This is a genomic window from Serratia sp. FGI94 (assembly GCF_000330865.1).
Lineage (GTDB): Bacteria > Pseudomonadota > Gammaproteobacteria > Enterobacterales > Enterobacteriaceae > Serratia_B > Serratia_B rubidaea.
This window is the reverse complement of record NC_020064.1, coordinates 4811403-4858216: the sequence shown is the minus strand read 5'-3', so window position 1 is coordinate 4858216 and position 46814 is coordinate 4811403. Positions and strand designations below refer to the sequence as shown.

Sequence of the window (46814 nt, the reverse complement as noted above, 5' to 3'; positions counted from 1 at the left end):
CGCCAGACGGGATTCTGCGTTGACCACGGGCCAAGCCGGATTTTATGCCGTATTGGCAAGCAACCAGGTAGGCTAACGCAATGTGAATTGACTCAGGACTGTACAATTATTACAATCCCGCCTCTTTATGTATTGCGATTGAGGCGTCGGTCGTCTTCACGCCGAGTAGCCAAACGCGTTTACTGATCAGTAATCAATTTAAGTTTAGGTAGAAATCGCCATGAAACGCACTTTCCAACCGTCCGTATTGAAGCGCAACCGTAGCCACGGTTTCCGTGCTCGTATGGCCACTAAAAATGGTCGTCAAGTTCTGGCCCGCCGTCGTGCGAAAGGCCGTGCTCGTCTGTCTGTTTCTAAGTAATAAAGCTAACCCTCTGAGTGGTTAAGCTCGCTTTTCCCAGGGAGTTACGTTTGTTAACTCCCACTCATTTCACTTTCGTCTTCCAGCAGCCACAACGGGCCGGCACGCCGCAAATCACCATTCTCGGCCGCCTGAACCAGCTGGGGCATCCCCGCATCGGTCTTACCGTCGCCAAAAAACACGTCAAACGCGCCCATGAACGTAACCGAATCAAACGCCTAACCCGCGAAAGCTTCCGTTTACGTCAGCATGAGCTGCCGCCGATGGATTTTGTCGTGGTGGCGAAAAAAGGGATCGCGGATCTGGATAACCGCGCGTTGACGGAAGCTTTGGAAAAATTATGGCGTCGCCACTGTCGGCAGGCTCGCGCATCCTGATCGGGCTGGTGCGCGGCTACCAGCTCGCCATCAGTCCGCTGCTTGGGCCCCGTTGTCGCTTCCAGCCGACATGTTCTCATTACGCAATTGAGGCATTAAGCAGGTTCGGCATGATAAAAGGCAGTTGGTTGGCAGTGAAACGCGTATTAAAATGCCACCCTTTGAACCCAGGTGGCGATGATCCCGTGCCGCCGAAAACCGACGATAACAGAGAACACTAACGATGGATTCGCAACGCAATCTTCTTCTCATCGCTTTGCTGTTCGTGTCTTTCATGATCTGGCAGGCCTGGCAGACGGACCACGCTCCGCAACCAGCCGCGCAGACCACGACGCAGACCACGAATTCCGCAACCGGTGATGCCACAAGCTCAGGCGTACCAGCCAGCGGCCAGGGTAAACTGATTACCGTTAATACCGACGTGCTGTCGCTGACTATCAACACCCGCGGTGGCGATATCGAGCAGGCTAAACTGTTGGCTTACCCGGATACCCTGGGTTCATCGACTCCATTCCAGCTGCTGGAAACCACCCCGTCGTTTGTTTATCAGGCGCAGAGCGGCCTGACCGGCAAAAACGGCCCGGATAACCCGGCCAACGGCGAGCGTCCTCTGTATCAGAGCGCACAGGACAGCTATACCCTGGCCGACGGTCAGGATGAGTTGCGCATTCCGCTGACCTTTACCGGCAAAGACGGCGCTATCTACACCAAGACCTTTGTGCTTAAGCGCAACCACTACGCGGTTGCGGTCGATTACAATATCGACAACAAGGGCGCCACCCCGCTGGAGCTGACCCTGTTCGGCCAGCTGAAGCAGACCACCGAACTGCCTAAGCACCGCGATACCGGCAGCAGCAACTTTGCGCTGCACACCTTCCGCGGCGCGGCGTACTCCACCAGCGACACCAAGTACGAAAAATATGCGTTCGATAAAGACGAGAACCTGAGCGTCTCCACGCAGGGCGGCTGGGTTGCCATGCTGCAGCAGTACTTCGCCACCGCCTGGGTGCCGGCAACGCAGGGCAACAACACCTTCTATACCGCCAAACTGGGCAATGACCAATCGGCCATCGGCTTCAAGTCTACCCCGGTCGTGGTGCAGCCTGGCGCGCAACAGCAGCTGAACTCAACGCTGTGGGTTGGCCCGGAACTGCAGGACCAGATGGCTGAACTGGCGCCGCATCTTGACCTGACGGTCGATTACGGCTGGCTGTGGTTCATCTCCCAACCGCTGTTCAAGCTGCTGAAGTTCCTGCACAGCTTTATCGGCAACTGGGGCTTCTCGATCATCGTCATCACCTTTATCGTGCGCGGCATCATGTACCCGCTGACCAAAGCGCAGTACACCTCGATGGCCAAAATGCGCATGCTGCAGCCAAAACTGCAGGCGATGCGTGAGCGTATCGGTGACGATAAACAGCGCATGAGTCAGGAAATGATGGCGCTGTACAAGGCGGAGAAAGTGAACCCGCTGGGCGGCTGTCTGCCTCTGTTGATTCAGATGCCTATTTTCCTGGCGTTGTACTACATGCTGATGGGCTCGGTAGAACTGCGTCACGCGCCGTTCGCCCTGTGGATCCATGACCTGTCGGCGCAGGACCCGTACTACATCCTGCCAATCCTGATGGGCGTGACGATGTTCTTCATCCAGAAGATGTCGCCGACCACCGTGACCGACCCGATGCAGCAGAAGATCATGACCTTCATGCCGGTGATCTTCACCGTGTTCTTCCTGTGGTTCCCGTCCGGTCTGGTGCTGTACTACATCGTCAGTAACCTGGTGACCATCATCCAGCAGCAGCTGATTTATCGCGGCCTGGAAAAACGCGGTCTGCACAGCCGCGACAAGAAAAAAACATAAGCGTATTGTAGGCGTTCGGTTGCCGGACGTTTGCAGTTATCCCAAAAGGCGGTCGCGAGACCGCCTTTTTGTATCTGATATGATCAACAACAGGTTTTAGCAGCGCAGCTGCCCGTTGAAGGATAAAGGTATGAATACCACTGATACCATTGTCGCCCAAGCCACCCCGCCGGGACGCGGCGGCGTCGGCATTCTGCGCATCTCCGGCAAGAAAGCCGCCGAGGTTGCCCAGGTGCTGCTCGGCAAATTGCCCAAGCCGCGCTACGCTGACTACCTGCCGTTCCGCGACGCCGACGGCGCTACCCTCGATCAGGGCATTGCGCTGTGGTTCCCGGGGCCGAATTCATTTACCGGCGAAGACGTGCTGGAGCTGCAGGGCCACGGCGGCCCGGTGATCCTCGATTTGCTGCTTAAGCGCGTGCTGGCGCTGCCCGGCGTGCGTATTGCGCAGCCCGGCGAATTCTCCGAGCGCGCCTTCCTGAACGATAAGCTCGATCTGGCGCAGGCGGAGGCGATTGCCGACCTGATCGACGCCAGCTCCGAGCAGGCGGCACGCTCGGCGATGAACTCGCTGCAGGGCGCTTTTTCCAGCCGTATCCATCAGCTTGTGGAAGCACTTACTAACCTGCGAATCTATGTGGAAGCGGCAATCGACTTTCCGGATGAGGAAATCGACTTCCTGTCGGACGGTAAAATCGAAGCCCAGCTGAACGCGGTGATCGGCGACCTTGACCAGGTGCGTGCCGAGGCGCGCCAGGGCAGCCTGCTGCGTGAAGGTATGAAGGTGGTGATCGCCGGCCGGCCGAACGCCGGAAAATCCAGCCTGCTCAATGCGTTAGCCGGCCGTGAGGCGGCCATCGTCACCGATATCGCCGGCACCACCCGCGACGTGCTGCGCGAACATATTCATATCGACGGCATGCCGTTGCATATTATCGATACCGCCGGCCTGCGTGAGGCCAGCGATGAGGTGGAACGTATCGGCATCGAACGCGCCTGGAGCGAGATTGAGCAGGCGGATCGGGTGCTGTTTATGGTGGACGGCACCACCACCGGCGCCACCGAACCCGCCGAGATCTGGCCGGAGTTTATGGCGCGCCTGCCTGATACGCTGCCGATTACCGTGGTGCGTAACAAGGCGGACATCACCGGCGAAGCGCAGGGCATAACAGAAGTGAATGGTCACTCACTTATTCGCCTGTCGGCGCGTACCGGCGACGGTATCGAGGTGCTGCGCGACCATCTGAAGCAGAGTATGGGCTTCACCAGCAATATGGAAGGCGGCTTCCTGGCGCGCCGTCGCCACCTGCAGGCGCTGGAACTGGCGGCGCAGCACCTGCTGCAGGGCCATGAACAGTTAGTGAGCGCTTACGCGGGCGAGCTGCTGGCGGAAGAACTGCGCCAGGCGCAGCTGGCGCTGAGCGAAATCACCGGCGAATTTACCTCCGATGACCTGCTGGGGCGCATTTTCTCCAGCTTCTGCATCGGCAAATAATCCAGCGCGACGCTAACGCCGCGCCAACCAGCGGGAAACGGCAGCCATGAGTGATGAAAAAAACAGTTGGGTTACCGCCAGCGACGTTGCACGCCTGGCGGGGGTTTCGCGCTCCGCCGTTTCACGCACCTTCACCCCCGGCGCGTCGGTCTCTGAAAAGACGCGCCGGCGGGTAGAAGCCGCCGCCGCAGAGCTGGGCTACCAGGTGAATATCATTGCCCGCTCAATGATCACCGGCAGCAGTAATTTCATCGGCCTGGTCACCGCCGGCTTTGATAACCCCTTCCGCAGTAAACTGCTGGCGCCGCTGACGCACCACCTGACCTTACAGGGCTTTATGCCGCTGCTGATTAATGCCGACGATCCCCAGCAATTGGAGCCGCAGCTGCGCGAGCTGTTAAGTTACCACGTCGCGGGCGTGATCCTGACCTCCGGCGCCCCGCCGCTGTCACTGGCGGAGGCGTATCTGGCGCGTAAAATCCCGGTAACGCTGATCAACCGCCAGGCAGAGCTGGATGGCGCCGATCAGGTCTGCAGCGATAACGACGACGGCGCGCTGCAGGCCGCGCAGCGTTTCATGCAGCACGGGATAAAAAATCCGGGCTTTATCGGCGAAGACGCCTCCTTCAGCAGCCTTCAGCGCCAGCAGGCGTTCACTCGCCGGCTCAGCGAACAGCGGCTGACGGTCACCAGCGTAATCTGCCCGCAGGGGGGCTATCAGGCCGGCTGGGACGCGGCCGCCACGCTGCTGACGCAGCGGCCGCAGCTTGATGCCCTGTTCTGCGCCACCGATATGCTGGCCATCGGCGCCATGGATTTTATACGCCGCCATCACCCGACGCGCACGCTGCCGATTATCGGCTTCGACGATATCCCGCAGGCAGATTTTGCCGCCTATCAGCTGACCACCCTGCGTCAGGATACCGAGACGCTGGCGCGCACCGCGGTTGAACTGCTGGTCAACCGCATTCGCCACTTCAATCAGCCGGCGGTACGTAAAAGCGTGCCCGTCGAGCTTATCGTGCGAGGATCGGCATAAAACGAAAATTATGTTTTATGCGTGGGCGATCACGGAATAAACTTTTCATCTTCGCCATTATCCTGTAGCAATCTTTTAACAACACCCTGTTATCACCCACTTTGCACACGAGTGCAAAAACAGCGGAGGGACAATGACATCAACATCTGAACAGGATATCGCAGCGCGCTACCAGGTTGCCTGCGACGTCGCGCAGCAGGCCGCCGGGTTGGCGTACGATTTTTATCAGCGGCGTCAGCGGCTGGCCGTTGAGCACAAAGGCGGCGATCTGCAGGACGTGGTCAGCCTGGCCGACCGCGAAGTGGAAGCACTGACGCGCCGCCTGATCGCCCAGCACTTTCCTCAGGATGACTTTCTCGGGGAAGAGAGCGGCGGCGGCCACGGCGTCGCCCCCTATACCTGGGTGGTGGATCCGATCGACGGAACCGCCTGCTTTCTCAACGGGTTACATACCTGGTGCGTCTCGATCGGCGTGATCTTCAACGGCGATCCGACGATCGGCGTGGTTTACGATCCCAACCATCAGGAAATGTTCCACGCCCGGCGCGGCGGCGGCGCCTTTCTCAACCATACCCCCATCAGCGTGCATCCGGGCCGTTCGCTGCGCGACGGCGTAATGGGCGTCGGCACCTCGCACCGCGTAACGCCGGAAGCGTTCGTGCCCTTTATCAGCCGTCTGCTGCACGCCGGCGGCATGTTTATCCGCAGCGGCTCCGGCGCGCTGATGACCGCTCAGGTCGCCGCCGGCCGGCTAATCGGCTATTACGAACCGCATATGAACGCCTGGGACAGCCTGCCCGGCATGCTGCTGGTGCAGGAAGCCGGCGGCATCACCAATGATTTTCTGGCCGACCAGGGATTACAGCAGGGCAACGTGGCATTAATGGCCAACGCAGAGATTTATTCCCAGCTACGCGAATTAATTCAGCAAGAGGTTAAATAACCGCTTACCCGATAAAACAGATGGAAAAGCAATTTATTCAGATTATGTGCCCTACAAATTAAAAGAGTTAAGGACAGATTTCTCTGCCAACGGAATAACCGCAGAGCGCTTAATCGGCGTGTATTTTGCTAATCCGCCTTATGGAGTGAAATTATGTCTGGTATCTTCGCTTATTTTAAAGCGGCGCCGGCCACGCCTTCCCATGGCCCGCTGAATGAGAAGAAATTCCGCCGCCTGCGCGGTCGGACTTTTTTGGCGATGACGGCGGCTTACGTGATGTTTTACGTGTGCCGTCTCTCCTTCACCGTGGCGAAAAGCGCCCTGGTCGACATCGGCATCACCCCCAGCGAGCTGGGAATGATTGGCTCCGCCCTGTTCTTCTGCTACGCCATCGGCAAGCTGGTGAACGGTTTTCTGGCCGACCATGCCAACGTCGTGCGCTTTATGAGTCTGGGGCTGCTGCTGAGTGCCGGGATGAACGTCATGATGGGGATGACCACCAACGCGCTGCTGCTGACGCTGTTCTGGGGCATCAACGGCTGGGCGCAGTCGATGGGCGTCGGCCCGTGCGCCGTCTCACTGGCGCGCTGGTACGGCAGCAAGGAGCGCGGCACCTTCTACGGCATCTGGTCCACGGCGCATAACATCGGCGAAGCGATAACCTATATGGTCATCGCCGTGGTGATCGCCGCCTTTGGCTGGCATTTCGGTTATTTCACCACGGCGATACTCGGCGTGGTGGGCGTAGTGTTGATCCTACTGTTTATGTGCGATTCGCCGCAAAGCGCCGGCTATCCGCCGATCGGCGTGATCCGCAACGAGCCGGAACCGCTGTCGGAAGATAAAGGCTCGGTGCTGAAAAATCAGCTGTGGTCGCTGCGTAACCCGGCGCTGTGGACGCTGGCGCTGGCCTCGGCCTTTATGTATATCGACCGTTACGCGGTAAATTCCTGGGGCATCTTCTTTTTACAGCAGGCCAAGCACTACACCACGCTGGAGGCGTCCGGCATTATCGGCGTTAACGCCATTGCCGGCATCGCCGGCACCATTATCGCCGGCATCCTGTCCGACCGTATCTTCCCACGGAACCGCAGCATCATGGCGGGGGTCATCGGTCTGTTAAATACCGCCGGCTTCGCCCTGATGGTGTGGCTGCCGCGCAACTACTACACCGACGTGCTGTCGATGGTGATCTTCGGCGCGACGATTGGCGCCCTGACCTGTTTCCTCGGCGGTTTAATCGCGGTGGATATCTCCTCGAAGAAAGCGGCCGGTGCCGCGCTCGGCACCATCGGCATTGCCAGCTATGCCGGCGCCGGGTTGGGAGAGTACATCACCGGCGTGATTATCGATCGTACCTCGGTCATTGAGGCGGGAAAAACGCTGTATAATTTCGACACGCTATCGCTATTTTGGATCGCCGCCGGTTTATTTTCCGCCACGCTGACATTGATTACCGCCGGAATTGTCTATTACCGTCAAACGATAAAAAGATAAACGCAAATATCCCATTCGTAAATAAAAATACGGTTGTCTTAATTAAAGCTCGCGAGGAATAAATTATGTTGCTTTCGCAAATGGGATCGTCACGCCTGTTATTTGCCGTGGCGGCCGTCGCCGGTTGGCGTACTGTGTCCATGGTCCGCATCGTTACAGCAGCTGCGCACGGCGATTGACCCGCCGTCGGGGCATGACACGCCGTAATGGCCCGGTGACGCGGCGCATGACGCGCCGTGTCTTATTCTCGGCCGCACCGTCCGGAAGAAATAAGATAATCCGCATGCGTCTTTTTAGTGAAAGTTCTTAAGGTTATGCCTAATCTAACGCTCCAGCGTTAATATTGACCCCTGTCACGGAGCGAATCATGGCGTGTCATTTTGTCCGATGGAACTCAACCCCCGACGCTCTGGATACCTCCAGACTTTCCGCCGCGCTGATCGCCGATGCCGACGCTTACGCGGAAAAGCGCCGCCAGCGTTTTCTGCAGGGCCGCGTTCTGCTGGCCGAAACCCTGCATCATCTGTACGGCCTGCCCACCCTGCCGCCTATCGCCACCACGCCGACCGGTCGCCCCTGTTTTAACGACTCGCATCTGCCGGACTTCAGCCTGGCCTATGCCGGTAATACCGTCGGGGTGCTGCTCAGCAATGAGGGCAAAGTCGGGCTGGATATTGAGATGTTGCGTGCACGCAGCGCCAGCCAGCGGCAGCTGCAGCGCCAGTTCCGCAATGCGCCGGAAAGCGCCTGGATCGACGCACAGGACGATCTGCTGGAAGCAGAAACCCAGCTGTGGAGCATCCGCCAAAGCGTGCTTAAGATCTCCGGATTAGGCAACAGCGGCCATGGAACGCTGACGCTACACCCGTTTTCCGGCCAGCTGCGCTCCAGCGTCACGCCGCAGGTGCAGGTCATGAGCGATAGCGACGATTATCAAAGCTGGTCGTGCGCCCGCGAGCCGGCGCTGGAGCGGTTGCAGTGCTGGCAGTTTGACCCGCAGTACGGGCTGGAGAAATGCGAAGAAATTTCAGCGCAATCGCCGGCAAATTCCCTACGTTTCATCAAGTTGACCAGCCTGAGCAATTATCACAAAAATAGCAGACTGAAAGAAAAAACAGGCTGAAGCGATCAAAAACACATATTCTACTCGCTATTTTTTCTTGTTTTACCGCAAGAAAAGTACAGATACGACAAATTCTCACTGTTATCCCTCGGTTATTTGCCATACTATTTAACGGTTGTTCTAAGCTGAATCTGTTCATTCGTCAGGGAGGTAGCATCATGTCAGACCAAGCATTAAACATCGTGACCCTGCTAGGCAGCCTGCGTAAAGGCTCCTATAACGCCATCGTAGCCAATGCGCTGCCCAAACTGGCGCCGCCGGGCATGACTATCGAAGCCTTACCCTCCATTCGTGATATCCCGCTTTATGACGCCGACCTGCAGCAGGAAGAGGGTTTTCCCACGACGGTTGAAGCGATGGCCGAAAAGATTCGCCAGGCCGACGGCGTCATTATCGTCACGCCGGAATATAACTACTCCGTGCCCGGCGGCCTGAAAAACGCCATTGACTGGATTTCACGCCTGCCGAACCAGCCGCTGGCCGGTAAACCGCTGGCGATCCAGACCAGCTCGATGGGGCCGATCGGCGGCGCGCGCTGCCAGTATCACCTGCGGCAGATCATGGTGTTCCTGGATGCGATGGTGATGAACCGGCCAGAATTTATGGGCGGCGTGATTCAAAACAAGGTGGATGAGCAAGCGGGAGAGCTGACCGATCAGGCGACGTTGGAATTTATACGCAGCCAGTTAGCCGCATTCCGCGATTATATCGCCCAGGTGCGATAAGGCTTCCTTATTGGCGTCTTCAAAATCAAACAACAGAAGACGCCAACAATGGAATGGATACGCCAAAATATTTTTATCTTTCAAATAAATAATTATGTATTTTTTAATTTTAGCCTTATTAGCGGCTTTTAACACCAGTCCTGTCAGCGCCACAGAAATGCATTACCCCGCGGGAGAAGAACCGGTCGAACTGCCGGCAGACAGCCCGCTTCATACCAAGCTCCCCCGCTCGGCACACAGTAAAGAAGACAAGAAAACGGAGGCGATGTCGCTCTATCTAACGCTGATGCGCGAAGACGAGCATAGCATCTGGGCGCCTTACCAGCTGGCCATCTCCTCCGCAGAAAAAGGGCAGACCGAGCTGGCAGAGCGTTATCTGCAGCTCAGTGCCAAACGCGGCCTATGGTATTACTACAACCTGCTGGAAGAGGACGCGTTCAACACCATTCAGCACGGCAAAACCTACCAGTCGATCCTCGCGCAAACCAAAGCCCGCTATCAGCAGCACGCACAACGGCACGAAGGTAAGGCCAGCTATACGCTGCCGCAGGGCCAGGCGCCGGCCGGCGGCTGGCCGACGGTGGTGTATCTGCACTCCTACGGCAAACAGGCCAACATCAGCGCCGAAGAGAAGCTGATGTTCGGCGCCATGGGCGTGGCCTATATTGAGTTGAACGGTACGCAGATGCTGTCGGAAAACAGTTTCCGCTGGTCAAACTACAGTGATGAAAGCACCCACAATATGGTGCAGCGCACCCTGCACGACCTGACGCCGCTGCTCAGGCTGAACCCGCAGGCGGTGTATCTTTTCGGCCGCGGTCAGGGCGCCCTGCATGCCGCCAATCTGCTGGCGAAATATCCGCAAAGTTACGCCGGCGGCCTGCTGGTGGCGCCGGTGGGCGCGATCAAACCGGCAACGCAGAGCCTGGCCAGCAATAAGCGTATCGTGATCGCTTACTACAAGCGGCAAAAATTTAGTGAACAGGCGGTAGCGCTGGATTTTTCTGAGCTTTTCGGTGCCAAAAATCAGGTGCAGGTGCAACATTTTGCTCAGCCGGAAAGTGCCACACAGGGCTGGTTGACGCGCTATGCGCAGCCTTTGGAGTGGATGCTCGACAAAACGCCAAACGAGTAATCACGACGGGCCTGGCTTTTCCTGGCCCGTCGTTAACCGTTAGTGGCCGTCGACAAAGACGATTTTCAGCACAAACAGCAGCGCCACCACCAGCACGCACGGGCTGATTTCACGCCAGCGGCCGGTGCCCAGCTTCATCACGCAGTAAGCGATAAAGCCCAGCGCAATGCCTTCGGTGATCGAGAAGCTAAACGGCATCATTACCGCCGTCACAAAGGCCGGCACCGCTTCGGTCAGATCGCTCCAGGTAACGCGCGCCAGGCTTGAGGTCATCAGCACCCCGACGTAAATCAGCGCGCCCGCCGCCGCATACGACGGCACCATCCCCGCCAGCGGCGACAGGAAGATCACCAGCAGGAACAGAATGCCGGTCACCACCGCGGTTAACCCGGTGCGGCCGCCAACGGAAACGCCGGAGCTGCTTTCAATATAGGCGGTGACGGACGAGGTGCCGACAAAGGAGCCGGCGACCGAGCTGATGCTGTCAACGTACAGCGCCTGCTTCATCCGCGGGAACTTGCCTTTTTCATCGGCCAGGCCGGCTTTGTCGGTCACGCCGATCAGGGTGCCGGAGGAGTCGAACAGGTTTACCAGCATAAAGGAGAAGATCACCCCGGCCAGCCCGAGATTCAGCGCGCCGGCCAGATCGACCTGGCCCACCACGGAGGTGACGCTCGGCGGCATGGAGAACACGCCGCTATACTGCACATCCCCCAGCGCCCAGCCGATCAGGGTGGTGATCACAATCGACACCAGCACCGCCGCATGGATATTGCGCGAGGCCAGAATGGCGATGATAAAGAAGCCCAGCGCCCCCAGCAGTACGCTGTGGGAAGTCAGGTTGCCGACGGTGACCAGCGTATCGGCGTTGCCCACCACGATGCCGGCGTTTTTCAGCCCCATCATGGCGATAAACAGGCCGATGCCGCTGGTGATGCCGACGCGCAGGCTCAGGGGAATATTGCCGATCATCCAGTAGCGAATGCGGAAAATGGTCAGCAGCAGCAGGCCGACCGCCCCCCAGAAGATGGCGCCCATGCCCACCTGCCATGAAATGCCCATCGCGCCGACCACCACAAAGGCGAAGAAGGCGTTCAGCCCCATCGCCGGCGCCAGCGCCACCGGCAGGTTGGCGAGCAGGCCCATCAAAATGCTGCCGAACGCGGCGATCAGGCAGGTGGTGACAAATACCGCCTGCGTATCCATCCCTGCCGCGCCCAGGATCTGCGGGTTAACAAATACGATATACACCATGGTCAAGAAGGTGGTGAAGCCGGCAATCGTTTCCGTACGTACCGTGGTGTCATGCTGCTTGAGCTTAAACACGCGCCCAAGCAAGCCTTGTTCAGCAACAAGGCCGGTTACTGGTTTGGTCATTATCAAGAATTCCGAAGAAGGGAACAGAACGGTCTGCGGGCTATCCTATAACAAAAATTCGGCAATTTGACGCCAATCCGCGGTTTTTTTCCGTCTTTCACGGGTGAAAAATGGCTAATCCGTTGATTTATTCGCCGATGCCGCAGCGCATCGGTTAAAGTGGCAACATTGCTACCCGATAAGGATATAACGACGATGAACCAGATTGACTGCATCCTGTTTGACTGCGACGGCACGCTGGTGGACAGCGAAGTGTTGTGCAGCATGGCCTATGTCCATATGTTCGCCCAGCACGGCGTCACGCTGTCCCTGGAAGAGATGTTCAAGAAATACAAAGGCATCAAGCTGTATGAGATTATCGATCGGGTAAACGCCGAACACGGCGTTACGCTGGCGAGGGAGATGCTGGAGCCGCTATTCCGCCAGGAAGTAGCGCGGCTGTTCGACAGTGAACTGCAGGAGATCGCCGGCGCACGCGACCTGCTGGCGCAGATCGTCGTTCCGGTCTGCACCGTCTCCAACGGGCCGGTCAGCAAAATGCAGCACTCGCTCGGCCTGACCGACATGCTTGGCTATTTTGATGACCGGCTGTACAGCGGCTACGATCTGCAGCGCTGGAAGCCGGACCCGGCGGTGATCTATCACGCGGCGCAGCAGATGAACGTGCCGCTGGAACGCTGCATTATGGTGGACGACTCCCCGGCCGGCGCGCAGGCGGGCATCGCCGCCGGCATTCCGGTCTTTTACTTCTGCGCCGATCCGCATAATCCGCCGATCGACCACCCGCTGGTGACCACGTTCGACGCGCTGGCGCAGCTGCCGGCGCTGTGGAAACAGCGCGGCTGGCGGCTGACCCGCTAGCCGCATTGAGGCAAAAAGAGCGTGAGCGCTAGCGGCCTCACGCCCTTTACCCGCTTTAGGCGTTATACCAGCACGATCTGGCTGTCACTGAGATAGTCCAGAGAAACGCCCACCAGCGTGACCTGGTTATCGCCAAAGTTGAACACCACATCGTCGTTGTGCTGCGCCGCATACTGGCGGAAGTCGTCGCCCTGATCCTGCGGCGTAAAGAATACCAGCCGGTCGCTCTGACCAAAGTTAATCACCTGGTCCTGACCAAACTCACCTTCAAACAGGAAAGTATTGTTCTGGCCGGCGCTGTGCATCACGTCGTTGCCCCTGCCGCCGACAAACGTCAGGTTGCCATTGCTACTGCCCAGTAGGGCGTCATCGCCGTCAAGCCCGAATAGCCAGCGTTGGTTGTCGGCCGCCTGCAGCACATCGTCCGCTTCGCTGCCGATGCCGTGCCGGGTGTAATCAACGTGAATATTACCCACCAGCAGCCCGTCATCTTTCACCTGATAATCCACATACTGCTTGCTGCAAAACGCGCCTTTGCTCTGGCTGCGCAGCGTCTCTACGCTGTTGGCGATGGTGATGGCGCCGGTACTGTCGCGCAAATAGAGGTTTTCTCCGTCATAGGCCACCTGCGTCTTCGCGATCCCCTGTTGCAGAATCAGGGTGTCATGCCCTTCGCCGCCGGAGATATAGTTGAACCCGCCGTCGTCGCGGAAGATATCGTTACCGGCTCCGCCCTCGAGATAATCATTCCCCCTGCCGCCGCCGATCAGATCGTCCTTGTCCGTACCGATAATAAAGGTCGTACCGGTGTGTTTTTGCGCATAGAGATTCAGATCCTCCACCCAGGTTTTACCGCGCATCACATCGGAAAGCGTGGAGACCACCACCGTGGAATCCCGATCCATAAACGAATAAAACTCGGAATTAACGATACGCGACAGTCCTTCACCGTAGGTGAACGGGACATGGGATATCCAACTGGGAAGGTTTAATAATGATGTCGGCAACACCCCCCAGAATTTTGACGCGTAATAGTCGTTAAAATTAACGATATTATTGGCTGCTGACTCATGCGGTTTATCATGTACACCCAGCGTTGACCAATTAAAATGCGTGCCGTCGAGCACGCGAAATACCGGATCGTTTTCATAGCCAATATTCAGCACCTTGCCATCACCTTCATGCTGGGTTGGCGAAGCGAAAGCCAGATATTTTGAGTTGGTATAAAAGCCGCCCCAATAGTCTTCGCTTAAAAATGCCAGGCTATTGGTCGCCAGACCGCCCAGGCTATGGCCGGTGATCGTCACATCCTCGCCGCTCAGGCCGTTCGCCGCGGCGAATTTGGCGACGTCGGCAAGTAAACGGCCAAAGGCATTCAGGGCGAAGTTATTCGAGAACGATGCCGGCCCCAGCCCGGCGACCAGATCGTGAACGGCGTCGCCAATGGTGTCGGTAATCAGCGTTTCACGCGGGCCGGTGGTGCCGCGAAAGGCGACGCCCAGGCCGATTAATTTTCCTTCACCGTCGTATTTTCCCAGCACTTCCGCCTGAGAGGTTTTGTACTTCCAGGATTCACCGTAATAGGTGCCCAGATTATCGGTTTTGCCCTGATAGCCCAGCTGTTCCGCGCTAATCACCTGCCAACCGGCGGTATTGAGGGTATCCAGCGCCTGCTGTTCGGAATTGGGGTTCCACGGCAGCCCCGGCACAATGCCCTGCGACTGCGAATTGCCGGCCAGGGCGGTTAGCAGCGTGAGCGGCAATCCCAGACCGAAACCATAATGCTGATAGCCGTAAGCTAAACCATCATCCAGATTATGGTAGCTATACATAGTCATGGCTAATGCATCGGAGAATAATTCCTGCGACTGGGCATCGCTCAATCCTTTATAATTAAAAATCCCCATACAAATTCCTTTTTTATTTGTATTTTATATTTCAAACAAAGCTAAGATAGCGTTAATCAATTAACGCCTAGGTGGTGTGCATAGGGATAGTAATCGACAGCAATCCATAGTGTAAATTACTTTACACTCTCTTATAGTTTAAATATAAACAACAGCATTAAATATATTATTTAATATTTTTATTTATTTTAATCGGGACATTTTAGATATAACAAAGGCGCACCGAGTGCGCCTGAGGTTGATGACAAAGTGGTCTGGTAGCTCGAGATACCCGGGCCTAGCGTAACGAGGGGCGCTCCGGCGGCTGATGCCGCTACGACCCCATCGCCACGCTCTCCCTAATAACGGACTTTGTCCACGGTCTGAGGCGCACCGAGTGCGCCTTTTTATGCTGCGGGCAACTATTCGCGGTCATCATCCGCTGCGGGCTTTTTGCCGTCCGCCAGCAGCTCATCCAGCGCATCCCCGCCCAGATGGCGGAAATCCTGGCCTTTGACAAAATAGAAGATAAATTCGCAGATGTTCTGGCAGCGATCGCCGATGCGCTCAATGGAGCGGGCGCAGAACAGCGCGGTCAGCACGCTGGGAATGGTGCGCGAATCTTCCATCATATAGGTCATCAGCTGGCGTACGATGCCTTCGTATTCCTGATCGACCTTTTTATCTTCCCGGTAGATGCGTATCGCCTCGTCCAGATCCATGCGCGCAAAGGCATCCAGCACGTCGTGCAGCATCTGCACGGTATGGCGTCCCAGCGACTCCAGGCTCACCAGCAGCGGCTGATGCTGCTGCGAGAACTTCTCCAGCGCGGTGCGGCAAATTTTATCCGCCACGTCGCCGATGCGCTCCAGCTCGGAAATGGTCTTGATGATCGCCATCACCAGACGCAGATCGCTGGCGGTAGGCTGACGCTTGGCAATGATGCGCACGCAGGCCTCATCAATCGCCACCTCCATCATATTGACCTTTTTATCGCCGTCGATCACCCGCTTGGCCAGCTCGCCGTCCTGATTGTGCATCGCGGTAATGGCGTCGGTCAGTTGCTGCTCCACCAGCCCGCCCATCGTCAGCACCTGAGTGCGGATGTGCTCAAGCTCGGCGTTGAACTGCCCAGAAATGTGCTTGTTTAAATTCAGGTTATCCATGATGCATCCTAATCAACCATAACGACCAGTGATGTAATCTTCAGTCTGTTTCTTCTGCGGCGCAGTAAACAGGGTGTCAGTATCGCTAAACTCCACCAGTTCGCCCAGATACATAAAGGCCGTCGAGTCGGAACAGCGCGCCGCCTGCTGCATGTTGTGCGTCACGATCACCACGGTGTAATCCGACTTCAGCTCGCTGATCAGCTCTTCAATCTTGCCGGTGGAGATCGGGTCCAGCGCCGAACACGGCTCATCCAGCAGCAATACTTCCGGGCGAATGGCGATGCCGCGCGCAATGCACAAGCGCTGCTGCTGGCCGCCGGACAGACTGTACCCGCTCTGGTGCAGCTTGTCTTTGGTTTCATTCCACAGCGCCGCCTTGCTCAGCGCCCACTGGACGCGCTCGTCCATATCGGCGCGCGACAGCTTTTCAAACAGGCGTACGCCAAAGGCGATGTTGTCGTAAATCGACATCGGGAACGGCGTTGGCTTCTGGAACACCATGCCGACCTTGGCGCGCAGCAGCGCGATATCCTGGTTATCGGTCAAAATGTTCTGCCCATCCAGCAGAATGCCGCCTTCGGCACGCTGCTCCGGATACAGCTGGTACATCTTGTTGAAGGTACGCAGCAGGGTGGATTTGCCACAGCCGGACGGGCCGATAAACGCGGTCACCTTATTTTTGGCGATATCCAGCGTGATGTTTTTCAGCGCGTGGAATTTGCCGTAGTAAAAGTTCAGATCGCGGACCTGAATTTTGCTGCTGGAAGCGAGTTCACTTGTACTCATCAAGACTTCTCTCTTGTTACCGCGCCGCGCGGGCGACGCGTAAAATTTTTATGCATGCTTTTTCTTGGCGAAAATCACACGCGCCAAAATATTCAGTAGCAGTACGCACAGCGTGATTAACAGCACCCCGGCCCAGGCCAGCTGCTGCCATTCGGCAAACGGGCTCATGGCGAACTTAAAGATGGTGACCGGCAGGTTGGCGATCGGCTGCATCAGATCGGTATTCCAGAACTGGTTCGACAGCGAGGTAAACAGCAGCGGCGCGGTTTCGCCGGCGATACGCGCGATGGCCAGCAGCACGCCGGTGATAATGCCGGACACCGACGCCTTGAGCGTAATGGCGGAAATCATGCGCCACTTCGGCGTACCGAGCGCGTAGGCCGCCTCGCGCAGCGTATCCGGCACCAGTTTCAGCATATTTTCCGTGGTGCGGATAACGATCGGCACCTGCAGCAGCGCCAGCGCGATAATGCCCGCCCAGCCGGAGAAGTGCTCCATCTTCGCCACCACGATGGTGTAGACGAACAGGCCAACCACAATCGACGGTGCAGACAGCAGAATGTCGTTAATAAAGCGGATCACCTCCGCCAGCCAGGATTTACGCCCGTATTCGGCCAGATAAATGCCGGCCAGAATGCCGAGCGGGGTGCCGAAGATGGTCGCCCACAGGATCAGCAGGCCGCTGCCGGCAATGGCGTTGGCCAGCCCGCCGCCGGCGGTATTCGGCGGCGGCGTCATTTCGGTAAACAGCGCCAGCGACATGCCGTCCACGCCTTTGGTGACGGTCGAGAACAGGATCCAAATCAGCCAGAACAGGCCGAACGCCATGGTCGCCATCGATAAAAACAGCGCGATGCGGTTCTTCTGCCGGCGCCAGGCCTGCATCTTGCGGCGGGTTTCCGCCACCGCCGCGGGGTTTTGCATATCCATCGTCGCCACGTTAGCGCCCCTCGTTCTTGGCCAGACGCATAATCATCAGTTTCGACAGCGCCAGCACGATAAAGGTGATCACAAACAGAATCAGCCCCAGCTCCATCAGCGCCGCGGTGTGCAGCCCGGATTCCGCTTCGGCGAATTCATTCGCCAGCGCCGAGGTAATGCTGTTGCCCGGCATATACAGCGACGCGCTGTCGAGCTGGTAGGTGTTGCCGATAATAAAGGTCACCGCCATGGTTTCCCCCAGCGCACGTCCCAGCCCCAGCATCACGCCGCCAATCACGCCGTTTTTGGTAAACGGCAGCACGATGCGCCAGATCACTTCCCAGGTGGTGCAGCCGATGCCGTAGGCCGACTCTTTCATCATCACCGGCGTTTGCTCGAACACGTCGCGCATCACCGCGGCAATATACGGAATAATCATGATCGCCAGAATCACCCCGGCGGCCAGGATGCCGATGCCGAAGGCCGGGCCGGCAAACAGTTCGCCGACAATCGGAATGCCGGACAGCACGTTGCCCACCGGCGTCTGGAAGTATTCGGCAAACAGCGGGGCGAAGACAAACAGCCCCCACATGCCGTAGACAATACTCGGGATCGCCGCCAGCAGCTCAATGGCGACGCCCAGCGGACGCTTCAGCCAGTTCGGCGCCAGCTCGGTCAGGAACAGCGCAATGCCGAAGCTGACAGGCACCGCGATAATCAGCGCGATCAGCGAGGTGACGATGGTGCCGTAAATCGGCACCAGCGCGCCAAACTGCTCCGCCGGCGCATCCCAATCTTTGGTCCACAGGAAGGCGAAGCCGAATTTCTGGATGCTCGGCCAGGAGGCAAAAATCAGCGAAACGATTATGCCGCCCAGCAGCAATAGGGTAATCAGCGCAGCCAGCCTAACCAGCGCACTGAAGATGACATCGCCGTTTTTACTCGGCGCTTTGATGGTCGGCTTGTACTCAGCCATAAATTACTCTTCTGTTTAAAGCTTGGAGGGCCCGGCAAACCGGGCCCCGACAGAAATGCCTCGGCCGTTTAGTACAGCGCTTTACCAGCGCTGTCTTTCACGTTGGTTTTCCATGCGGCGCGCACCTGCTCGATCACTTCCTCAGGCAGTACGGCATAATCCAGCGCTTTGGCCTGTTCGCCGCCTGACTTATACGCCCAGTCAAAGAACTTCAGCACTTCGGTGCCCTGCTCCGGCTTTTTCTGCGCCTTATGCACCAGGATGAAGGTGGTGGAGGTAATCGGCCAGGCGTTATCGCCTTTCTGGTTAGTCAGGTCCTGCGCGAAGGTTTTGCTCCAGTCCGCGCCTTTGGCGGCGGCGCTGAAGGCGTCTTCGGTCGGGCTGACCGGCTTGCCGTCGGCGGAGACCAGCTTGGTGTACGCCAGGTTATTCTGTTTGGCGTAGGCATATTCAACGTAGCCGATAGAGCCAGGCAGGCGCTGAACGAAGGCGGCAATGCCGTCGTTGCCTTTACCGCCCAGGCCGGTCGGCCAGTTTACCGTTGAGCCGGCGCCCACTTTCTCTTTCCACTTGGCATTCACTTTCGCCAGGTAGCTGGTAAAGACGAAGGAGGTGCCGGAACCGTCAGCGCGGCGCACCACGGCGATGTTCTGGTCCGGTAGCTTCACGCCCGGGTTCAGTTTGGCAATCGCCGGGTCATTCCATTTTTTGATATTGCCCAGGTAGATATCGCCCAGCGTCTGGCCGTCCAGCGTCAGATCGCCGGATTTGATGCCGGGGATATTCACCGCCAGCACCACGCCGCCAATCACGGTCGGGAACTGGAACAGGCCGTCGGCCGCCAGTTTTTCGTCGGACAGCGGGGCGTCAGAGGCGCCAAAGTCAACGGTATTGGCGACGATCTGCTTCACGCCGCCGGAGGAACCGATCCCCTGATAGTTAACTTTGTTGCCGGTTTCTTTTTGATAGGAATCTGCCCACTTGGCATACACCGGCGCGGGGAATGTCGCACCTGCACCGGTCAGGCTGGCGGCAGCGAACGCGGACACAGAGGCCATGGAGAAAGTCGCTGCGACAATACTGGCGACGGTGGTACGCATCAGTTTCATAATCCCTCCTAAGGGGCATCAAAAATCGATTTCAAATCGTTTTCATCAGAGTAAGTATTGCTGCAGGAGGGAAAATAGGACAGTTTGGTGACAGTAAAATGTATGAAATATGACAGTTATATGACAACGCAAAAAAATATCAATTAACCAGTTTTAAATCAAAAGGATAAGTATAAACCCGTGAAGGTAAAGTTCTTTTAATGGATCATATTTATCTGAAAAAACAACAATTTTAAGCGCCGTAAAAAGATTGTCACAGTTATTGGTTCATTCGGTATTCAGGCTAGCTGCGGTTTCTTACTCAGCCCTGAATGGCTGCCAGTCTTCAGTCATAAAAAATCCGGCGCACCGTTGATACAGCGCGCCGGATTATTCAGCAACAAACGTTACGGTTTTACTCGACGGTTACCGACTTCGCCAGGTTACGCGGCTGGTCCACGTCGGTGCCTTTAATCAGCGCCACGTGGTAAGACAGCAGCTGTAGCGGCACAGTGTAGAAGATTGGCGCGACGATCTCTTCCACGTGCGGCAGCGGGATAATGGTCATCCCTTCGCTGCTGACAAAACCGGCGTCCTGATCGGCAAACACGTACAGCTGGCCGCCGCGCGCGCGCACTTCTTCGATGTTGGATTTCAGTTTTTCCAACAGCTCGTTGTTCGGCGCCACCACAATCACCGGCATATCGGCGTCAATCAACGCCAGCGGGCCGTGCTTCAGCTCGCCGGCTGCGTAGGCCTCGGCGTGGATATAGGAGATCTCCTTCAGCTTCAGCGCCCCTTCCATGGCGATCGGGTACTGATCGCCGCGGCCGAGGAACAGCGCATGATGCTTATCGGAGAAGCCTTCCGCCAGCGCCTCGATGTTTTTATCCAGCGACAGCATCTGTTCAATGCGCGCAGGCAGCGCCTGCAGGCCGTGCACGATATCGTGCTCGACGCTTTCCGCCATGCCTTTCAGGCGACCCAGACGCGCCACCAGCATCAACAGCACGGTTAACTGGGTGGTGAAGGCTTTGGTGGACGCTACGCCGATTTCGGTGCCGGCCTTGGTCATCAGCGCCATATCGGATTCACGCACCAGCGACGAGCCGGCCACGTTGCACACCGCCAGCGACGCCAGGTAGCCCAGCTGTTTGGACAGGCGCAGCGCCGCCAGGGTATCTGCAGTTTCGCCGGACTGCGACAGGGTGATGATCAGGCTGCCCGGACGCACCGCCGATTTGCGGTAACGGAATTCGGAGGCAATCTCTACGTCGCACGGTACGCCGGCCAGCGCCTCAAACCAGTAACGCGCCACCATCCCGGAATGATAGGAAGTGCCGCAGGCGATGATCTGTACGTGCTGCACCTGCGCCAGCAGGGCATCGGCCTGCGGACCCAGCTCGCTCAGGTTGATCTGGCCGTTGCTGAAGCGCCCTTCCAGGGTATTTTTCAGCGCCAGCGGCTGTTCGAAGATCTCTTTTTGCATGTAGTGGCGGTAAGCACCTTTATCGCCGGCGTCGTACTGCACCTGCGACTCGATCTCCTCGCGCTCGACCGGGTTGCCCTGCTGGTCAAAAATGGCCACGGTACGACGGGTGACCTCCACCACGTCGCCCTCTTCCAGGAAGATAAAGCGGCGGGTCACCGGCAGCAGCGCCAACTGGTCGGAGGCAATAAAGTTCTCGCCGACGCCGCGGCCAATCACCAGCGGGCTGCCGGAACGGGCGGCCACCAGCACGCTCGGGTCACGGCTGTCCATCACTACGGTGCCGTAAGCGCCGCGCAGCTGTGGGATCACGCGCTTGACCACTTCCAGCAGCGTACCGCCCTGCTGCTGCTCCCAATGCACCAGGTGCGCGATCACTTCGGTATCGGTTTCGGACGCAAAGCGGTAGCCGCGTTCAATCAGCAGCTCGCGCAGCGGCTCGTGGTTTTCAATGATGCCGTTATGCACCACGGAAATGTAATCAGAAACGTGCGGGTGAGCGTTAGCTTCGGTCGGCTCGCCGTGGGTCGCCCAACGGGTGTGCGCGATACCGGTGCCGCCGTGCAAAGGGTGCTGCTCTACCGCTTCCGCCAGCGCGTTGACCTTGCCGACGCGACGTACGCGGTTAAGGTTGCCCTCGGCGTCAACGACCGCCAGACCGGCCGAGTCATAGCCACGGTATTCAAGACGGCGTAAGCCTTCCAACAGGATCTCTGCAATATCACGTTGCGCTACTGCGCCTACAATTCCACACATGGATTTTATTCCTAATTAAGCGTCTTTCAGGACGCTTCGATGCCTGACCTGATTTTTTTGCCGGTGATTACCGTGCGCCCCGAGCCTTGTAGAGGGTGGGGATGATCCTCTGAAGAGGACTTATATGTTTTGCATTGCCTTCTGCCATAAAAAGACAGTGCAAAACAGGATGGCCGCATAACGGCCATCCTGATCATTACTTCTTGGCTTTGGTCGGACGCTGCCAGCCCTGGATATGCACCTGCTTCACCCGGCTCAGCACCAGCTCGTCTTCAGCGATATTGCGCGTAACCGTGGTGCCAGCGGCAATCGTCGCGCCCTTGGCCACCGTAACCGGCGCCACCAGCTGCGTATCGGAGCCGACAAACACGCCGTCGCCGATAACGGTCTTATGCTTGTTGGCACCGTCGTAGTTGCAGGTAATGGTGCCAGCGCCGATATTCACGTCGTCGCCGATCTCGGCGTCACCCAGGTAGCTAAGGTGTCCTGCCTTGGAACCTACGCCCAGGCGCGCCTTTTTCATTTCGACAAAGTTGCCGACGTGCGCACCCTGCGCCAGCTCCGCGCCGGGACGCAGACGGGCAAACGGGCCGACGGTGCAATCCGCCGCCAATACCGCGTCTTCCACCACGCTGTAAGGGCTGATTTCGCAGTCGTCGCCAATCACGCAGTTCTTCAACACGCAGCCGGCGCCGATTTTCACCCGGTTGCCCAGCTGTACGTTACCTTCAACGATCACGTTGGCGTCAATCAGCACGTCGCGGCCGTGCGTCAGCGCGCCGCGCAGGTCGAAACGCGCCGGATCCAGCAGCATAACCCCGGCCAGCAGCAGTTTTTCCGCCTGTTCGGCCTGATAGATGCGTTCGAGCGACGCCAGCTGCAGACGGTTGTTCACGCCTTCGACTTCGCTCAGGCGCTCAGGGTGCACCGCTTCAATCTTCTTACCGTCGGCATGGGCCAGCGCGATGATATCCGTGATGTAGTATTCACCCTGCGCGTTATCGTTGTTCAGCATGCCCAGCCAGCGTTTCAGATCGCGACCGTTAGCCACCAGAATACCGGTATTGATTTCGTTAATCTGACGCAGCTGTTCGCTGGCGTCCTTATGTTCGACGATGCCGACCACCTCGCCGTTTTCACGCACGATGCGGCCATAGCCGGTCGGGTCATCCAGTTTTACGGTCAGCAGGCCGATGCCGCCCTGCGGCTTGGCCGCCAGCAGACGCGTCAGCGTGTCGACGGAGATCAGCGGCACGTCGCCGTACAGCATCAGCACGTCTTCATCATCGGCAAAGTGCGGCGCCGCCTGCTGCATCGCATGGCCGGTGCCCAGTTGTTCAGCCTGCAGCACCCAGTTCAACGCTGCGTTATCGAGCGTGTTCTTCAGCAGTTCGCCGCCGTGGCCATAAACCAGGTGGACATTCTGCGCCCCCAGCTTCATCGCGGCATCAATAACGTGCTGCACCATCGGTTTGCCCGCCAGCGGATGCAAAACCTTGGGCAGGTCGGAATACATACGCGTTCCCTTACCCGCGGCGAGGATCACTACACTCATTGCGCTGTTCGACATAAGCAACCTGATAACTCCAATTTTAATAGACGAAAGTAAAACCGTTTCACGCCGAAATTACCACATATTTCTCTACGCAAAACCAAGCTAAGCCGCGTGGCTCTAGGCGCGCCGTCATCTGGCGCAATCTGATTCCACCGTCGGTAAACTGTCGGCGTTCGGAGACACAATTCCTCTGCCCTCATCACGAATACGCCACAACGATTGGCAGAGCCAAACGCTTATTTTAATGCAAAAAAAAAGCGACCGCATTGGGTCGCTTTCTTATTTCGGTATTGCTTACATCGCTTTTCTGGTGAGTTCGATAACGCGCAGTTTCGCGATCGCCTTCGCCAGCTCAGCGGATGCCTGAGCATAGTCGACATCACCATGAGAGCTACGGATATGCTCTTCAGCCTTGCGCTTGGCTTCCAGCGCTCTGGCTTCATCGAGGTCCGTTCCACGGATGGCAGTGTCCGCCAGCACGGTCACCACGCTTGGCTGTACCTCAAGGATACCGCCAGACAGGTAGATGAACTCTTCTTCACCGTGCTGTTTAACAATACGCACCATGCCAGGCTTGATGGCAGTCAGCAGCGGCGCATGCCCTGGGAAAATACCCAGTTCGCCTTCGCTACCTGTCACCTGGATCTTCTGCACCAGGCCGGAAAACATCTGTTTCTCCGCGCTGACAACATCCAGATGGTAAGTCATAGCCATATCACCCTCCTCTCAAGGCGTTACAGTTTCTTGGCTTTTTCCACTGCTTCTTCAATGGTGCCAACCATGTAGAACGCCTGCTCCGGCAGGTGGTCGTAGTCGCCGTCCATAATGCCTTTGAAACCACGAATGGTGTCTTTAAGCGATACGAACTTGCCCGGCGCGCCGGTGAAGACTTCGGCCACGAAGAACGGCTGAGACAGGAAGCGCTGGATTTTACGCGCACGGGATACGACCAGTTTGTCTTCTTCAGACAGTTCGTCCATACCCAGAATCGCGATGATGTCCTTCAGTTCCTGGTAGCGCTGCAGAATAGACTGCACGCCACGCGCAACATCGTAGTGTTCCTGACCCACAACCAGCGGATCCAGCTGACGGCTGGTAGAATCCAGCGGGTCAACGGCCGGGTAGATACCCAGGGAAGCGATGTTACGGCTCAGTACCACGGTTGCGTCCAAGTGCGCAAAGGTGGTGGCTGGAGACGGGTCAGTCAAGTCATCCGCAGGGACGTAAACGGCCTGTACGGAGGTGATTGAACCGGTCTTGGTCGAGGTGATACGTTCTTGCAGAACGCCCATCTCTTCCGCCAGCGTTGGCTGATAACCTACCGCAGATGGCATACGGCCGAGCAGTGCGGACACTTCGGTACCGGCCAGGGTGTAACGGTAGATATTATCCACGAACAGCAGAACGTCGCGGCCTTCATCACGGAATTTTTCCGCCATGGTCAGGCCGGTCAGTGCAACGCGCAGACGGTTACCCGGCGGCTCGTTCATCTGGCCGTAAACCAGGGATACTTTGTCCAGTACGTTGGAGTCGGTCATTTCGTGGTAGAAGTCGTTACCCTCACGAGTACGCTCACCCACGCCCGCAAACACAGAGTAACCGGAGTGCTCGATCGCGATGTTACGGATCAGCTCCATCATGTTTACGGTTTTACCTACGCCCGCACCACCGAACAGACCAACTTTACCACCCTTGGCGAACGGGCAGATCAGGTCCATGACCTTGATACCGGTTTCCAGCAGCTCTTGAGAGCTGGACAGCTCTTCGTAGCTTGGCGCCGCGCGGTGAATCGCCCAACGCTCTTCTTCGCCGATGTCGCCTTTCATGTCGATTGGCTGACCCAATACGTTCATGATACGACCCAGCGTTGCTTTACCAACTGGCACTTCGATTGGGTGCTCAAGGTCGTTAACTTTCAGACCGCGACGCAGACCGTCGGAAGTACCCATGGCGATACAGCGTACAACGCCGCCGCCCAGCTGCTGCTGAACTTCCAGCACCAGTTTTTCGTTACCGTTCTCTACCTCAAGGGCATCGTACACTTTTGGTACGGCATCCTGAGGGAACTCGACGTCCACTACGGCGCCGATTACCTGGATAATCTTTCCAGTAGCCATCTTGAATCCTCTACGTAATTCGTTTACCCGTCGTATTTCAAACTGCAGATGCGTTGACGGCTTTCTTTTCCCCCAGTTGCCTACTCAAGTAAGCGCCTGGGGACTCGCTCAGTTGCGCCTTTCTGCAATCTGAACTACTTGGGGTAATAACCTGGTTAAACCGCGGAGGCTCCCGAAACGATTTCGGTGAGTTCCTGAGTGATGCTGGCCTGACGTGCCTTGTTGTATACCAACTGCAGCTCTTTGATCAGGCTACCGCCGTTATCGGTTGCGGCTTTCATCGCTACCATTCGCGCGGCCTGCTCGCTGGCCAGGTTTTCCACGACGCCCTGATAAACTTGCGATTCCACATAGCGGCGCAGCAAGGTATCAAGCAGCACTTTTGGATCGGGTTCATACAGGTAATCCCAAGCTGTCTTCTTCAGCTCACCCTCATCAGAAGGCGGCAGAGGCAGCAGCTGAAGAACCTGCGGCTCCTGGGACATCGTATTGACAAATTTGTTGCTGACAATGTACAGCTTGTCCAAACGACCTTCGTCGTAAGCCTGCAGCATCACTTTCACCGGCCCGATCAGATCCGACAGGGAAGGGTTATCCCCCATGCCGGTCACCTGGGCAACCACGTTGCCGCCCACGGAGCCAAAGAAAGAGACGGCTTTAGAGCCAATCAGCGCCAAATCAGTTTCAACGCCTTTTTCGGACCAGCCTTTCATCTCCGCCAGCAGCTTTTTGAACAGGTTAATGTTCAAGCCGCCGCAGAGACCACGGTCAGTCGACACCACCAGATACCCGACGCGTTTAACATCACGCTCATCCAGGTACGGGTGTTTATATTCCAGATTCCCTAACGCAAGGTGACCAATCACTTTGCGCATGGTCTCTGCATAAGGACGGCTGGCCGCCATGCGATCCTGCGATTTACGCATTTTGGAGGCGGCGACCATCTCCATCGCTTTAGTGATCTTCTGCGTGTTTTGCACGCTGCCGATCTTACTACGTATCTCTTTTGCGCCGGCCATCTCTGCTTCTCCTCATTGCCAGCGGCCTGCCGTCTTTCAACTGCAGGCCGCTACGCGTTACCAGGACTGGGTTTTCTTGAAGGTCTCGAGGACGTTTTTCAGCTTGCCCTCGATCTCATCGTTGAAATTACCAGTTTGGTTGATGTGGTTCAGCAGTTCGGCGTGTTCGCGATCCGCGTAAGCAACCAGCGCAGCTTCGAAGCTCACTACCTTGGCGACTTCAACATCTTCCAGGTAGCCGCGTTCTGCCGCGTACAGCACCAGAGACTGTTGTGCGACGGACATCGGCGCGTACTGTTTCTGCTTCAGCAGTTCAGTCACTTTCTGGCCGTGGTTCAGCTGCTTGCGGGTTGCATCATCCAGATCGGAAGCGAACTGGGAGAATGCCGCCAGTTCACGATACTGTGCCAGCGCGGTACGGATGCCGCCGGACAGTTTCTTCATGATCTTGGTCTGCGCAGCGCCACCAACACGGGATACGGAGATACCCGGGTTAACTGCCGGACGAATACCGGAGTTGAACAGGTTGGATTCCAGGAAGATCTGACCATCGGTAATCGAGATTACGTTGGTCGGAACGAACGCGGAAACGTCACCCGCCTGAGTTTCGATGATCGGCAGCGCGGTCAGAGAACCGGTCTGGCCTTTCACTTCACCCTTGGTGAAAGCTTCAACATAGTCGGCGTTAACGCGCGCTGCACGCTCCAGCAGACGGGAGTGCAGGTAGAATACGTCACCAGGGTAAGCTTCACGGCCCGGCGGACGACGCAGCAGCAGGGAGATCTGACGGTAAGCAACGGCCTGTTTGGACAGGTCATCGTACACGATCAGCGCATCTTCGCCGCGGTCGCGGAAGTATTCGCCCATTGCGCAACCGGCGTATGGCGCCAGGTATTGCAGTGCTGCGGATTCAGAAGCGGTAGCCACCACAACGATGGTGTTAGCCAGCGCGCCGTGCTCTTCCAGTTTGCGCACCACGTTAGCAATGGTAGACGCTTTCTGGCCGATAGCTACGTAGACACACTTGATGCCGGAATCGCGCTGGTTGATGATGGCATCGATCGCCAGTGCGGTTTTACCGGTCTGACGGTCGCCGATCACCAGCTCACGCTGACCACGGCCGATTGGAATCATGGCATCAACGGATTTATAACCGGTCTGTACCGGCTGGTCGACCGACTGGCGGTCGATAACGCCCGGTGCGATAGTCTCAACCGGGGAGAAACCGTCGTGCTCAACCGGGCCCTTGCCGTCGATAGGCGCGCCCAGGGTGTTAACCACGCGGCCCAGCAGGCCGCGGCCGACTGGAACTTCCAGGATACGGCCGGTGCATTTTACCTTCATGCCTTCAGCCAGGTCCGCATACGGACCCATAACTACGGCACCAACGGAGTCGCGCTCCAGGTTCAATGCAATTGCGTAACGGTTGCCAGGCAGTGCGATCATTTCGCCCTGCATTACATCGGCCAGGCCGTGTACGCGGATGATTCCGTCGCTGACGGAAACGATAGTACCTTCATTGTGAGCTTCGCTCACTACATTGAACTGAGCAATGCGCTGCTTGATCAGTTCGCTGATTTCGGTGGAATTCAGTTGCATGCTCCAGTCCCCTTAAGACTGCAAGACGTCTGCCAGGCGTTCAAGACGGCCGCGTACGCTGCCATCGATCACCATGTCGCCTGCGCGGATAACCACGCCGGCCAGTACAGACTTGTCAATTTTGCAATTCAGCTTAACTTTGCGTGACAGACGTTTTTCCATCGCAGCGGCAATTTTGGCCTGCTGTTCGTCGTTCAGTGCGCTTGAAGAGAGCACGTCGACTTCGACGGTGGATTCCAGCGCAGCGCGCAGTTCAACGAACTGCTGCAAAACGTCAGGAAGCGCCAGTAAACGTCCATTTTCGGCCATAACGCGAATAAGGTTTTGGCCATTTTCGTCGAGTTGATCGCCACAAACCGCGGTGAACGTATTCGACAGCGTTTCCGGTGCGACAGCGCCGGACAGCAGTTCGGAAATCTGTTCGTTGCGAGTGACTTCAGCGGCAAACGCCAGCATCTGCTGCCAGCGTTCTACGCTTTGGTGCTCAACGGCAAAGTCAAAAGCTGCTTTGGCGTAGGGGCGAGCTACAGTAACAAATTCAGACATCAGCCCCTCCCTCCTTACAGTTCAGCGACCAGTTTATCAACGATGTCGCTGTTAGCAGCTTCATCCACGGAACGTTCGATGATCTTCTCGGCACCGGCGATAGCCAGCATCGCGACTTGCTTACGCAACTCTTCACGAGCGCGTTTACGTTCGGCTTCGATCTCAGCCTGAGCCTGCGCCACGATTTTGTTACGTTCCTGCTCGGCTTCGGCTTTCGCTTCATCCATGATCTGAGCTTTGCGTTTGTTCGCTTGCTCAATGATCACCTGAGCTTCTGCTTTAGCAGTTTTCAGCTGGTCGCTCGCATTGGCTTGCGCCAAGTCCAAATCTTTCTTGGCACGCTCTGCAGAAGCAAGGCCGTCAGCAATTTCTTTCTGACGCTTCTCGATGGCAGCCATAATTGGCGGCCATACATACTTCATGCAGAACCAGACAAACAGGACGAACGCGATGGCCTGGCCGAGGATTGTTGCGTTAAGATTCACAGCACAATGCCTCTTTTAAAGTTAATGAGTGTGGGTAAGTCGGCAGAGCGTTTCTCTGCTTACGCGACGGCGAACATCACGTACAGACCCAGACCAACAGCGATCATCGGGATGGCGTCAACCAGACCCATAACGATAAAGAACTGTGTACGCAGCAGAGGAATCAGGTCAGGCTGACGCGCTGCGCCTTCCAAGAATTTACCACCCAGGATGCCGATACCGATCGCAGCACCGATTGCCGCTAAGCCCATCATCACAGCGGCAGCCATGTACAGCAGATCCATACTCAGGTTTTCCATGACAGTCTCCAGTTTGTTTCAGTTATAAATGCAAGTGTTTTAGGAAAAATCAGTGCTCTTCAGACGCCATCGACAGATAGACGATCGTCAGAACCATGAAAATAAAGGCTTGAAGCGTAATGATCAGGATGTGGAAGATTGCCCAAGGCAAGCTCAGAACCCACTGTGACCACCACGGCAACAGGCCGGCAATCAGGATGAAGATCAACTCACCCGCATACATGTTGCCGAACAGTCGCAGGCCCAGAGATACAGGCTTGGACAGCAGGCTGACACCTTCAAGAATCAGGTTAATCGGAATGAATACAGGGTGGTTGAACGGCTGCATGGTTAACTCTTTAACGAACCCACCAACGCCTTTCATTTTGATGCTGTAGAACAGAATCAGGATAAACACGCCCAGCGCCATAGACAGCGTCACGTTGACATCGGCGGTAGGCACTACGCGCAGCGCAGGCAGGCCGAGAACGTGTTCGCCGATATACGGCAGGAAATCAATAGGCAGCAAATCCATCAGGTTCATCAGGAAGACCCAGACGAACACGGTCAACGCCAGCGGAGCAATCACCTTGCTCTTGCCGTGATACATGTCGCGCACGCTGCTGTCGACGAACCCAACCACCAGTTCCACTGCGGTTTGCAGTTTACCCGGCACGCCGCTGGTGGCGTTTTTGGCCACTTTGCGGAAGATCACCAGGAAGAGCGCCCCGAGGACGACGGAGAAAAACATCGAGTCGATGTTGATCGACCAGAACCCCGTCCCGACCTGAAGCTGCGTCAGGTGGTGACCGATATACTCCTGTGGAGTCAAGACTTCTCCTGCAGACATGATGCCTCTTACCCTTTTAGTTAAGTTCGGTAACTGTTAATCACGGCCGGTGCCACTATCTGCACCACTAACACCGCTAAATAGGTCAGGCCAAGCGGTATAAACTCCGCTTTGAACACCCCAAGCGCCACGATCAGCAAAAAGATGGTGATCACGACCTTAAGCCCCTCGCCAATGGCGAACGACCAGGCAACCCGACCGGGCGCCGGCGTCTGCGCCTGGTGACGCAAGGCAAACAGCATAAACATGGCGCTCGGCAGCCAGGCGGCAAGTCCGCCCGCCAACGCCGAAGCGCCCCACGCCAACCCCTTGAAACCGTAGGCGGCGCTGATCAGAACAAAAGTCATAAACTGCAGAAACAGCAGTTTGCGTGCGACTTTCCCACTGTAAAGGGACACAGACATGACGTTTGTTCTCTCCGTACCCCTAAGGGGGTATGCTGAGTGACGTATGACACTGTCTTTGCTGCGCAGAGTCAAGCAGCAAAAAACGAGCAAATTATACGGGTCACTTCAACGAATTCAATCGATAAGTAGCGAAAAGGTGAACAATTATTTAAATTCACCAAATTCGGACTATTTTCGCAAGAAAATAGGCGGAATAATACCTCGATTTTATTGTCCGATTATTCCACTGTTGCACACTAAAACGTGCAATCGATCACAACAATACGGCTAACGTTCGATTTATAACCCACGTGCGCATAAAACGTCTTTAGCGATTAGAGCGATAAAAATCTTTTATAAATCAAAATGGTATAATTTAACCGTTCGAAAACAATCCTTATACCCGCGAAAAACCTTTCGTTGACATCCACAGAAAGAATATTGTTATTACGCGTTAACAACGATAGCAAAAGGCGATCTTATTCACATAATTGCTAACGTGACAATTGCTACACGTAATTAGGCTATTTTCGCTAATTAACTGCTGCTTTTGTGTTAATAAAAAGTAAATTAACTAAAAAAAGCGGCCAGTTAATTAGTCTGCTTATTTTTACATCCGTAGCAAGCCTCAATCTGACGCTTGCTTGATCAAAAACAAACTCAGTTTGCCTTAAGGACCACCAGATGACGCTCACCTTCCAGTTCCGGCACCTGTAAACGTACGACCTCTTCAAGCTCAATGCCGTCAGGCAGTGCGGCCAGCTCCTCATCAGGACGGACGCCCTTCAACGCATAAAAACGCCCCTGCCCTTGCGCCGGCAGATGACGGCACCAGCTCAGCATATCCTGCAGCGAGGCGAATGCGCGGCTGATCACACCGTCGAACGGCGGCTCGGCCGGAAACTCTTCCACCCGGCTCTGTACCGGCTCGATATTGGTCAGCCCCAGCTCGTGCTGTACCTGCCGCAGAAAGCGTACCCGCTTGCCCAGGCTGTCCAGCAGTGTGAAATGCGCGTCCGGACGCACGATGGCCAGCGGAATGCCCGGCAGGCCCGGCCCGGTGCCGACGTCGATAAAGCGTGAGCCGACCAGATGCGGATTAACCACGATGCTGTCGAGGATATGGCGCACCAGCATTTGCTGCGGATCGCGCACGGAGGTCAGGTTGTACGCCTTGTTCCACTTATCCAGCATGCCGACATAACCCAGCAGCTGCTGTTTTTGACGATCGGGAAGCGAAATACCAGCTGCTGCCAGCAGCGAGTCTAACTTTTTATCCACAATGGAATCCTCTGACCAACGCGAGATCCGCCGGAAATGGCGAAGCGGCTATGATAATGCAGGCTGAAAGTGATGTCAGCGGCCGATTGCCTATCCATTGGGCAATCGGCCGCTAAAAATGCAGATTTATGCGCTGCGGCGCAGCAGACCTTGCTTCTTCAACCATACCAACAGAATGGAGATTGCCGCCGGGGTAATCCCCGAAATGCGCGACGCCTGTCCGATAGAGGTTGGTTTATGGTCGTTGAGCTTGGCGATGACTTCGTTCGACAGCCCGGAAACCTGCTGGTAGTCCAGGTCGAGCGGCAGCAAGGTGTTCTCGTTGCGCTGCTGGCGTTCGATCTCTTCCTGCTGACGGGCGATATACCCTTCGTACTTCACCTGAATTTCCACCTGTTCGGCGGCCTGGGTATCGGCCAGCGGCGGCTGGAAAGCGTCGATGGAGGTCAGCAGCGCGTAATCCATTTCCGGACGGCGCAGCAGCTCTTCGCCGTTGGCTTCGCGCGACAGCGGCGTTTTCAGCAGGGTGTTCACCTGCTCGACGTTTTCTGAATGCGGGTGCAGCCATACGTCGCGCAGACGCTGACGTTCACGTTCGATCTGTTCCAGCTTGTCGTTATAGCGCGCCCAGCGGACATCATCCACCAGGCCCAGCTCGCGGCCTTTTTCCGTCAGGCGCAGATCGGCGTTGTCTTCACGCAGCATCAGGCGGTATTCCGCCCGGGAGGTGAACATGCGGTACGGTTCTTTGGTGCCCAGCGTGCACAGGTCGTCCACCAGCACGCCGAGGTAGGCCTGATCGCGACGCGGCGCCCAGCCTTCGTCTTCACTGGCATAGCGGCCGGCGTTCAGACCGGCCAGCAGACCCTGCGCACCGGCTTCTTCGTAACCGGTGGTGCCGTTAATCTGGCCGGCGAAGAACAGACCCTGAATAAATTTGCTTTCCAGCGTCGGTTTCAAATCGCGCGGGTCGAAGAAATCATACTCGATGGCGTAACCCGGACGAATAATACGGGCATTCTGCATCCCTTCCATTGAGCGGACGATCTGCATCTGCACGTCGAACGGCAGACTGGTGGAGATGCCGTTCGGATAGATTTCGTTGCTGGTCAGCCCTTCCGGCTCGAGGAAGATCTGGTGTGCGTTGCGATCGGCAAAGCGCATCACCTTGTCTTCGATCGACGGGCAGTAACGCGGTCCGATCCCTTCGATGATCCCGGCATACATCGGGCTGCGATCGAGGTTATTGCGGATCACGTCATGGGTTTTTTCATTGGTATGAGTGATATAGCACGGCACCTGACGCGGGTGCTGATCGGCATTGCCCATAAACGAGAATACCGGCGTCGGCGTATCGCCATGCTGTTCAGCCAGAACGCTGAAATCGATGGTACGTGCGTCAATGCGCGGCGGAGTACCGGTTTTCAGACGGTCAACCCGCAGCGGCAGTTCACGCAGACGCTGTGACAGTGAAATGGCAGGCGGATCGCCGGCACGTCCACCGCTGTAGTTTTCCAGGCCGATATGAATTTTGCCGTCGAGGAACGTCCCCACGGTGAGCACCACCGCTTTTGCACGGAATTTCAGTCCCATCTGCGTAACGGCGCCGACCACCCGATCGTTCTCAACCATAAGATCCTCAACCGGCTGTTGGAAGATCATCAGATTGGGCTGGTTCTCCAGCGCGGTGCGTACGGCCTGACGATAAAGCACGCGGTCAGCCTGGGCGCGGGTGGCGCGTACCGCAGGGCCTTTGCTGGCGTTTAGTATCCTAAACTGAATGCCGGCATGGTCGATCGCCGTTGCCATCAGGCCGCCCAGCGCATCAATTTCCTTAACCAGATGCCCTTTACCAATACCGCCGATCGCCGGGTTGCAAGACATTTGCCCCAGCGTATCAATATTGTGCGTCAGTAATAAGGTTTGACGCCCCATTCTTGCCGCGGCCATCGCCGCTTCGGTGCCGGCATGGCCGCCGCCGATGATAATGACGTCAAATTGCTCTGGATAAAACATGGAACTGCACCTCGCCGTATTGCGAACGATCGTTGTTTGCCCTGGGGTGGGGGATTCTACTCAAGTTTAGTCGATCGACCAAGCGGTACGGATCGTCGGGTAATTAAAAGAAGATCTTTTTTATTTAAAGATCTCTTTATTAGATCTCTTATTAGGATCGCGATCCTCTGTGGATAACTGAGGATTCACGATAGAGATCAGAAAATTAGAAAGGATCGTTTACTGTGAATGATCGGTGATCCTGACGCTGATAAGCTGGGATCTAAATAGTGACTTATGCACAGGACAAAAAGCATACGGCAGTTGTTATTTGGATAACTACCGCTTTTACCCTGCTTTTAAGCTTAGTTATACACAATCGTTCGCACGATCTTTGAACGAATCAGAGTAAATTAATCCAACTTTTCAGCCATTCTTCCGCCGGATCTTCCGGAATATCGTGTTGCGTCACGTCGATCTCCAGCCGATCGCCGATCCTTTTCGCACCGCGCGCCTGTAACAGATCGTCGATCTGCACGATCGCGCCGCAGAAGGTATCGTACTCCGAACTGCCCAGACCGACGGCGCCGAACTGCACCTGAGATAAATTAGGCTGACGTTCACTGATCTCGTCCCACAGCGGCTGCAGATTATCCGGCAGTTCGCCGGCGCCGTGGGTGGAGGTGACCACCAGCCAGCGTCCGGACAGCGTCAGTTCATCCAGTTCAGGCCCGTGCAGCATCTCGGTGGAAAAACCGGCGTCTTCCAGTTTTTCGGCCAGATGTTCCGCCACATATTCAGCACTGCCAAGCGTACTGCCGCTGATCAGAGTAATGTCTGCCATGAATGATCTCAACCTGCTGCAAAGAGGCAGCATTGTACGCTGTGAATCGCCGGGGATCTACCTGTGGATAATATGGGTATAGTAAAAATCCGTTACGGGACGATGGTGCGCATAATGGGGTTCTGCAGCGAGATCAGCGTTTCCGTCGACTGAATTTCATCAATCGTCTGGATCTTGTTGATAAGTACCTGTTGCAGCGCATCGATCGAGCGGCACATCACCTTGATAAACACGCTGTAATGGCCGGTGGTGTAGTAGGCTTCGACCACTTCTTCCAGACTTTCCAGCTTGCTCAGCGCCGAAGGGTAGTCTTTGGCGCTCTTTAATATAATGCCGATAAAACAGCAGACGTCGTAACCCAGCTGCTTGGGGTTCACATCGACCCGGGCGCCGGTAATGATGCCCGCCTGCTTCATCTTCTCGACGCGCACGTGGATGGTTCCCGGACTGACGGCAAAGGTTTTCGCCAGCTCGGCATAAGGCGTACGCGCGTTGGCCATCAGCGCGTTGAGAATGCCGCGATCGAGATTATCGATCTGATAAATTTCCGCCATTTTATCCCCCATAAATTATGGTTTATTGAATTATCACCGCTTAAAAATGAACGATTAAAACTCAAAGCGCAATATTGTTTGATGGATATTGAATTGCGGCGCCGTTGTGTTGCTTAATCATCAGCAACAGAGACAGGGTATTAAGAGATACGGCAATGAAAAAACAGTTTATCCAAAAACAACAACAAATCAGCTTTGTGAAATCGTTCTTCTCCCGCCAGCTGGAACAGCAGCTGGGCCTGATTGAAGTTCAGGCGCCGATCCTCAGCCGCCTGGGCGACGGCACGCAGGATAACCTGTCCGGCAGCGAGAAAGCGGTGCAGGTCAAGGTGAAAACCCTGCCGGATGCGACCTTTGAAGTGGTGCATTCGCTGGCCAAGTGGAAACGCAAAACCCTGGGCGCCCATGACTTCAGCGCCGGCGAGGGTCTGTATACCCATATGAAGGCGCTGCGTCCGGATGAAGATCGCTTGAGCGCCATTCACTCGGTGTACGTCGACCAGTGGGACTGGGAGCGGGTGATGGGTGATGGCGAACGCAGCCTGGAACACCTGAAAAGCACCGTGCGCAGCCTGTATAGCGCGATTAAGGAAACCGAAGCGGCGATAAGCCGTGAATATGGTCTGGCACCGTTCCTGCCGGAGCAGATTCACTTTGTGCACAGCGAAGCGCTGCTGCAGCGTTTCCCGGAGCTGGACGCCAAAGGCCGTGAGCGGGCGATTGCCAAAGAGCTGGGTGCGGTATTCCTGATCGGCATCGGCGGCAAGCTGTCGCACGGCCGCTCGCACGACGTGCGCGCGCCGGATTATGATGACTGGAGCACCGTCTGCCCGGATGGACTGTCCGGCCTCAACGGCGATATTCTGGTGTGGAACCCGGTGCTGGAAGACGCCTTCGAGATCTCTTCAATGGGCATCCGCGTTGACGCCGATGCACTGCAGCGTCAGCTGGCCCTGACGGAAGATGAAGATCGCCTGCAGCTGGAGTGGCACCAGTCGCTGCTGAAGGGGGAAATGCCGCAGACCATCGGCGGCGGTATCGGCCAGTCGCGTCTGGTGATGCTGTTGCTGCAGCTGCCGCATATCGGTCAGGTGCAGTGCGGCGTGTGGTCGCCGGAAGTGCGCGCCAGCGTGGAAGGCCTGCTGTAACGCGCGTTTAGCGCCGCCAGCGGCGCATTAAGCGGCTTTTTAACCCGGTATCAAAGCGCCAGATATGATCGAAGATGCGCATAATGCCGGGTTTGCCGTAGGCGGACATCGCCACCGCATGAAAACGCTGCTGGTGGCTTTGCTGCTGCTGTTTCACCTTTTTGATCACCTCATCCGGCAGCCGCTGGGCGATAAAGTCGGAAATAATCACCGCGTCGGCATCAAACCAGCCGCTCTCCGCCATTTTTCCCACCGTTGCGCTCAGGCAGGCCGCCAGATCGGTGCCGCCGCGAAAATGCTGACCGAGAAAGCGCACCGCTTGTTCGATACCGCTGGCGGCGGTCAGTTCGTAATGAACGATCTGGTTGGCGAACAGCATGATGTAGCAGCGGCGGTTATCCGCCAGCGCAATGCGCAGCAGCGCCAGACAAAACGCCTTGGCGCACTGTTCGTTGAAGCCGCCCATTGAACCGGAGGTATCGACGCAGACGATAAACGGACCGCGCGGCTGCTGATCCTGCTGTTGATAAGTCACCTGACGGATCATCAGCTTCTCCTGCCAGGCGTCTCCCTGTAGGCGGTAGCTCAGCAGCTGTTTTTCCAGCAGGCGGCGGTAAAACTCCAGTTCCAGCTCCTCAATGCCGAGCGTCGCCAGCTCCGGCGGCAGCAGGCGTAAGATATCATCGCTCTGATGCACGCCGTTCACCTCTTCCGGCAGCGTGGCGGGCACCCGCACCATGACGTGGTACGGCTCCGGCTGCGCATCCTGCTGCTGAATGGCTTTCGCCTCGTAGCTGCGTCCCAGCTGCTGGGCCAGCTTTTTCAGCTCGGGCTGGGTTTGCAGAAAGTTGCCGTATTCCACCAGCCGCTGATAGTCGCCGCGCTGCAGCTGCCCTTTGCTCATATCCCACAGCCTGCCGGCGGCGGTATCGTTCTCCGCCAGCACCGGCTCCAGCGCGCCGCTCAGCGTCAGCCGTTCCTGCAGCTCCGCCATCAGTTGTTCGCGCTCCTGTTCCAGCAGCTGGTGGTGCAGCATGGTGGCCTGCAGCGTCAGGCTGATGCGCCACCGCTGCAGAAACAGGGTCTGGAAGCTGTCGTCCGGCGGGTGGTTGGGCAGATCGGCCGCGTCCACCAGCTTGCGCGCCTGTTCATAGAAGGGGGAAACCAGCTGGCGCAACAGCTCCAGGGTGTCGTTGAGGTTTTGATAAAACTGCGCGTTGCTTTCTAGCTGGCACTGCTGGTAACGATAGAACTCCTGCGCCAGCGCCGGCGGCACCATCGCCTCCTGGATCCGCTGTTTTAACTGCAGTTTCCAGCGCGGCAGGTCGCGATCCAGCGCGCGGCGCAGCGCCGGAAATTTCCTGAAGAACGCAGACAGATGCGGCGCGGCCAGCATGGCGACGATCATATCCTCGATCAGCTCGCCTTCGGTAATGGCCAGCAGCAGGTTGAGCGTTTCCAGGTTCAGCATGGTTACTGGCCCAGCATTTGCTGTTGTTGCTGTTTTATTTGCTCCGCCACCTGCAGCAGGCTGGCTTCTATCCTGGCCAGGCCGGCAGCCGGGGTGAACAGGCAGGGCTGATGCTGACTAAACAACCGGCGCTGCTCCGCCAGCCGCTGCATCAGGGTATCCAGCTCCTCCAGCAGCTCCGGCGGCGTGGCGCTGGTCTGTTTGCCCGGCAGCGCCAGCAGCGACGGCTGACGGCTGACGTCCAGCACCGTCAGGTGCAGCTGCTCATCTACGTCCAAATCAATCTGCTGGGCGAAACCGATGCCGTTGAGCTTGGCGCGTACGTCGCCGCCTTTTTGCAGCCAGTTTTCCAGTGCGCTGCTGTCGATGCTCAAATGGTTTACCTGAATATCGTGCAACTGCAGCGGTTTTTGCAGCAGCAGCGTCAGCGTGCCGCTGCCGAGCGTTTCGCCCAGCGCATACTGCGGCTTGCGGCTGAACATGCCGCCTTTTTTCACCAGGCTGATGGCCCGGCGATCGCTCTGCTGTTGCTGATGCTGCATCCAGCGGGTATGTAACTGCTGCAGCTGGATCAGCAGCGGCTGCTGCTGATAGGCCTGCTCGCTCAGCAGCTGGTCAATCTGCTGCTGCATCAGCTTCATGGAGGCCAGATCGTGCCACAGGCAGTCTTTCAGCAGCATCAGGTCGAGCGGGGCAATGGACTCGCGGCCGCTGAAGAAGGCGCAGGCCTGCAATAAACGCAGCGCTTTTTTCCAGCGCCGGTCGGAAACATAGGGCGCCTGCTCCAGCGCATCCAGCCGCTGGCGCAGCAGGAAGATCAGCTCAAAGCAGTTTTCCGGCAGCTGAACCTTATCGATCTGCGCTTGCCACTGGTGAAACTCTTCATCGCTGACGCTCAGCGCTTCCGGCACCGGGTTCTGGTTTTCACTCTGTCGGTTGGTCAGCAGCGAGCGGAAGTTCTGTTTATCCTGCACCTTGTCCAGCCACAGGCGGATCAGCATACGGTCGTACAGCGCTTCCAGACTGTTGTCGGCCTCCGGCAGTTCGTTTGAGGCGGTGACCAGCAGGCGCAGCGGTATCGGCGCTTCGCTGTTGCCGTTGCGGAAGCGGCGTTCGTTAATCGCGGTCAGCAGGGTGTTGAGAATGGCGGGGCCGGCCTTCCAGATTTCATCGAGGAACACGATCTCCGCTTCCGGCAGGTAGCCGTCGGTCAGGCGCTGGTAGCGGCCTTCGTCTTTGAGCGCCTGAATGGAGAGCGGGCCGAAGACCTCTTCCGGGGTGGAGAAGCGGGTCATCAGGTATTCGAAGGAACGGGCATGGCGGAAGGCGAATTTGAGGCGGCGGGCGATCAGACTTTTTGCAATGCCCGGCGGCCCGAGCAGAAACACGCTCTCGCCGCTTAACGCCGCCAGCAGGCAGAGCCGGATGGCTTCCTGACGTTCATAAAGGCCGCTCTCAAGCGCGCTGCTGAGCCGGGAAATTCGTTCTGCCAGTAGTGATGAAGACGCCATAAGATTTTTCGCGTTGTCCGAGATAATTTAGCCAATCTTGTCCGAATGGGCGATGATAAACCACCATCATTTTTAATGGTATAGCTGGTTGATTAGCCAAAACTTTCTATTATCAAATGTATTGTTTGCTCACACTTTGTCGTTTTTCTTAGACATTTTATAGAGTAGGCAACCTAAGGTATTCGTGCATACTGTGCGGTTTTTAGTGGACGTAACGGATCTTGGAGCCCGTACTGGCGGATACAGCGCAGACGGTAGTTCTAATCAAGAAAGCGAATTATGAGCACAGAACGTAAGCAGTCCCTGGCGGCGGTAACCCTGGCGGCTATCGGCGTGGTGTATGGCGATATCGGCACCAGCCCGCTTTATACCCTGAGAGAGTGTTTTTCAGGTCATTATGGTTTTGATGTCCGGCCCGACGTGGTGTTTGGCTTCCTGTCGCTGATTTTCTGGATGCTGGTCATTATTGTCTCGCTGAAATACCTCACCTATGTGATGCGGGCGGACAACGCTGGCGAAGGCGGTATTTTAACGCTGATGTCGCTGGCCGGCCGCAATACCTCGGCGCGCGCGACCGCGGTGCTGGTGATACTCGGCCTGATAGGCGGCAGCTTCTTTTACGGCGAGGTGGTGATCACCCCGGCGATCTCGGTGATGTCGGCGATCGAAGGTCTGGAAATCGCCGCGCCGGCGCTGGATCCCTACATTATACCGCTGGCGATCCTGGTGCTGACGCTGCTGTTTATTATCCAGAAGCACGGCACCGGCAGCGTGGGCAAACTGTTTGCCCCGGTGATGCTGATCTGGTTCCTGACGCTGGCGCTGCTTGGCGCACGCAGCATTATCGACAATCCGGAAGTGCTGCAGGCGCTGAACCCGAAATGGGCGCTGCACTTCTTTATCGAATATAAGAAAGTGTCGTTCTTTGCCCTGGGGGCGGTGGTGCTGTCGATCACCGGCGTTGAGGCGCTGTACGCCGATATGGGGCACTTCGGTAAATTCCCGATTCGTCTGGCCTGGTTCACCGTGGTGCTGCCGTCGCTGGTGCTGAACTACTTCGGCCAGGGCGCGCTGCTGTTAAAGAACCCGGCAGCGATCAAAAACCCGTTCTTTCTGCTGGCGCCGGACTGGGCGCTGATTCCTCTGCTGATTCTGGCCACGCTGGCGACGGTGATCGCTTCGCAGGCGGTGATCTCCGGCGTCTTCTCCCTGACCCGCCAGGCGGTGCGTCTGGGCTATCTGCCGCCGATGCGCATTATCCATACCTCGGAAATGGAGTCCGGCCAGATCTATATTCCGGTGATTAACTGGCTGCTGTATATCTCGGTGGTGCTGGTGATCGTCAGCTTTGAACACTCGAGCAATCTGGCGGCGGCCTACGGCATTGCGGTAACCGGCACCATGGTGCTGACCAGCATTCTGGTGACCTCGGTGGCGATTAAAAACTGGCACCTGAATCGCTTCCTGGCGGTGGGAATATTGACCATTTTGCTGCTGATCGATGTGCCGATGTTCTCCGCCAACGCGCTGAAGCTGTTCTCCGGCGGCTGGCTGCCGCTGACCATCGGCCTGATGATGTTTATTGTCATGACCACCTGGAAGAGCGAACGTTTTCGCCTGTTGCGCCGCATGCATGAGCACGGCAATTCCCTTGAGGCGCTGATCGCCTCGCTGGAGAAGTCGCCGCCGGTGCGGGTGCCGGGCACCGCGGTGTTTATGTCGCGCGCCACCAACGTCATTCCGTTTGCGCTGCTGCACAATCTCAAACATAACAAGGTGCTGCACGAGCGCGTAGTGCTGCTGACGTTGCGTACCGAAGATGCGCCGTATGTCCATAACGTCAGGCGGGTCACCATCGAGCAGCTGTCGCCGACCTTCTGGCGCGTGGTAGCCAGCTACGGCTGGCGTGAAACGCCGAACGTTGAAGAGGTGTTCCACCGCTGCGGCCTGGAAGGCTTGCCGTGTCGCATGATGGAGACCTCGTTCTTTATGTCGCATGAGTCGCTGCTGTTGAGCAAACGGCCGTGGTACCTGTTTCTGCGCGGTAAACTGTTTATTGCGCTCAGCCGTAATGCGCTGCGGGCGCCGGATCAGTTTGAAATTCCGCCGAACCGGGTTATCGAGCTGGGAACGCAGGTCGAAATATAAGGTTTCGTTATCTCTTCTCTCGGGGGCGTCGCATGCGACGCCCCTTTCTTTTTGCCGGCATAGCCGCGTCAGTATCGAAACGTTTCGATAGCGATCACATTTCCACACCGTGGCAGTTGCCTTCCTTTGTTGATTTTTTACACTCCACGACAAGCGAAACGTTTCGCTGGTAAAGAATAAGTGGAGCGAAAGAAATGAAAAAAGGCGTGCTGCTTAATGCCGACATATCCGCGGTGGTTTCTCGCCTCGGCCATACCGACCAGCTCACCCTGTGCGACGCCGGTCTGCCGATCCCCGCCGGCGTAGAACGCATCGATGTGGCGCTGATGGCCGGAGTGCCGACGTTTTTACAGCTGTTTGCCGCGGTAACGCAGGAGATGCAGGTAGAAAGCGCCATTTTGGCCGAGGAACTCGTCACACAAAACCCCTCGCTCCATCACGCGCTGTTGGCGCAGCTGACGCAACTGGGTCAGCTGCAGGGCAATACCGTCAGCGTACGCTATATCAGCCACAGCGATTTCAAAGCGCAAACCGGGCACAGCCGGGCGGTGATCCGCAGCGGGGAGTGTTCGCCCTATGCGAACGTCATCCTGTGCGCCGGCGTAACTTTCTGAGGCATTTATGCAACCTTTATTGCAACTGACCGGGATAGATAAGGCGTTTCCCGGCGTGAAGGCGCTGTCCGGGGCGGCGCTCAGCGTTTACCCCGGCAGGGTGATGGCGCTGGTGGGGGAAAACGGCGCCGGCAAGTCCACCATGATGAAAGTGCTGACCGGCATCTACAGCAAGGATGCCGGCAGCGTGCGTTTCCTCGGTAAAGAGGTGGCGTTTCACGGGCCAAAAGCATCCCAGGATGCCGGTATCGGTATTATTCACCAGGAGCTGAACCTGATCCCGCAGCTGACCATTGCGGAGAACATCTTTCTCGGCCGCGAGTTTGTTAACCGCTTCGGCCGTATCGACTGGAAACGCATGTACGCCGAGGCGGACAAGCTGTTAAAGCGCCTTAACCTGCGTTACAGCAGCCACCGCCTGGTGGGTGAGCTGTCGATTGGCGATCAGCAGATGGTGGAAATCGCCAAGGTGCTGAGCTTTGAGTCGCAGGTGATCATTATGGATGAGCCTACCGACGCGCTGACCGACACCGAGACCGCCTCCTTATTTAAGGTGATCAACGAACTGAAGGCGGCGGGCTGCGGCATTGTGTATATCTCGCACCGGATGAAAGAGATTTTCGAGGTCTGCGATGACGTCACCATCTTCCGCGATGGCCAGTTTATTGCCGAGCGGCCGGTGCGTGAGCTGCAGGAAGAGCAGCTGATTGAAATGATGGTCGGCCGTAAGCTGGAAGACCAATACCCGCGGCTGAACCTGCCGCGCGGCAATAAACGGCTGGAAGTCAGCCGGCTGTCCGGCCCCGGCGTGCAGGACGTCAGTTTTACCCTGTATCGCGGTGAAATTCTTGGCGTTGCCGGGCTGATGGGCGCCGGTCGTACCGAATTAATGAAAATTCTTTACGGCGCCGCGCCGCGCAAGGGCGGCAGCGTGCGGCTGGACGGTCGCGAAGTGCTGTGCCGCTCGCCGCAGGACGGGCTGGCGAACGGCATTGTCTATATTTCCGAAGACCGCAAGCGCGACGGCCTGGTGCTCGGTATGTCGGTCAAAGAAAACATGTCGCTGACCGCGCTGCGCTATTTCAGCCGCCTGGGCGGCAGCCTGAAGCAGGCTGAAGAACGGCAGGCGGTGGGGGATTTTATTCGCCTGTTTAACATTAAAACCCCGTCCATGGAGCAGCCGATCGGCCTGCTTTCCGGCGGTAATCAGCAGAAGGTGGCGATTGCCCGCGGGCTGATGACGCGGCCTAAGGTGCTGATTCTTGATGAGCCGACGCGCGGCGTCGACGTCGGGGCAAAAAAAGAGATTTACCAACTTATCAACCAGTTCAAACAGGAAGGGCTCAGCATCATTCTGGTGTCTTCGGAGATGCCGGAAGTCCTGGGAATGAGCGACCGCGTACTGGTGATGCACGAAGGCCACATCAGCGGTGAGTTCCCGATTGAGCAGGCCACTCAGGAAGCGTTGATGGCCGCGGCCGTCGGCAAGCAATACGGCGCAAAGCAGGAGTAATTAACTATGAGTTCTCAGACTATCGCAACCAGGCGCTGGTTCAGTAAAGAATGGCTGTTGGAGCAGAAGTCGCTGATTGCGCTGCTGGTGCTGATCGCCGTGGTATCGACCATGAGCCCGAACTTTTTCACGCTCAATAACCTGTTCAATATTCTGCAGCAGACCTCGGTCAATGCCATTATGGCGGTAGGCATGACGCTGGTGATCTTGACCTCCGGCATCGATCTGTCGGTGGGATCGCTGCTGGCGCTCACCGGCGCGGTGGCGGCTTCGATCGTCGGGCTGGAAGTCAATGCGCTGGTGGCGGTGGCCGCTGCGCTGGCGCTGGGTGCGGCAGTTGGCGCCTGTACCGGGGTTATCGTCGCCAAAGGCAAGGTGCAGGCGTTTATCGCCACCCTGGTGATGATGCTGCTGCTGCGCGGCGTCACCATGGTGTACACCAACGGTAGCCCGGTCAATACCGGCTTTACCGATGTGGCCGACGCGTTTGGCTGGTTCGGCATCGGCCGTCCGTTGGGCGTGCCGACGCCGATCTGGATTATGGCGATCGTGTTTATTGCCGTCTGGTACCTGCTGCAGCATACCCGCCTGGGCCGTTATATCTACGCGCTGGGGGGCAATGAAGCGGCGACGCGGCTGTCCGGCATCAGCGTAGACCGCGTGAAAATCATCGTATATTCGCTGTGCGGCCTGCTGGCGGCGCTGGCCGGGGTGATTGAAGTCGCACGCCTGTCCTCGGCGCAGCCTACCGCCGGCACCGGTTATGAACTGGACGCCATCGCCGCGGTGGTGCTGGGCGGCACCAGCCTGGCGGGCGGCAAGGGACGCATCGTCGGCACCCTGATCGGCGCGCTGATCCTCGGTTTCCTGAACAACGGGCTGAATCTGCTGGGTGTTTCTTCCTACTATCAAATGATCGTCAAGGCGGTGGTGATACTGCTGGCGGTACTGGTAGACAATAAAAGTAACAAGTAACCTCCCCCTACAGGAATAACGACCATGAAAATGAAAAAATTAACGATGCTGGTTTCCGCGGTGGCGCTGAGCGCCACCCTGAGTGCCAATGCGTTGGCGAAAGACACCATCGCGCTGGTGGTCTCCACACTGAATAACCCGTTCTTTGTGTCGATGAAGGATGGCGCGCAGCAGGAAGCGAACAAGCTGGGCTATAAGCTGGTGGTGCTGGATTCGCAGAATAACCCGGCGAAAGAGCTGGCCAACGTGCAGGATCTGATGGTGCAGAACCCTAAAATGCTGCTGATCAACCCGACGGATTCCGATGCGGTCGGCAATGCGATTAAAATGGCCAACCAGGCGAAAATCCCGGTTATCACGCTGGATCGCGTGGCGACTAAAGGTGAGGTGGTGAGCCATATCGCCTCCGATAACCGCGTTGGCGGTAAAATGGCCGGCGACTTTATTGCCGATAAGGTCGGCGCGGACGCCAAAGTGATTCAGCTGGAAGGCATTGCCGGCACCTCCGCTGCCCGTGAGCGCGGCGAAGGGTTTAAACAGTCGCAGGAACAGCATAAGTTCAAACTGCTGGGCAGCCAGCCGGCAGATTTCGATCGCACCAAAGGGCTGAACGTGATGCAGAACCTGCTGACGGCGCACCCGGACGTGCAGGCGGTATTTGCCCAGAACGATGAAATGGCGCTGGGCGCACTGCGCGCGCTGCAAACCGCCGGGAAAAGCGACGTGATCGTTGTTGGCTTTGACGGCACCGCCGACGGGGTTAAGGCGGTGGAAGGCGGCAAACTGGCGGCGACGGTGGCGCAGCGTCCCGATCAAATCGGCGTTATCGGCGTGGAAACCGCGGATAAAGTGCTGAAAGGCGAAAAAGTAGCGACAACCATCCCGGTTGATTTGAAACTGGTCACCAAATAAGTCATACCTGCGCCATCGGAGCAGACCTGCCGATGGCGCGCTGTTAAAGGAATCCATGCGATGGAAACAGGAAAGCTGGTGGTTCTGGGCAGTATCAATGCCGACCATATCCTTAATATTGAGCAATTTCCCCGTCCGGGCGAAACGGTGATCGGGAAACAGTATAAGGTGGCGTTCGGCGGCAAAGGGGCCAACCAGGCGGTGGCCGCCGGCCGCAGCGGCGCCGATATTGCCTTTATTGCCTGCGTGGGCGCCGACGACGTCGGCGAACGGGTGCGCCGGCAGTTGGCGACCGATCGTGTTGATACGCAGTCGATAGAAGCGATTGAAAACTGCACCACCGGCGTGGCGTTAATTTTCGTTAATGGTGAGGGTGAAAACGTGATCGGTATTGATGCCGGCGCCAATGCGGCATTAACGCCGGCATATCTGGCGCGCTATCAGCAACGGGTGAGCGATGCCGACGCCCTGCTGATGCAGCTTGAATCACCGCTTGAGACGGTGATCGCCGCCGCGCGTCTGGCAAAACAGCACCAGACGCGGGTGATCCTCAACCCGGCGCCGGCGCGTGAACTGCCGGATGAACTGCTGGCGATGCTGGATATGATCACCCCGAACGAAACCGAAGCGGAGCGCTTGACCGGTATTGCGGTGGACAGTGAGCAGGATGCCGCACGTGCAGCGCAGGCGCTGCACCAGAAAGGCATCGAGACGGTACTGATCACTCTCGGCAGCCGCGGCGTGTGGTTGAGTGAGCGCGGTGAGGGCAAACTGGTGCCGGCCTTTAAGGTTGAAGCCGTCGACACCATCGCCGCCGGCGATACCTTTAACGGCGCGCTGCTGACGGCGCTGCTGGAAGGCAAAGCGATGCAGGACGCCGTATGCTTCGGCCATGCCGCCGCGGCGATTGCCGTGACGCGCCCGGGGGCCCAGCCTTCCGTGCCGTGGCGTGAAGAGATCGACGCCTTTTTGCAGCGGCAGGAGTAAATTTTTGGCCACCATGAAAGATGTCGCCCGTCTGGCGGGCGTATCAACCTCTACCGTATCGCACGTGGTTAATAACAATCGCTTTGTCAGCGATGCGGTGCGAGACAAAGTGATGGCGGCGGTTGAGCAGTTGAACTACGCGCCATCGGCGCTGGCGCGCA

The 46814-nt window shown here is 57.1% G+C and carries 44 protein-coding genes (1 of these 44 only partly in view); 20 read left to right on the top strand and 24 right to left on the bottom strand.

Annotated features, from left to right (window positions below; translation table 11 throughout):
• Window positions 1–220 precede the first annotated feature (220 nt).
• The 11 genes from rpmH to D781_RS22135 all read left to right on the top strand — a co-directional run bounded on the left by rpmH (window position 221) and on the right by D781_RS22135 (window position 10556).
• Window positions 221–361 (top strand): 50S ribosomal protein L34, encoded by a 141-nt coding sequence (gene rpmH / locus D781_RS23165; protein ID WP_015842368.1) that lies wholly within the window; start codon window positions 221–223, stop codon window positions 359–361.
• 17 nt (window positions 362–378) lie between these two features.
• Window positions 379–738 (top strand): ribonuclease P protein component, encoded by a 360-nt coding sequence (gene rnpA / locus D781_RS22175; RefSeq protein WP_071823864.1) that lies wholly within the window; start codon window positions 379–381, stop codon window positions 736–738.
• Window positions 702–959, top strand: coding sequence for a membrane protein insertion efficiency factor YidD (gene yidD, locus D781_RS23160; protein ID WP_015962455.1), 258 nt, complete (start codon window positions 702–704; stop codon window positions 957–959). The genes rnpA and yidD overlap by 37 nt, the downstream gene beginning before the upstream one ends.
• 2 nt (window positions 960–961) lie before the next feature.
• On the top strand, window positions 962–2599 hold the full coding sequence (gene yidC, locus D781_RS22170) for a membrane protein insertase YidC (protein ID WP_015962454.1): 1638 nt from the start codon (window positions 962–964) through the stop codon (window positions 2597–2599).
• A 130-nt stretch (window positions 2600–2729) separates the two neighbouring features.
• Window positions 2730–4094 (top strand): tRNA uridine-5-carboxymethylaminomethyl(34) synthesis GTPase MnmE, encoded by a 1365-nt coding sequence (gene mnmE / locus D781_RS22165; protein ID WP_015962453.1) that lies wholly within the window; start codon window positions 2730–2732, stop codon window positions 4092–4094.
• A 46-nt stretch (window positions 4095–4140) separates the two neighbouring features.
• Window positions 4141–5133, top strand: coding sequence for a LacI family DNA-binding transcriptional regulator (locus D781_RS22160; protein ID WP_015962452.1), 993 nt, complete (start codon window positions 4141–4143; stop codon window positions 5131–5133).
• A gap of 133 nt (window positions 5134–5266) precedes the next feature.
• Complete coding sequence (locus D781_RS22155) at window positions 5267–6076, top strand: inositol monophosphatase family protein (protein ID WP_015962451.1); 810 nt, start codon at window positions 5267–5269, stop codon at window positions 6074–6076.
• A gap of 153 nt (window positions 6077–6229) precedes the next feature.
• Entirely contained in the window at window positions 6230–7573 is a 1344-nt protein-coding gene (locus D781_RS22150) for an MFS transporter (protein WP_015962450.1), read from the top strand.
• A 367-nt stretch (window positions 7574–7940) separates the two neighbouring features.
• Window positions 7941–8696, top strand: coding sequence for a 4'-phosphopantetheinyl transferase superfamily protein (locus D781_RS22145; RefSeq protein ID WP_015962449.1), 756 nt, complete (start codon window positions 7941–7943; stop codon window positions 8694–8696).
• Window positions 8697–8854: 158 nt separating this feature from the next.
• Window positions 8855–9421, top strand: a complete 567-nt coding sequence (locus tag D781_RS22140; RefSeq protein WP_015962448.1) for an NADPH-dependent FMN reductase — start codon at window positions 8855–8857, stop codon at window positions 9419–9421.
• 94 nt (window positions 9422–9515) lie between these two features.
• Window positions 9516–10556 carry a hypothetical protein gene (locus D781_RS22135; RefSeq protein ID WP_015962447.1) on the top strand — a complete coding sequence of 347 codons (1041 nt, stop codon included), beginning with the start codon at window positions 9516–9518 and terminating at the stop codon, window positions 10554–10556.
• Between the two features lie 39 nt (window positions 10557–10595).
• Here the strand turns inward: D781_RS22135 and D781_RS22130 are convergent, their stop codons facing one another.
• Window positions 10596–11933: an NCS2 family permease gene (locus D781_RS22130; protein ID WP_015962446.1), complete on the bottom strand. Its 1338-nt coding sequence runs from the start codon at window positions 11931–11933 to the stop codon at window positions 10596–10598.
• Between the two features lie 195 nt (window positions 11934–12128).
• Between D781_RS22130 and yieH the strand changes: the two genes are divergently transcribed.
• Window positions 12129–12794: a 6-phosphogluconate phosphatase gene (gene yieH, locus D781_RS22125; protein ID WP_015962445.1), complete on the top strand. Its 666-nt coding sequence runs from the start codon at window positions 12129–12131 to the stop codon at window positions 12792–12794.
• A 62-nt stretch (window positions 12795–12856) separates the two neighbouring features.
• On the opposite strand, the gene D781_RS22120 is transcribed toward yieH, so the two are convergent.
• The 21 genes from D781_RS22120 to asnC all read right to left on the bottom strand — a co-directional run bounded on the left by D781_RS22120 (window position 12857) and on the right by asnC (window position 35374).
• The gene (locus D781_RS22120) at window positions 12857–14701 is read right to left on the bottom strand and encodes a lipase class 3 (protein WP_015962444.1); all 1845 of its coding nucleotides are present in this window, start codon (window positions 14699–14701) and stop codon (window positions 12857–12859) included.
• 401 nt (window positions 14702–15102) lie between these two features.
• Window positions 15103–15846 carry a phosphate signaling complex protein PhoU gene (gene phoU, locus D781_RS22115; protein ID WP_015962443.1) on the bottom strand — a complete coding sequence of 248 codons (744 nt, stop codon included), beginning with the start codon at window positions 15844–15846 and terminating at the stop codon, window positions 15103–15105.
• Between the two features lie 12 nt (window positions 15847–15858).
• Window positions 15859–16635 (bottom strand): phosphate ABC transporter ATP-binding protein PstB, encoded by a 777-nt coding sequence (pstB, locus tag D781_RS22110; RefSeq protein ID WP_015962442.1) that lies wholly within the window; start codon window positions 16633–16635, stop codon window positions 15859–15861.
• A 48-nt stretch (window positions 16636–16683) separates the two neighbouring features.
• Window positions 16684–17574: a phosphate ABC transporter permease PstA gene (pstA, locus tag D781_RS22105; protein WP_015962441.1), complete on the bottom strand. Its 891-nt coding sequence runs from the start codon at window positions 17572–17574 to the stop codon at window positions 16684–16686.
• Between the two features lies 1 nt (window position 17575).
• A complete protein-coding gene (pstC, locus tag D781_RS22100) occupies window positions 17576–18532 on the bottom strand; it encodes a phosphate ABC transporter permease PstC (RefSeq protein ID WP_015962440.1) in 957 nt (318 codons plus the stop codon).
• Between the two features lie 68 nt (window positions 18533–18600).
• Complete coding sequence (gene pstS, locus D781_RS22095; protein WP_015962439.1) at window positions 18601–19641, bottom strand: phosphate ABC transporter substrate-binding protein PstS; 1041 nt, start codon at window positions 19639–19641, stop codon at window positions 18601–18603.
• A 394-nt stretch (window positions 19642–20035) separates the two neighbouring features.
• Window positions 20036–21865, bottom strand: a complete 1830-nt coding sequence (gene glmS / locus D781_RS22090) for a glutamine--fructose-6-phosphate transaminase (isomerizing) (protein ID WP_015962438.1) — start codon at window positions 21863–21865, stop codon at window positions 20036–20038.
• Between the two features lie 196 nt (window positions 21866–22061).
• A complete protein-coding gene (glmU, locus tag D781_RS22085; protein ID WP_015962437.1) occupies window positions 22062–23435 on the bottom strand; it encodes a bifunctional UDP-N-acetylglucosamine diphosphorylase/glucosamine-1-phosphate N-acetyltransferase GlmU in 1374 nt (457 codons plus the stop codon).
• A gap of 279 nt (window positions 23436–23714) precedes the next feature.
• Window positions 23715–24134, bottom strand: coding sequence for a F0F1 ATP synthase subunit epsilon (locus D781_RS22080; RefSeq protein WP_004933814.1), 420 nt, complete (start codon window positions 24132–24134; stop codon window positions 23715–23717).
• Window positions 24135–24154: 20 nt separating this feature from the next.
• Window positions 24155–25537, bottom strand: a complete 1383-nt coding sequence (gene atpD, locus D781_RS22075; RefSeq protein ID WP_015962436.1) for a F0F1 ATP synthase subunit beta — start codon at window positions 25535–25537, stop codon at window positions 24155–24157.
• A gap of 155 nt (window positions 25538–25692) precedes the next feature.
• Window positions 25693–26556 (bottom strand): F0F1 ATP synthase subunit gamma, encoded by an 864-nt coding sequence (gene atpG, locus D781_RS22070; RefSeq protein WP_015962435.1) that lies wholly within the window; start codon window positions 26554–26556, stop codon window positions 25693–25695.
• 57 nt (window positions 26557–26613) lie between these two features.
• Window positions 26614–28155, bottom strand: coding sequence for a F0F1 ATP synthase subunit alpha (gene atpA, locus D781_RS22065; protein ID WP_015962434.1), 1542 nt, complete (start codon window positions 28153–28155; stop codon window positions 26614–26616).
• A gap of 12 nt (window positions 28156–28167) precedes the next feature.
• A complete protein-coding gene (gene atpH / locus D781_RS22060) occupies window positions 28168–28701 on the bottom strand; it encodes a F0F1 ATP synthase subunit delta (protein WP_015962433.1) in 534 nt (177 codons plus the stop codon).
• Between the two features lie 14 nt (window positions 28702–28715).
• Window positions 28716–29186 (bottom strand): F0F1 ATP synthase subunit B, encoded by a 471-nt coding sequence (gene atpF, locus D781_RS22055; protein WP_015962432.1) that lies wholly within the window; start codon window positions 29184–29186, stop codon window positions 28716–28718.
• Between the two features lie 59 nt (window positions 29187–29245).
• Window positions 29246–29485 carry a F0F1 ATP synthase subunit C gene (gene atpE, locus D781_RS22050; RefSeq protein ID WP_004093904.1) on the bottom strand — a complete coding sequence of 80 codons (240 nt, stop codon included), beginning with the start codon at window positions 29483–29485 and terminating at the stop codon, window positions 29246–29248.
• A 49-nt stretch (window positions 29486–29534) separates the two neighbouring features.
• A complete protein-coding gene (gene atpB / locus D781_RS22045; protein WP_015962431.1) occupies window positions 29535–30314 on the bottom strand; it encodes a F0F1 ATP synthase subunit A in 780 nt (259 codons plus the stop codon).
• 20 nt (window positions 30315–30334) lie between these two features.
• Window positions 30335–30718: a F0F1 ATP synthase subunit I gene (atpI, locus tag D781_RS22040; protein WP_015962430.1), complete on the bottom strand. Its 384-nt coding sequence runs from the start codon at window positions 30716–30718 to the stop codon at window positions 30335–30337.
• 642 nt (window positions 30719–31360) lie between these two features.
• Window positions 31361–31981 (bottom strand): 16S rRNA (guanine(527)-N(7))-methyltransferase RsmG, encoded by a 621-nt coding sequence (rsmG, locus tag D781_RS22035; RefSeq protein WP_015962429.1) that lies wholly within the window; start codon window positions 31979–31981, stop codon window positions 31361–31363.
• A gap of 126 nt (window positions 31982–32107) precedes the next feature.
• Complete coding sequence (mnmG, locus tag D781_RS22030; protein ID WP_015962428.1) at window positions 32108–33997, bottom strand: tRNA uridine-5-carboxymethylaminomethyl(34) synthesis enzyme MnmG; 1890 nt, start codon at window positions 33995–33997, stop codon at window positions 32108–32110.
• A 382-nt stretch (window positions 33998–34379) separates the two neighbouring features.
• Complete coding sequence (mioC, locus tag D781_RS22025) at window positions 34380–34820, bottom strand: FMN-binding protein MioC (RefSeq protein WP_015962427.1); 441 nt, start codon at window positions 34818–34820, stop codon at window positions 34380–34382.
• A gap of 92 nt (window positions 34821–34912) precedes the next feature.
• Window positions 34913–35374, bottom strand: a complete 462-nt coding sequence (gene asnC / locus D781_RS22020) for a transcriptional regulator AsnC (RefSeq protein ID WP_015962426.1) — start codon at window positions 35372–35374, stop codon at window positions 34913–34915.
• Window positions 35375–35529: 155 nt separating this feature from the next.
• Here asnC and asnA point away from each other — a divergent pair, with 155 nt between their 5' ends.
• Window positions 35530–36522 carry an aspartate--ammonia ligase gene (gene asnA, locus D781_RS22015; protein ID WP_015962425.1) on the top strand — a complete coding sequence of 331 codons (993 nt, stop codon included), beginning with the start codon at window positions 35530–35532 and terminating at the stop codon, window positions 36520–36522.
• Between the two features lie 7 nt (window positions 36523–36529).
• On the opposite strand, the gene viaA is transcribed toward asnA, so the two are convergent.
• Together viaA and ravA are read right to left on the bottom strand one after the other, a co-directional pair.
• Window positions 36530–37993 carry an ATPase RavA stimulator ViaA gene (viaA, locus tag D781_RS22010; RefSeq protein ID WP_015962424.1) on the bottom strand — a complete coding sequence of 488 codons (1464 nt, stop codon included), beginning with the start codon at window positions 37991–37993 and terminating at the stop codon, window positions 36530–36532.
• 2 nt (window positions 37994–37995) lie between these two features.
• A complete protein-coding gene (gene ravA / locus D781_RS22005; protein ID WP_015962423.1) occupies window positions 37996–39504 on the bottom strand; it encodes an ATPase RavA in 1509 nt (502 codons plus the stop codon).
• A 279-nt stretch (window positions 39505–39783) separates the two neighbouring features.
• Between ravA and kup the strand changes: the two genes are divergently transcribed.
• The 7 genes from kup to rbsR form a co-directional block, all read left to right on the top strand.
• Window positions 39784–41652 (top strand): low affinity potassium transporter Kup, encoded by a 1869-nt coding sequence (kup, locus tag D781_RS22000; protein ID WP_015962422.1) that lies wholly within the window; start codon window positions 39784–39786, stop codon window positions 41650–41652.
• Between the two features lie 194 nt (window positions 41653–41846).
• Entirely contained in the window at window positions 41847–42266 is a 420-nt protein-coding gene (gene rbsD / locus D781_RS21995) for a D-ribose pyranase (protein WP_015962421.1), read from the top strand.
• 7 nt (window positions 42267–42273) lie between these two features.
• Window positions 42274–43779: a ribose ABC transporter ATP-binding protein RbsA gene (rbsA, locus tag D781_RS21990; protein WP_015962420.1), complete on the top strand. Its 1506-nt coding sequence runs from the start codon at window positions 42274–42276 to the stop codon at window positions 43777–43779.
• Between the two features lie 6 nt (window positions 43780–43785).
• Window positions 43786–44754, top strand: a complete 969-nt coding sequence (gene rbsC, locus D781_RS21985; RefSeq protein WP_015962419.1) for a ribose ABC transporter permease — start codon at window positions 43786–43788, stop codon at window positions 44752–44754.
• A gap of 24 nt (window positions 44755–44778) precedes the next feature.
• On the top strand, window positions 44779–45666 hold the full coding sequence (rbsB, locus tag D781_RS21980; RefSeq protein WP_015962418.1) for a ribose ABC transporter substrate-binding protein RbsB: 888 nt from the start codon (window positions 44779–44781) through the stop codon (window positions 45664–45666).
• Window positions 45667–45726: 60 nt separating this feature from the next.
• Entirely contained in the window at window positions 45727–46653 is a 927-nt protein-coding gene (gene rbsK, locus D781_RS21975; RefSeq protein ID WP_015962417.1) for a ribokinase, read from the top strand.
• A 4-nt stretch (window positions 46654–46657) separates the two neighbouring features.
• Window positions 46658–46814, top strand: partial view of a ribose operon transcriptional repressor RbsR gene (gene rbsR / locus D781_RS21970; RefSeq protein WP_015962416.1) — the beginning only. 848 nt of this gene lie beyond the right edge of the window; the window shows 157 of its 1005 coding nt (coding positions 1–157); the start codon lies at window positions 46658–46660; its stop codon lies beyond the right edge, outside the window.

Coding starts and splice junctions, on each gene's coding strand:
- rpmH (WP_015842368.1), top strand. CDS start 221: ATGAAACGCACTTTCCAACCGTCCGTATTGAAGCGCAACCGTAGCCAC.
- yidD (WP_015962455.1), top strand. CDS start 702: ATGGCGTCGCCACTGTCGGCAGGCTCGCGCATCCTGATCGGGCTGGTG.
- yidC (WP_015962454.1), top strand. CDS start 962: ATGGATTCGCAACGCAATCTTCTTCTCATCGCTTTGCTGTTCGTGTCT.
- mnmE (WP_015962453.1), top strand. CDS start 2,730: ATGAATACCACTGATACCATTGTCGCCCAAGCCACCCCGCCGGGACGC.
- D781_RS22160 (WP_015962452.1), top strand. CDS start 4,141: ATGAGTGATGAAAAAAACAGTTGGGTTACCGCCAGCGACGTTGCACGC.
- D781_RS22155 (WP_015962451.1), top strand. CDS start 5,267: ATGACATCAACATCTGAACAGGATATCGCAGCGCGCTACCAGGTTGCC.
- D781_RS22150 (WP_015962450.1), top strand. CDS start 6,230: ATGTCTGGTATCTTCGCTTATTTTAAAGCGGCGCCGGCCACGCCTTCC.
- D781_RS22145 (WP_015962449.1), top strand. CDS start 7,941: ATGGCGTGTCATTTTGTCCGATGGAACTCAACCCCCGACGCTCTGGAT.
- D781_RS22140 (WP_015962448.1), top strand. CDS start 8,855: ATGTCAGACCAAGCATTAAACATCGTGACCCTGCTAGGCAGCCTGCGT.
- D781_RS22135 (WP_015962447.1), top strand. CDS start 9,516: ATGTATTTTTTAATTTTAGCCTTATTAGCGGCTTTTAACACCAGTCCT.
- D781_RS22130 (WP_015962446.1), bottom strand. CDS start 11,933: ATGACCAAACCAGTAACCGGCCTTGTTGCTGAACAAGGCTTGCTTGGG.
- yieH (WP_015962445.1), top strand. CDS start 12,129: ATGAACCAGATTGACTGCATCCTGTTTGACTGCGACGGCACGCTGGTG.
- D781_RS22120 (WP_015962444.1), bottom strand. CDS start 14,701: ATGGGGATTTTTAATTATAAAGGATTGAGCGATGCCCAGTCGCAGGAA.
- phoU (WP_015962443.1), bottom strand. CDS start 15,846: ATGGATAACCTGAATTTAAACAAGCACATTTCTGGGCAGTTCAACGCC.
- pstB (WP_015962442.1), bottom strand. CDS start 16,635: ATGAGTACAAGTGAACTCGCTTCCAGCAGCAAAATTCAGGTCCGCGAT.
- pstC (WP_015962440.1), bottom strand. CDS start 18,532: ATGGCTGAGTACAAGCCGACCATCAAAGCGCCGAGTAAAAACGGCGAT.
- pstS (WP_015962439.1), bottom strand. CDS start 19,641: ATGAAACTGATGCGTACCACCGTCGCCAGTATTGTCGCAGCGACTTTC.
- glmS (WP_015962438.1), bottom strand. CDS start 21,865: ATGTGTGGAATTGTAGGCGCAGTAGCGCAACGTGATATTGCAGAGATC.
- glmU (WP_015962437.1), bottom strand. CDS start 23,435: ATGTCGAACAGCGCAATGAGTGTAGTGATCCTCGCCGCGGGTAAGGGA.
- D781_RS22080 (WP_004933814.1), bottom strand. CDS start 24,134: ATGGCTATGACTTACCATCTGGATGTTGTCAGCGCGGAGAAACAGATG.
- atpD (WP_015962436.1), bottom strand. CDS start 25,537: ATGGCTACTGGAAAGATTATCCAGGTAATCGGCGCCGTAGTGGACGTC.
- atpG (WP_015962435.1), bottom strand. CDS start 26,556: ATGGCCGGCGCAAAAGAGATACGTAGTAAGATCGGCAGCGTGCAAAAC.
- atpA (WP_015962434.1), bottom strand. CDS start 28,155: ATGCAACTGAATTCCACCGAAATCAGCGAACTGATCAAGCAGCGCATT.
- atpH (WP_015962433.1), bottom strand. CDS start 28,701: ATGTCTGAATTTGTTACTGTAGCTCGCCCCTACGCCAAAGCAGCTTTT.
- atpE (WP_004093904.1), bottom strand. CDS start 29,485: ATGGAAAACCTGAGTATGGATCTGCTGTACATGGCTGCCGCTGTGATG.
- atpB (WP_015962431.1), bottom strand. CDS start 30,314: ATGTCTGCAGGAGAAGTCTTGACTCCACAGGAGTATATCGGTCACCAC.
- atpI (WP_015962430.1), bottom strand. CDS start 30,718: ATGTCTGTGTCCCTTTACAGTGGGAAAGTCGCACGCAAACTGCTGTTT.
- mnmG (WP_015962428.1), bottom strand. CDS start 33,997: ATGTTTTATCCAGAGCAATTTGACGTCATTATCATCGGCGGCGGCCAT.
- mioC (WP_015962427.1), bottom strand. CDS start 34,820: ATGGCAGACATTACTCTGATCAGCGGCAGTACGCTTGGCAGTGCTGAA.
- asnC (WP_015962426.1), bottom strand. CDS start 35,374: ATGGCGGAAATTTATCAGATCGATAATCTCGATCGCGGCATTCTCAAC.
- asnA (WP_015962425.1), top strand. CDS start 35,530: ATGAAAAAACAGTTTATCCAAAAACAACAACAAATCAGCTTTGTGAAA.
- viaA (WP_015962424.1), bottom strand. CDS start 37,993: ATGCTGAACCTGGAAACGCTCAACCTGCTGCTGGCCATTACCGAAGGC.
- ravA (WP_015962423.1), bottom strand. CDS start 39,504: ATGGCGTCTTCATCACTACTGGCAGAACGAATTTCCCGGCTCAGCAGC.
- kup (WP_015962422.1), top strand. CDS start 39,784: ATGAGCACAGAACGTAAGCAGTCCCTGGCGGCGGTAACCCTGGCGGCT.
- rbsD (WP_015962421.1), top strand. CDS start 41,847: ATGAAAAAAGGCGTGCTGCTTAATGCCGACATATCCGCGGTGGTTTCT.
- rbsA (WP_015962420.1), top strand. CDS start 42,274: ATGCAACCTTTATTGCAACTGACCGGGATAGATAAGGCGTTTCCCGGC.
- rbsC (WP_015962419.1), top strand. CDS start 43,786: ATGAGTTCTCAGACTATCGCAACCAGGCGCTGGTTCAGTAAAGAATGG.
- rbsB (WP_015962418.1), top strand. CDS start 44,779: ATGAAAATGAAAAAATTAACGATGCTGGTTTCCGCGGTGGCGCTGAGC.
- rbsK (WP_015962417.1), top strand. CDS start 45,727: ATGGAAACAGGAAAGCTGGTGGTTCTGGGCAGTATCAATGCCGACCAT.